The following is a 57,671-nucleotide window of genomic DNA, read 5'->3' on the forward strand; positions in this document are numbered from 1 at the left end:
GGGGACTACTTCCAGAAATGGTTCACCTTTATTCAATAGTATGACCACTGCTCCCTTATCATTGGAACATTTGATCCGTCCTTCGTCCTTAAAAGAAGGTAGACCCCCAGTACTTTTTATGTTTCATGGCTATGGAAGCAATGAAGAAGATCTTTTTTCTTTTGCGCCAGAATTACCCCCGGAACTTTGTATAATATCCGTTCGTGCCCCGTATGCGTTAGAACCTTTTGGCCATGCGTGGTATGCCATTAATTTTGATGCAGAGTATGGCAAGTGGAGTGATGACGAACAGGCAAAAATATCTCGGGATAAAATTATAGCTTTTATAGAAGAAGCTTGCAGCACTTATCATTTAGATCAAAACAATATAAGCTTGTTGGGGTTTAGTCAGGGTACCATTCTTGGCTATGCCGTGGCACTTTCTTATCCCACAAAATTTAAGAACCTTATTGCACTTAGTGGGTATATCAACGAAAATTTACTGATTGCCAGCACCGACGCCGAAAAACCAGACTTAAATATTTATGCGTCTCACGGCACAGTAGATGAGGTTATTCCTGTAAGTTGGGCGCAAAAAGCGCCAGAAGTACTTAAAAAAATGGGGATTTTACATACCTATGAGGAGTTTCCAATGGGCCATGGTGTATCTCCCCAGAATTTTTATGCCTTCAGCAAGTGGTTAAAGGATAGGATTTAGTTGCTTCGGGTATATAATAGGTGGTCAACCAAAGTAAAGTCTACACCTAAATTATCCTTAAGCTCATAATTGATGATTATTTCTCCCCAATGTTTCCCATCCGAAAAATCGGCCAAAATCCATTTATGGTTAAGGATCTTTATTTTGTTGATTTTAAAGTCGCTCTGCATGCCCTCGTAGGGTATTAGGGGGTTATCGCCTTTGGTCTCGTTTGTCTCCAGCAATTTATCGGCAATGTACCTAGATGGGTCTTGGAGCTTTAGATGATCATAGTAAGCCAAGGCATCATCGTTGTTATCCAAAGAAAAATATTGCATGTCCAACACCTTTAGCTGTAAAGTTTGTACGGTATCGTTCATAGTCTTCTGAAGTTCTTCATTTTTGGATTTTAAGCTATCTATTTGTTCATTTTTATCAGAAACCATGTTACCGGCACTAACAAATTGATACAAACTTATAAGGGCGGCAAAAATGAACAGATATAAAAAAATCTTACTTTTCATGGATATATATGCTTAGAGGTCCAAAACCAAATTATCGTATGCCAAATGTACGTTTTTTGGTAATTTTTTCTCCACCTCTTTGTGAAAACCCAAAAGGTGGCTGATATGTGTAAAATAGGCTTTTTTTGGTTTTATTAACGCTACAAATGCTAAAGCCTCTTCCAAATTAAAATGTGAGTGATGGGGTTCTTCCCTTAATGCATTGACCACCAATACTTGGGCATTTTTTATTTTTTTCAATTCCTCATCTTCTACCGTCTTAATATCCGTGAGGTACACAAAATCTAAAATCCGAAAACCAAAGACCTGTAGTCTATTATGGAAAGCCTCTATGGGAATGGCCTCTAGATCACCTATTTTAAATGCGCTGTCCTTGGTAATGAGGTTAACTTCCACAGCCGGTGCTCCTGGGTATCTGTTTTCATCGGCAAAAATGTAGTCGAATCTCCTTTTTAATGAGGTTGCCACACGTTGGTGGGCATAAATAGGAATATCGCCCTGACGAAAAAAAAACGGTCTTATATCATCTATACCGGCAGTATGATCGGCATGTTCATGGGTAAAAAGAATACCATCCAATTTAGACACTTTATGGGTCAACATCTGTTGCCTAAAATCGGGGCCGCAGTCTATTACGTAATTGTAATTTTTCCATGAAATCATCACAGAAACGCGTAGTCTTTTATCCCTTGGATCTTTACTTAGACATACCGGATGAGTGCTCCCAATTACGGGTATTCCCTGCGATGTTCCGGTACCCAAAAAAGTAATTTTCAACCCCTTATCTATTTATTTCAAATTTATAACTTATTTATTTAATACATTGGTCATTCTTTTTAACTTTGCTACACACAAAACTAACACAATGGCTTCAGTATTAAAAAAGGATACCGCTTTTGAAAATATCCCATCCATAAAGGCCAAAACCCTTAGAATTAATTTAAATCCGGACATTTACGGAACTTTTGCAGAAATTGGCGCAGGCCAAGAGACTGCCAGGCATTTTTTTAGGTCTGGAGGTGCTTCCGGTACCATTGCCAAGGCTATGAGTGCCTATGACAAGGATTTTAGCGATGCCATCTATGGTACGGAACCAGGGGTTAGATATGTTTCCCAACCTCGGTTAAAAAAGATGCTTTCCCATGAAATGCGTTTGATGGAAGAAAGAATAAGCCGGGAAAAACATCCGGATAAGCTATTCTTCACTTATGCCAATACCGTAGCCACGATAGATTTTTCCAAGAGATACAAAGGTCACGGTTGGTTAGGTATTCGTTTTCAATTAGATCCGAAACAAAAGGAATTGGACGAGATTGTGCTCCACGTCCGTTTTAAGCAGAACGAAGCACGTCTTCAGCAAGAGACCTTGGGTATTTTGGGAGTAAACCTAATCTATGGTGCATTCTTTAAATACCACAAACCCAGAAAGCTGCTAAAATATTTGTACGATCATATCGATAAGGACACCGTAGAGATAGATATGGTGAACTTTGCCGGTCCAAATTTCGAAAATGTAGACAATAGGTTAATGAGTCTGCAGCTCATAAGAAACGACATGACAGATGCCGTAATGTTTGGCCCCGATGGTAATAACCTATTACCTGCCACGGTGTTGTATAAAAAGAACATTTTGGCTTTGCGGGGAAGTTTTAGACCGGTTACCAAGGTTAACATGGACATGTATCAAAAATCCTACGATATTCTTATACGAGAGCAGAGCGTGGAAGAGGAAAACACTATTGTGGTGTTCGAAATTACCCTTTCAAATCTTAAGGCCGCAGGTGAAATTGACGAGCAAGATTTTATGGATAGGGCAGAATTGCTGTGCTCTTTGGGCCATACCGTGTTGATATCAAAATTTCAGGAATATTTTAAACTTGTAGAATATTTTAGTAATTATACCAAAGCAAAAATTGGTCTAACCATGGGTGTAAACAACCTTGTGGATGTATTTGATGAAAAATACTATAGACACTTAAGCGGTGGTATACTTGAAGCCTTTGGTAAACTCTTCTTTAAGGACTTGAAAGTGTATCTATATCCCATGAAAAATCCGGAAACCGGACAGTTGATGACCAGCAACAACGTTAAGGTACATCCTAGAATGAAAGAATTGTACAAATTCTTTAAGTACAATGGCAAGGTGATGGATATTTTTGATTATGATACGGAGATTATGGATATTTTCTCTAGGGATGTGCTTAAAAAAATAACTTCCGGAGAAGAAGGTTGGGAAGAAATGTTGCCAGAAGGTGTAGCAGAGATCATTAAGGAGAAAAAGTTGTTTACCCGTAAATTGGAAGCGGAGAGTGAAAAAGTTAAGTAACTAGATTACTACCTAGTAGGGATATATAGAAAAGAGTCCGAGACTATTTAGTACGGACTCTTTTTTTTGCTTAAGACTCAATTAAAGTAGTTGGGCGGCGTGGTCTCTGGTCTTTACCTTGTCTATGACCTTAACAACTACCCCGCTCCCGTCTATTACAAAGGTTTTTCTATGAATACCATCAAATTCCCTTCCCATAAACTTTTTTAATCCCCAAACCCCAAAGGCATCAATGACCTTGTGGTCGGTATCTGCCAATAAGGGAAAAGGAAAATTAAATTTCTTTTTAAAATTGAACTGTTTTTTCTCAGAATCCGCACTTACGCCCAAAAGGTGGTATCCCTGGGCCTGTAATTCTGCATAGTTGTCCCTTAAATTGCAAGCTTCCAACGTACATCCTGGAGTATTTGCCCTGGGATAGAAAAAAACGATGAGCTTTTTGCCTTTGTAGTCCGATAGGTTTATAACATTACCATCCTGATCATTAACAGAAAAACTGGGTACTTTATCTCCTACTCCTAATGTGTTCATAGTCAATTTTTAATTAAATTCGTGTTTCTTTTTTTGATAAAACTACGCAAAAATGACGAAAGCCGAAAAGGTTCAATTTACTATAAATACGCTACAGGAAATATACCCAACAATACCGGTTCCTTTGGATCACAAAGACCCATATACCTTATTGATCGCCGTATTGCTTTCTGCCCAAAGTACCGATGTGCGCGTAAACAAAATAACCCCCATATTGTTTGCAAAGGCAGATAATCCTTATGATATGGTGAAGCTGTCCGTAGCACAGATTAGGGAGATAATAAAGCCTGTGGGGCTATCTCCTATGAAGTCTAAAGGGATTTATGGGTTATCAAAAATTCTTATCGAGAAATATGACGGTGTAGTACCATCGGATATAAGTTTGTTGGAGGAATTTCCGGGTGTAGGACATAAAACGGCCAGTGTGGTAGTTTCCCAGGCCTTCGGTATTCCTGCATTTCCTGTGGATACGCATATTCACCGTTTAATGTATAGATGGGGTTTTACCAACGGAAAAAATGTAGTACAGACCGAGAAAGATGCCAAAAGACTTTTTCCAAAGGAGCTTTGGAACGAACTGCATCTTCAGATTATTTGGTACGGTCGGGAATATTCGCCAGCTAGGGGCTGGGATTTGCAGAAAGACATCATTACCAGAACTATAGGGAGAAAAAAGGTTTTAGAGAACTACAGAAAAACAAAAAAGGCCCGTTAAAAACGAGCCTTTAGATGTTTCAGTTTAAATTGTTTTCAAACTTAATTCCTTGATAATCAACTATTTGAAGTGATTTCGAATAATCCAGTAAAAATCTGATCGTTTCTGGACAAGCGGAAGTAAGTTTACAAGTGTTCCGTACCTTAGTGTAAATTTTTTCCATATTAATAGTATTGTTATACAAGGATAACGCAACTAAAATAGAAATATTGTTACAAGGTACTTATCGGTATTTAATTTGTTAGGATAATGTTGTTCTTTTCTATTATTTTCCGCAGGTTAATCAGTGCATAACGCATTCTTCCCAGGGCAGTATTAATACTTACACCGGTATTCTCGGAAATTTCTTTAAAACTCATATCCCTATAGATACGCATAAGTAACACTTCCTTCTGGTCGTCCGGAAGTTCTTCAATCAAATACTTAAGGTCACTATCGATCTGGTTTTTGATAATTTGTTTTTCGGCATTCAATTTTTCATCGCCAATGACCGAAAAAATATTGAAGTCGTCATTACCTTCAAATTTTGGCATTCTTTTGGTCTTTCTAAAGTGATCAATAATAAGGTTATGCGAAATACGCATTACCCAGGGCAAAAATTTACCCTCTTCACTGTAGGTACCCTTTTTAAGGGTGTTGATTACTTTAATAAAGGTATCCTGAAAAATATCTTCGGTAATATCCCGATCCATAACCTTGGAATATATAAAGCTACTGATACGCTGATTATGTCTATTGATAAGTATCTCCAGTGCTTTTTCGTCACCGCTGATGTATTCTTTTACTAGTACCGAGTCGTCAATCTGTAGTTCCATACAAATTAGTTTTTTTTGGTTAAGATTAGGGTATTTACTTTGTTGATCTGAGCTAAACTCATTTTAGTTGTCGTCTTTGTTATTATCGAACTAGATAGGCGTTCAATTTTTAATTATGACCTAAAACTATATAAAACACTACGGTGGGAAAAAACATTGTTGTAAAACACCCTATTTCTGATGTCAAACGATGGTTTTTTATTTTTTATACAATAAATTGATGAAAATGTAGTTTACCGAAAGCCAATTTTAGAAATGCTTAAAACCCTTATTTATAATAATGGTAATAGTAAATACTTCCATTTTGGTACGATATGCGGGTAATAAAACAGTGAAGCCGCCAAATATTTGGCGGCTTCACTGTTTTTTATTGTAATGCGTTGTTAGTGGTTAAACATACTCAGTTTATATTACTTTCAAATTTCATTCCTTCGTAATCCACTATTTTAAGGGATTTGGAATAATTCAATAAAAACTGAACCGTTTCCGGACTGGCCTTAACAAGTTCACATGTTTCAACGTTTTCAGGGTAACTTTTTTCCATATCTTAGATTGTTATGATAAAATAACGCAACTAAGATGGAAATAGTGATTCTACTAGACCTAGGCCCGATTAATTCGTTAAAACGATATTATTCTTATCAATTATCTTTCTGAGGTTTATAAGGGCATAACGCATTCTACCTAAAGCCGTGTTAATGCTAACCCCCGTATTTTCGGAGATTTCTTTAAAACTCATGTCCTTATATATACGCATAAACAGTACTTCGCGTTGGTCTCCAGGAAGTTCTTCTATAAGATATCTAAGATCTACGTCTATTTGATCCTTTATTATTTGCTTTTCTGCATTCAACTTTTCGTCCCCTATAACGGAAAAGATGTTGAAATCATCGCTACCCTCAAACTTTGGTAATCTTTTGGTCTTCCTAAAATGGTCTATGATAAGGTTATGCGCTATACGCATAACCCAGGGTAAAAATTTGCCCTCTTCACTATAAGATCCTTTTTTAAGTGTCCTTATTACTTTAATAAAGGTGTCCTGAAAGATATCTTCCGTAATTTCACGGTCCATAACTTTGGAATAAATAAAACGGGTAATGCGTTGATTGTGTCTTTTGATAAGAATTTCCAGGGCTCTTTCTTCCCCGCTCATGTATTCTCTTATCAAGAATGAATCGCTAATGTGTGGTTCCATACCAATTACTTTTTTCGGTTAAAATTAGGGGCCCCTTCAGGGGTAAAGGGCTTAAGGTTACTCGTCTAATCTTAAAAAAGTAATTGTTCTCGTATAGGCGTATTAACGTTTTATTAGAATTCAAATATAGAAAAAAAATTATAGGTCGAAAAAAAAATGTGTTTTCCCAATCCTATTTTGCATCGATATTACAGTGACGCTGGCAATTAAAATGTACATATTGTATCTTTGCCAACTTAATGAAGAACATGGTGTCAGTAGCGGATGTAAATCCAAAGGAGAACATTATTATCAAAGGGGCCAAATTGCACAATCTTAAAAATATAGATGTTGTAATTCCCCGGAATAAATTGGTGGTTATTACCGGACTTTCGGGTTCAGGGAAATCTAGTTTGGCCTTCGACACCCTATATGCGGAGGGGCAAAGACGGTATGTAGAAAGTCTATCGTCCTATGCCAGACAGTTTTTGGGGAAATTGCACAAACCAAAGGTAGATTATATAAAGGGTATTGCCCCGGCCATTGCCATTGAGCAAAAGGTAAATTCTACCAACCCCAGATCAACGGTAGGTACTTCTACTGAAATCTATGACTATCTTAAACTCTTGTATGCCCGTATTGGCAGAACCGTATCACCTGTATCCGGGAGAGAGGTTAAAAAACATGTTGTCAGCGATGTTATAGACCACATAAAGAAGTTTGATGAAGGAGCCAAACTTTTACTATTGGCGCCTATTAACATTAAAGAAGACAGGGATCCTATTAAATCCCTACAAATGTTCGCCAAGCAAGGCTATGCAAGAATAAAATATAAGGGCGAAGTTATACGGATCAACGATTCAATTACGGAAATGGATAGGTCGTTTCATTTAGTAATAGACCGTATAATAACACAAGACAATGAAGATTTCTACAACCGACTGGCCAATGCTATAGATACAGCTTTCTTTGAAGGAAAGGGTAATTGTATCATTGAAGAACTGACTAATGGCAAGCAAGTACCCTTTAGCAATAGATTTGAGTTGGACGGGATGAAATTCCTAGAACCCAATGTACATTTGTTCAGTTTTAACAATCCCTACGGGGCCTGTCCCAAATGCGAAGGATATGGCGATGTTATTGGCATAGACGAAGATTTGGTGATTCCCAATACCTCACTATCTGTCTATGATAATGCAATATTTCCCTGGCGGGGAGAAAGTATGGGGTGGTATAGGGATCAACTGGTAAATGCCGCATATACCTTTGACTTTCCCATCCACAAACCGTGGTTTGAGTTATCAGAAGCTCAAAGACAACTGGTTTGGGACGGCAATAAGCATTTTAAAGGTATCACTAGCTTTTTTAAGATGTTGGAAGAAAAAAGCTATAAGATCCAGAATAGGGTTATGCTCTCTAGATATCGTGGAAAGACTAAATGCAACTCATGTAAAGGCAGACGGTTAAGAAAAGAGACCGACTATGTAAAAATAGATGGAAAATCCATTTCAGAACTTGTAGAGCTGCCTATTGCGCGGTTGGTAGCATTTTTTGAAAACATTGAATTGAACCAGCACGACGGACAAATTGCCGATCGCCTGTTGAAGGAGATCAATAGCAGATTAGGGTTTTTAAGCAAGGTAGGCCTAAGTTACCTTACCCTAAACAGAAAATCCAATACACTTTCTGGTGGGGAGAGCCAGCGCATAAATTTGGCAACCTCTTTGGGCAGTAGTCTTGTAGGGTCTATGTATATTTTGGATGAACCCAGCATTGGGCTGCATCCCAAGGATACAGAAAATTTAATTTCCGTACTAAAATCGCTCCGCGATCTTGGTAATACGGTTATTGTAGTAGAGCACGATGAGGATATTATGAAGGCTGCCGATGAAGTAATAGATATAGGCCCCGAAGCGGGCACCCATGGAGGTGAAGTTGTGGCACACGGTACCTTCAAACAGATATTGCAGTCTACCTCCCTTACCGCGCATTATCTCAACGGTACCAAAACGATTGAAATACCCCAGCCGAGAAGGGTCTTTAAAAATCATATCGAAATAAAAGGAGCCAGGGAGAACAATCTCAAAAATATAGATGTAACCTTTCCCTTAAACGTGCTCACCGTAATCACCGGTGTTTCCGGTAGTGGAAAAAGTACTTTGGTGAAAAAGCTGCTATACCCCATAATATTGAAAGAAGTTGGCGGGTACGGAGAAAAGGCGGGCCAGTTTACATCGGTAGCTGGTAACTACCAATCCATAAAGCATGTAGAGTTCGTAGACCAAAACCCTATAGGCAGGTCTTCCCGTTCTAACCCCGTAACCTATATTAAGGCCTATGATGATATTAGGGCCTTATTTTCTTCCCAGAAATTGAGTAAGCTACGTGCCTACCAAGCCAAACATTTCTCTTTTAATGTTGATGGTGGACGGTGTGAGAAATGTAAGGGTGAGGGCGAGATTACTGTAGAGATGCAGTTTATGGCCGATGTACATTTGCAGTGCGACGTCTGTAATGGCAAACGCTTTAAAAAAGAAGTGTTGGAAGTGAAATTTGAAGATGCGAATATTGACGACATCCTAAATATGACCATTGACGATGCCATCCAATTCTTTGAAAAGTACCAACAGCCCAAAATTATGGGCAAATTAAAACCCCTACAGGATGTAGGCTTGGGTTATGTAACGCTAGGGCAGTCCTCCTCTACCCTTTCGGGAGGGGAAGCACAACGTATTAAACTGGCGTCGTTCCTTGTTAAGGGCAGTACCAAGGAAAAAGCGTTGTTTATTTTTGACGAACCTACAACCGGTTTGCATTTTCATGATATAAAAAAGCTGTTGAAATCCTTCGAAGCCCTAATCTTAAGGGGCCATTCCATTGTTGTCATCGAACATAATATTGAGTTGATCAAATGTGCCGACTATATTATAGATTTGGGTCCAGAAGGTGGTGAAAACGGAGGACAGTTATTGGCCATGGGTACTCCGGAAGAAATTATACAAGAAGAGACCTCTATTACCGCCAAATATTTGAGAGAAAAAATTGCGCCACCCGTAATTCTCTAAGTATTCCAAAAACCCACTTTTGGGGTATCTCTTTTTATGGCAACTGCTATTGTTTTTTACTAAAAATAAAGTCGAGAGCTAATACAAATTTATAATTAGCTGACAGTCAATATATTACAAATTAATTAAATTTCTGGCACGCTGTTTGGTATATAGTTATCGAATGTAAATAGTTGCATTCGGAAATTTAAAACCTTATATCATGAGAAATTTAACACTCCTTTTTGCGGCTCTGATCTTAAGCACTTCTAGTGCCTTGGCCGTTACAGCTGAAGATAAGGTTGCAATGCGCAATGCTTATGGTTACAACAACTCTTTCATTTTTGTTGAGAACGGCATTACGTTTTCAGTATATCCGGATGGCGAGTTCGATTTTTACATAGACAATAGATCAAATTTTGGCGCCAGCGTCAATTTTAGAAATACCAACATCACCTTTAATTCGGGTTTCGATTATAGCCCCTATACCCAATATGATGATTATGGAGCTGTAATTCAGGTAGAGAACGTTCCTATCTATTATGATTACTACGGAAGGGTGTCGCAAATTGGTGATATCAACGTTTGGTACAGAAACAACAGAGTACACCGTGTAGGTGGTTTATACGCCTATTATAATAATAGAGGTTATTATAGCCACCACACAGGTTATATCAATATCTATAACAGAAACTATGTGTACAGGCCATTTCACAGGTATTTTGCCAGACCGGCCGTTAATCTTTGTTTAGTGTACAATAGGCCCTATAGAAGGTACTATACACCAATACGCTATACGTACTATAGACCTTATAGGTATAACACCAGGCGTGCATATGCCAAAGTTGGTCACCGTTATGATTACAACAGAAATCATAACAGAAGGGATAAAATATATAGAAATGACAGACGTGTAGCCGTGCGCGATAGAGGTCATAGAAGAAACGATGGCCTAAGGAATTCTAGAAGCGTTGCCCAGCGCAACAATGCAGTAAGAAACGGTAGAACCTTAGAGCGTAGTTCGGCGCGTAGGTCTGCCACAAGAAGTCAACGATCGGTAGATAGAAGTGTTTCAGACCGCCGTGGTACAGTTTCTAGGAGTACTTCCATACGTAAAGGGGACGCTCGCAGCACAAGACCGGCAGCAAATAGAACGGTGACTAAGCGAGAGGTAAAAACAACGCCAAGGAGCAGAACCGTTACAAGAAGTACCAAAACGTATAGAAAACCTCAAAGTAGGTCAAACAATAGAACAGTAAAAAGTACTACCAATACCTATAGAAAGCCGCAGAGTAGAAATACGGGCAACAAGGTAAGAAGCAGTACAACAAGAACGCAAAGGACGGTCGCAAGCCGGTCTGGTAACAGAAGCTCTAAAGGAAACAATGTTTCCAAAAGAACTACAACCAGAAGAACGGTAAGCAAAGCCCCTTCTAGAAGTACCAGAAGCGTAAGCACTAGAAGTCGTTCTAAAAAGCAATAAAGACAGTTTTTAGGTTGGTTAGTTGTTTAAGCCCCGTAGCGAATTCGTTCCTACGGGGTTTATCGTTTTAAAAATTTTAATAGCATTCTATGTACATCATCGGATATATTGAACCTTAATAAAACCCAAAAATAGATAATCACCAAAGCCGTGCTTTTTAGTAGGATGTTTAAAACGGGGTGAAAAGTAAAAGGGACAATGTAAAACAAGATGCCCACCAACAATAAAAGACATACTACCTTAAATGTTGCTAAGGTCAAAGGTTGAATACCGAATTTGGATCTTACATAAAAGAACTTAGCCATATTATAGATACCTATGGCCAAAAAGGTGGCTAAGGCCGCTCCGTTTAGGCCGTATACGGGAATAAGCCACAGATTTAACCCTATGGTAAGGAGCGCCAGAAAAACGCCCATTAGCAACACCCATCGGTAATGATCCGAATTGTATAGAATAGAATTATTATTACCCAATAGGGCATCGAAAACTTTGGCAAGCCCTATTAAAACAACAACAATCAGGCCTCCACTATACGTTTCCGGTAAAAGGGCATATAGATCATTAAGGTTTAATACGATAAGAGTAAAGATCAATCCAGACATTAGGAACAAGGTCAAAGAACTTTTTTGATAAAGCTGTTTCAGGGCATGCATGTCCTTTTCATTGAGAATCTGGGCGGTAAGTGGGTAGGTAATTTGATGCATGGCCCTTGCCGGAACGCTAATTACCGTGGCAATAAAAATAGCCACACTATAGTATGCCACGTTTTCAATTTTTATAAATTGATTTATCATAAACCGATCTATCTCCAATAACACTACGGCTGTTGAACCACCAATGATGATGAGAAAACTATACTTTAAAATTGTTGATGTATTTTTTGGGAACTTAAAATGTAATCTAGGCCGCTTTAGCGAGTAAGCATACAATTTCATGATTATGGTACGCAACAAATATAACGCTACCAAGGCCTTTAGGAAGGTGGTGACCGTAATAAAGTCTAAATAAAGAATTATTAATAAGACAGTAACTCCAAGCCTTACGAAGACCTCTTTCATAAAATTGCCAAAAACGGATTTCATCTGTACTTTGGCCCAGGCATAAAAAACCTCGAAATAGGCCATGGCCAGCCCAATCAGTACAATATGCCAAACATAATCCTTTACAATAGCATTTTTATTGGATAAAAGACTTCCGACAACATCATAGGTGAAATATGCAATAGCGCTAATTGGAATGATGAAAAGCAATGGCAGCAATAGCATAAGGGTAAGAAATCCTTCGGTGTCTTCGGTATTCCGAAAGCTACTATAATATTTAACCATGGTATTGGGAACGCCAAAGGCCAATATCGGCATTAGAATGGTTGAGGTAGACAATATAACCCCTACCAGACCAAAATACTCTTCAGTTAAAAAACGGGTATAGAGAAAAAGGGTGTTAATGGCACCGATTCCAAAGCCCAAATACGTAATAAGGGTATTGCTGGCCGTTTGTTTAAAGACTATTCCCATTGCAGTTCCGCTGCTAGTTGCTTTGTTAGTTCCCTCCTACTATATTGATCTACCCCGTTCGGGACAATTGTCAATTCTTCCGCCGTATAGGTAGCGAACCATTTCAAAAGTAAGGTTTTGAGTTCAGAATCCTCGGTATAGTCAAACGCAGCGCCGCAATTACTTTCCTTAATAATACGCGCCGCTTCCCAATCTTGTGGTCCTACTCCTAGAATAGGTCTACCAACGGCCATATATTCAAATAGCTTCCCAGGGATTATACCTTTTGTTTCTTCAGAATTAATTTCGACAAGCAATAGCACCTGTGATTTTCGCAAAAATCTTATTGCCTCATCATGTGTAAGGTAATCCACTAAGGTTACATATTCCTTTAAACCATGGTTATAAATGGTGTCCAAAACATCCGTACTAACAACACCGACCAACTTTAACTGAAACGAAGCCCTAAAAGATTCATTACTTTGTACCAGCTCTGCCAGAACCTTCCATAGGTTTTTAGGATTTCTTCCCGTAAGTAGGGAACCAATGTGGGAGAGTGTAAATTTATCGTCCAACGAAACAACTTCGTTCACATCCAAATCATGTCCATTGGTAATAGTAACAATGGGTTTATCCGTTAATGCCGTAAACTCTTTTTTTGTAGTATTACTGGTCACCAAAATTTTGTCCGCAGTATTCAATACAAAGCGCTCTAGTTTTTTATGCTTTTTATGTGCGATTGCGGTAAGCCTGAGCTTTTTGTGATAACCAATGGATGTCCACGGATCACGAAAATCTGCTAGCCATTTAATATCGAACTTGTTTTTAAGATTTAGGCCAATAAGGTGTACACTATGTGGTGGCCCCGTGGTAATTATCGTTTTAATCCCTTCTTTTTGTATAATGCCCGACAAAAACTCTACCGACGGTTTTACCCAATATTTTCGGGCATCAGGGATAAAAAGATTTCCGCGTATCCAAAGCAACGCCTTCTCGGAAAGCGATTGGTTTTTTGCCTTAATAATTCCCCTGCTTATCTGTTTTGTCTCTCCTTTCCAAAAAAGCTTGGAAATCCCATACGGTTCAAAAATCTTGTGCTTATAAACGTTTAGTTGTGCAGGGATCTCTTTTTCCAGTGTTTTGTCTAAAATGGGATAATTGGGGTTTTCCGGCACATAGATCACCGGTTCTATATCAAAATCCCTCAAATATTTTACAAACTTAAGCCAGCGTTGCACCCCTGGTCCGCCAGCCGGAGGCCAATAATAGCAGATAATGAGTGCCTTTTGCATTACGTTTTCTTTTTCCTGGAACGCCAGATCGAAAAACCTGCCCCGCCCAAGCTAAGTAATATAAGCAATACGGAACTTGCTAAGCTAATCTTACTTCCTGTCTTAACAACTTTGGGCTCAAACTTAAACTCTATATTGTGATCCCCAGAAGGTACTTTTAACGCTCTAAGCACATAATTCACCTTAAAGGAAGACTGTGCCTCTCCATCAATATAGGCATTCCAACCATGGGGGTAATACATTTCCGAGAACACGGCCACCCCGTCCCTTGTATTTGAGGCCGTATAGGTTAAATGGTTGGGCTTATAATCTACCAAAGTAATTATCGCAGTTGAATCTTTAGTTAAATTGAAGTTTTGAATGTTTGGAAACACCGATGTATTTACCACCGCAGTGTTTTTAACGTCTATACTGTCCAAAGCTAAAATTTCTTCATCAGCGTTTTTCACCGGAATCAGCTTTTCAATAAACCATGCATTCCCATTGGCATTTGGGTTTATCGCCGGATAGCTTCTGCCCTCTTCATCTTGTTGTATTACGTACTTAACATTTAGCATGTTGAGCACCCGTATATTGTTTTTATACACATGAAAATCGAACAACTCCATAATTCCGGCAGGTTTGGCTGCATGGTACCCACCAATGGACTGATGAAAGTAAGAGGTTCTGGCACCGTTTAAACCTTCGGACGGATCGTAAACCCTAAACACTTCCGTATCTTCCAATATACGTTTGTCCAAGGCCGTCTCCTGAAATGGTGCTTCCATCTGGCGTTTTCTAACAAAATTATCTTCGTTTACATAACGCAGGCCAACACCTACCAAATCTATGAGAACAAGCACACCAATAGCAGTTACGGCAAGACTTCTTTTCATTCTTTTTTTAATGAACAGCCATAATACCAGAGCCGTGAGTAGCACAAAGACAAGGGAACGCAGGGTATCGCTGGTATAAACCGCTTCCCTGTCGAGCTGAATCATGGTCACCACTTCATCTCCAAAGTACTGCCTAAAGGTTTCATCACTCTGACCCACAAAATCAAAAGTTCCCTTAAGGAGAAGCAAAGCCACTCCCAGACCAGCAACAATAAAAAAACTGGTTTTTAGTGCAACCATCTTTCTTTTGTACTCTTCCGAGGAGTCAAAAAGTTTTTTTAAAGCCAAAATGGCCAAAATAGGAGCGCATAGTTCCAAGATAACCTGTATGGAGGAAACCGCCCTGAACTTATTATACAGCGGAAAATAATCAATCATAAAATCTGTGAGCAATCCAAAATTTTTGCCCCAGGACAAAAGCAGTGACATTATGGTACCACCAAGTAACCACCATTTAAATTTTCCTTTTACCAAAAATAGCCCCAGAACGAACAAAAAGAAGATAATGGCCCCTATATAGGCGGGCCCTGATACCCCAGGTTGATCTCCCCAGTACAGGCGAAGCTCACTGGTAAAATCCAAGGCTTTGCTTTTGGAAAGTCCTTGTTCTGTTAAATAGTCATAGGTTTTGGAGTTAGCGCCCAAATCCTCTACACTGGCACCACCAAAGAGTCTGGGGACAAATAGATTCAATGACTCCAATATCCCATAACTATAAGCTGTAATATAATCTTTGCCAAGACCTTGCGTATTCTCTCTTGGAGACCCATCGGGCTTAACGGTCAATTCTGTTTTTCCCCTGGTACTCCAATCAGCATATTCTTTGGTGGCCATAAGGGCCGTTGCATTTGCAGAAATACCAAGGACCACTGCCAAGATCAAAATACCAACCGAGGTAAAAAAATGTTTTAGTTTCTTTTTTCGAATTGCACCTACCAAATACGATAATCCAAGAATTACGACCAGGAGCATAAAATAATAGGTCATCTGATAATGGTTGGCCCCTACCTCCAATGCCATGGCCAGTGCAGTAAGTATAAATCCCCAAATATATTTTTTTCTGAACACCAAAAGTATTCCTCCCAACAATATAGGCAAATAGCCCAAGGCATGTGCTTTTGCGTTATGTCCAACCCCAAGAATAATAATCATGTAAGTAGAAAACCCAAAGGCCAACGCCCCTACAATTGCCAATTTGTAATCTACCTTTAAACAGCATAATAAAATGTAAAATCCTATGAAATATAGAAAGAGGTAGTCAGCGGGTCTAGGAAGAAATCTGATTACGCTATCCAACTTTTTAACGTAATTATGAGGGTAATTGGCACCTAGCTGATAAGTAGGCATGCCACCAAAAGCGCCATTGGTCCAATAAGGCTCTTCCGCAGTACGTTTTCTAAAATCGTTCTGTTCCTTGGCCATGCCAGTATACTGTTGTATGTCTGACTGCGAAATAACCTTCCCTTGAAGCACCGGATGAAAATAGGCCAGAGCTACTACCACAAAAAAAACGAAAACAAAAAAATGGACAAATAACGCTTTAACGTTGGTCTTCACGGATATTGATTTTAAAAATGGTTGGCCCTTTACTAAAAGTTAGTCAATTTCCTCAAAATCTATGTAATCTCCAACTTTTTCTGAGGAACCCGATTTTGGCGGTTTTTTTTTGTTGATGATTACATCACCAAATTGCTCATCTTGGTTTTGTTCGGGACCGTTGAAGGTTCCAAATTTTTCACGAAAATGTGCTTCCGTCTTGCGAGCGGCATAAGTAAAAAGTTTTGGCGCAAACCACCTGGCCAGTATTTTAAGCAGATAATATACTAACAGCAGTATGAGAACCGTTTTCAAAAAACCCATATTCTTAAAGCTATTTATATCAAAAGTACAATTCTAACGTTGTATTAAATGAGCAAAAGTCATAAAATAATAATAAAATAGTAATAGACCGGTAATTGTAGATAAATGAAAAAAATAAAGCAACTTCTTATCCTTGTCCTTTTTACAGCCCCTTTTTTTGGCTTCTGCCAGTACACCGATGTCATAAATTCTAACAGGCCAGGGCTTTCAGTAAGTGCCTACGCCGTTGGAAGAAATGTATTTCAAATAGAATTTGGAGGGCTATACGAACAACAAGATCACAACCAGTTGAACACAGAATCGAATATATTGGGGGCCGATTTTTCACTTCGGTACGGACTTCTTTTCGAAGCTTTAGAACTCAACTGGGAGGGTACTTTTCAAAACCAGAACATTACATTTACCAATTTGGGTACCGAGGATAGCCGAACCGATTTTTCCAGAAACCGGATTGGACTTAAATTTTTGGTTTATGACCCATTCAAAAATCCGGAGGCCAACAAACCAAATTTATACAGCTGGCGTGCCAATAATCTTTTTCAATTAAAAAACCTTATTCCGGCCGTTTCGGTCTACGCTGGTGCCAATATAGTGTTGGGAGATAATCCGTTTTATGTTGGTGATCCTACGATCTCTCCTCGGGTTATGGTAGCTACCCAGAGCAGGCTTACGCCAAAATTTGTGTTGATTTCGAATATTGCCTACGACAGAATAGGCACGGACTTTCCAGAATGGAGTTATCTTATATCGCTGTCCCATGCCTTTAGGAATCCAAAATGGAGCGTTTTTGTTGAAAATCAGGGTGTAAAAAGTGATCGTTATTCCGATATTTTGCTAAGAAGCGGTGTTGCCCACCTAATCAGTGAAAAATTACAGGTAGATTTAAATTTAGGGGCCAATTTTAAAAATTCTCCCTCGCGGATCTTTGTATCCTCTGGGTTCTCCTATCGATTTGATATGCACAAAGACGATCCTATAGCAATTGAGGATCAGAAAGGCGGGGCCGGAGGCCCAATCAAGAAGAACTCAATGAAAAAAGAAAAGAAGGCAGCGAAAAAGGCCAAGAAAAAAAATAAGGGCCGTGGTGCAGAGGATATTGACCTTGGGCCTTCAAAAAAACAGTTGCGAAAACTGAAAAAAAAGAAAAAAGGCAAAGATGATGGGGTAATAGATTTTTGATACCCTACCCCAAACAAATCACTTAAAATTAACTTTGAGGCTTTATTCTGTTGATTAATATCATTAATATTGATAGCAGAAAACAATGTATATGATCCGTATAGAAGAGGCCACTACCAAAGCTGAGTTAAAAAAATTCGTAAAATTTCCCTTTTCCCTATATAAAGGCTCTCCGTATTGGGTACCTCCAATAATTAAAGACGAGTTAGAGACCTTTGATAAATCTAAAAATCCGGTTTTTAAAGATGCGGATGCATGGTTCTTCCTAGCCTACGAAGGCAATAAGATCGTTGGCCGAGTAGTAGCCATCATAAATCGGTTGGAAGTAGATCAGCAAGGAATAAAAAAAATGCGTTTTGGTTGGTTCGATTTTGAGGACGACCAAAAAGTCTCCAAGGCCCTACTAGAAAAAGTGGCCGAAATAGGCGTACAGCATCGGCTAGACTATATGGAAGGGCCGGTAGGTTTTTCCAATTTGGACAAGGTAGGTGTACTTACCGAGGGTTTTGATCATATTGGGACCATGATCACCTGGTACAATCATCCCTACTACGTAAACCATTTTGAAACCCTGGGCTTTGTTAAGGAGAAAGAATACTTAGAGAACAAATTTCCCTTTAGCAATACCAAACCCGAATTGTTCGTTAAAATACAGTCATTGATAAAGAGGCGCTACGGACTGCGGGAAATCAATTTCGAAAAAACGAAGGATGTGCTTCCCATGGCCGACAAAATGTTTGACCTTTTCAATGAAACGTATTCGTCCTTGGCCTCTTTCGTGCCCATTACGGATATCCAAAAGGAATACTTTAAGAAAAAGTACATCAGCTTTATAAATCCCGAATATATTAAGTTCATAGTAGATAAGGAAGATAAACTTATTGCCTTTTCCATAGTAATGCCATCTTTTTCCAGGGCATTGCAGAAAGCGAATGGCAAGTTGTTCCCTTTTGGTGTATATCACCTGCTACAAGCCAAGAAAAAAAGTAAGGATGTAATTTTTTATTTAATAGGGGTTCATCCCGAATATCAAAACAGAGGGGTAACCGCCATCATTTTTAATGAATATTATAAGACTTTTAAGGCAAAAGGTATAGAAAACTGTATAAGAACGCCAGAATTGGAAGAAAACACCGCTATACGCCAAATATGGAAACATTTTGATCCCGTTATCCATAAACGACGAAGAACCTATAGAAAAGATTTAAAATAGCCTCGATAATCATCCAAGGCCCACATTGGGTAGTTTCAATATGTATTTAAGTAATACTATTCTCCCATTGCTGCTGCAACAGCGGCCGATAACCGCTTATAGGTTCCGTTTTCCAAACGTTCCCTGATACTTGAAAATGCTTCTAAGGTAATGGCAATGTCTTCTAAGGTATGTGTGGCTGTAGGAATCATACGTAACAGTATCAATCCTTTGGGAATTACAGGATAAACCACAATGGAACAGAAGATTCCATGGTTTTCTCGTAAGTCCTTAACCAGCGCCATAGCTTCCGGAATGCTACCATTTAGGTAAACAGGGGTAACACAACTCGATGTGGTCCCTATATCAAATCCCCTTTCCTTAAGTCCGTTTTGGAGCGCATCTACGTTTTCCCACAGCTTGGCCTTTAACTCTGGCATGGTACGTAACATATCCAACCTCTTTAAGGCGCCTTTTACGTAAACCATCGGAAGCGATTTGGCAAACATTTGAGATCGAAGGTTGTATTTTAAGTAATCGATAATCTCTTTATCAGCCGCCAAGAAAGCACCTATACCTGCCATAGATTTTGCAAAAGTGGCAAAGTACACGTCAATATCGTCTTGCACACCTTGTTCTTCACCAGCACCAGCACCGGTCTTACCCAAGGTTCCAAAGCCATGTGCGTCATCTACCAATAATCTAAACGTATATTTTTGTTTTAAGGCAACTATTTCCCTAAGCTTCCCTTGTTCGCCACGCATACCAAAAACGCCTTCGGAAATCACCAAAATACCTCCCCCGGTCTGCTCGGCCATTTTTGTGGCTCGATCCAGGTTTTTTTCCAAACTTTCAATGTCGTTGTGCTTAAAGGTAAAGCGTTTGCCCATATGCAGACGTACCCCGTCTATTATGCACGCGTGCGAATCCACATCGTAAACGATTATATCATCTTTGGACACTAGCGCATCAATTGCGGAAAGTATGCCTTGGTATCCAAAATTTAAAAGATAGGACGATTCTTTTTGTACAAAAGCGGCCAGTTCTTGCTCTAACTGCTCGTGAAAATCTGTGTGCCCACTCATCATTCTAGCACCCATTGGGTATGCGGCACCATGCTCGGCAGCGGCATCTCCATCAACTTTTTTGATTTCAGGTAAGTTGGCAAGACCTAAGTAATCATTGATACTCCACGTGATTACATCTTTACCTTGAAACTTCATCCGGTTGGAAATTGGACCTTCCAACTTTGGAAAAACGAAATATCCCTCTGCCTGTGAAGCCCATTTTCCCAAGGGGCCTTTATTCTCAATAATTCTATCAAACAAGTCTCTCATTAAGCCTGGATTGGTTTAACTGCAAAAGTATATATTTTTAACAAGCATTCATAAATTATTTTAGGGGGCAATAAAAAAGCAATGACCACGGGTGCCATTGCTTTGGATGTAAATATTGAGTATAGTTTATTTTATGAACTCTATTTGTTGGGCTTCCTCCACATTTTTGGTATCGAAAAAGCCTTGGTCGTTCATCCAATCATCACTGTATACCTTGCTCATATATCTAGAACCGTGATCAGGGAAAATTACGACTATATTACTGTTTTTACCAAATTCGCCTTCCGCATCCAACTGCTTCACAGCTTGCATTACGGCTCCACTGGTATAACCAACAAAAAGGCCTTCGGTCTTTGAAATTTCACGGGCCGTATGGGCACTTTCTTCGTCGGTAACTTTAATAAATTTATCGATTAGTTCAAAATCTGTAGCTGAAGGAATCAGGTTTTTGCCCAAGCCCTCTATCCGATAAGGATATATTTCGTTGGCATCAAATTCCTTAGTCTCGTGGTATTTTTTTAAAACCGAACCAAAAGCATCTACACCAATGACTTTTACCTTCGGATTTTGTTCCTTAAGGTAACGGGCCGTTCCGGAGATAGTACCCCCTGTACCACTACAAGCAATTAAATGGGTGATATTACCATTGGTCTGTTTCCAAATCTCTGGCCCAGTGGTTTTATAATGTGCCTCTATATTAAGTTCGTTAAAATATTGGTTAATGTAGATAGATCCTTTGGTTTCTTCATGCAGTCGCTTGGCAACTTGATAGTAAGATCGTGGATCATCCGCGCTAACGTGGGCAGGACAGATATATACCTTTGCTCCCATGGATCGGAGCATATCTATCTTATCTTTTGAAGATTTGGAACTAACTGCCAAAATGCACTCGTAACCTTTTATGATACTCACCATGGCTATGCTAAAACCGGTATTTCCTGAAGTGGTCTCAATAATGGTACTGCCCTCAGTTAGTATACCTTTGCGTTCTGCCTCTTCTATGATGTAAGCTGCAATTCTATCTTTTGATGAATGTCCCGGGTTAAACGCCTCTACTTTGGCATAAAAATTTCCGGTAAGCTGATCCGCAATCCTGTTTAATTTAACTAAAGGTGTATTTCCTATAAGTTCCAGGATATTGTTATAAGCATCTATCTTATGTTCCATAAAGGGGGGTCTAGTTTAAAAACATAGCAATCGTTAAATAACTATATTTCGGGGACAAAATTAGTATTTTTTTTTAATTATTGAATTTTACCTTCCAAATCTAATAAAAAAGCGTACTCTTTTGCTGCTTCCTTTAGTGCTTCAAACCTGCCCGAAGCCCCGCCGTGGCCCGCATCCATGTTGGTATCAAGAAAAAGAAGATTATCATCTGTCTTCATCTCCCTCAGCTTGGCCACCCACTTGGCAGGCTCCCAATATTGCACTTGTGAATCGTGCAAACCCGTTGTCACCAAAAGATTGGGATATGCTTTCGCCGTAACGTTATCGTAAGGGGAATACGATTTCATATAATCATAATACTCCTTATCATTGGGGTTGCCCCATTCGTCATATTCTCCTGTTGTTAGCGGAATGGAATCGTCCAACATCGTTGTAATTACATCTACAAAGGGTACGGCCGCAACAACACCGTTGTATAAGTCGGGAGCCATATTAACTATAGCACCCATTAACAAGCCACCTGCCGAGCCGCCTGCGGCATACAGATGGTCTGGACTGGTGAGACCACTATCGATCAAAAACTTGGAACAATCCACAAAATCGGTAAACGTATTCTTTTTTTCTAACAACTTACCCCCCTCATACCATTGTCTTCCTAAATATTGTCCCCCTCTAATATGTGCTATGGCATAAACGAACCCTCTATCTAACAAACTTAAGCGTACCGTAGAAAAATAGGGATCTATGGTTGCCCCATAAGACCCATACGCATATTGTAAAACAGGATTTGCCTTGTTCAAATCAGTATCTTTATGGTATACTATGGACATGGGTACCTTTTCTCCGTCCCTTGCAGTGGCCCAGATACGCTTGGACAGATAATTTTCTTTTTGAAACTTTCCGCCAAGCACTTCTTGCTCTTTTTTAATGGTCTTTTCCTTGGTACTAAGATTAAAGTCTATGACCGAACTTGGGGTAGTCATACTATTATACGCATACCTTAAAATTTCGGTATCAAATTCGGGATTATGACTTGCGTAAGCCGTATAGGTTTCACCTTCTAAGGGCAAGTAGTAACTGTCATTACCATCCCAACGCACAATTTTAAGCTTATTGAGGCCATTTTCTCGTTCGGACAGTACATAATAGTCTTTAAAGATATCTATGTCCTCTAACAGCACCTCCGTACGATGTGGAATAAACTCTTCCCAATTATCCGATGATGTATTTTCTTCTTTAACTTTCATCAGTTTAAAATTGGTTGCCTTGTCCTTATTGGTAAGTACATAGAAATCTGTACCGTAATGGGCAATAGAGTATTCTAACCCTCTGGTCCTTGGAGAAAATATTTTAAACTGTCCATCAGGATCATCGGCCCTTAGCACCTGATATTCAGAGGTTAATGTACTATAAGAGCCTATAACGATATACTTTCTTGATTTGGTCTTGTACACAAAAGTGCCAAAAGTCTCGTCCTCCTCGTTGAAAATCAATTTATCCGTTTTGGCGGAAGTACCAAGACGATGTTTGTAAATCTTATCAGAACGTAAGGTTACAGGATCTTTTTGAGTATAAAACAGGGTTTTGTTATCGTTTGCCCATACGGCGCTTCCTGTAGTATTTTCTATTTTATCGGGATATATTTCCCCGGTTTCCAAATTCTTGATCTGGATGATATATTGCCTTCTGGATACGGTATCAATAGAAAATGCTGCTAATTTGTTATTCGGACTTATCGCCAATCCTCCCAAATTAAAGAAATCGTGCCCCTCTGCCATTTCATTGCAATCGAACAAAATTTCTTCCTTGGCCTGCTCCTCTCCCATCCGTCGAGAATATATTGGATATTCCTTTCCCTTTTCATAGCGCGTATAGTACCAATAGCCATTTTGTTTATAGGGTACGGAAGAATCGTCTTCTTTGATCCGGCCTTTCATTTCATCAAAAAGTGTTTTTTGAAAATCTTTGGTATGCGCCGTTAAACCGTTATAGTAAGCGTTTTCCTCATTCAAATAGGCAATTACCTCTTCATCTTCCCTTTGATTAAGCCAATAGTAATTGTCTACTCTTACATCGTTATGCATTACTAATTCCTTGGGTACTTTTTTGGCAATCGGGGCCGGTGTTTTGGTCATATCCTTTTTTTGGTTTTGACAGGAAACGGCAAAAGTAACACATAACAAAAAAACAACTTCCTTTTTTCTTAATGCTATCATAAAAAATATTATTTTCGGCGCAATTTACTAATTTTGTAGGTAGAATCTTAAAAAAACGACATGTTTGGAGATATGATGGGTATGATGGGAAAACTTAAGGAAACCCAAGAAAAAGTAAAAGCTACCAAGGACCGACTCAACACGGTACTTTTGGATGAAGCAACCTCCGACGGACTCTTGGGCGTTACCATTACCGCCAACCGGACGATAAAAAACATTACCATTGATGATGCGCTTATGGCGGACAAAGAGCAGCTGGAAGATTACTTGGTTTTAACATTGAACAAAGCTATAGAACGAGCTACAAACGTTAACGAAACTGAGCTTGCGGCAGTTGCCAAAGAAGGCATGCCCAATATACCCGGGATGGATTCATTTTTTAAATAGGCCCGATTCTTGAAGTGACTTAACCAAAATCTTATCGATGAAAAAAATCTTCTTATTCTGTTTATTACCTGTCTTGCTTTCTGCCCAGGCCGATCTTAAAGTGGTAGAAGGAGTTAATTGGACTACAGATTATGCGGAAGCTATGGAAAAAGCTGCAGAGGAACATAAAAACGTACTACTCTACTTTACGGGTAGCGATTGGTGTCCTCCATGTAAAATGCTAAAGGCCGATCTGTTCGAAACTTCCAATTTTAAGGATCTGGCGAAACATTACGTATTGTTATATATTGATATGCCCAGGAATAAAGACCTGCTTACCTCCGAGTTATTGGCACACAACAAGGAACTTTTATCCAAGTTTAACAAAAAGGGGGTTTTTCCGTTGATGAAAGTACTTAATCATAAGGGACGGGAACTAGGTGAAATTTCCGGATACAATATGAACGGTTATATTGAACCGCATCTGAACCTACTGCAAAAACACTGTAAATAAAAAGGGCTTCAAATCCTAATAATTATTAGAGTGAAGCCCTTCTGAGGTTGGTCAGTGTTCTGGTGTTACTTGTTGTTCTTTTCAATAGACCAAGCCATTCAGTCCGCTAAATCTAATCAAAATATCGATAATTAGCATTAAATCATCGATGAAATGCACAGGGAAGCCAAGAATTATTGATAAATCGGGTCCTCAACTGTTACAATGCTACCTAAAATATCGTATTTTTAAGGGTATGTTGTAATACCCCGCTATGATTCAAATAAAAAAGGAAAAGACAAACAGTTTTAGCTTCAGCCTAAAGACCGAAGGTGGGATTACTCTGCTAAAAAGTGTAGAATTCCATAGTGAAGAGGCTATAAAAAAAACGATTACGAGCCTGTATCCCTTGGTAAAAAACAATAATGCCTTTGAGCGAAGAACAAATAGTTCCGGGGAATTCCTTTTTAATTTAAAAGACGGCAACGGAAGAATTATTGGCAATAGTCAGCTATACAATTCAGAAGCGGGTATGGAGAATGGCATAAAAAATCTAAGAAACCGCATTACTTCGCTACCACCCAACCTAGATTTAGGTTTAGTTTAAGCTCGCTAATAGCTCTAGCAGGGCGTTATGCATCGCTTCGGTATAGTCCAAATGGGTTACAATACGTAATTTTCCTTGGCCCATGCTAATGATCTGAACTCCTTTCGCTCCCAATTTTTCCACAAACTGATCGCCGCTGAGGTAGTTTTCATCAATTTCGAATATGATGATATTGGTTTCTATGGGCTCTACCTTTTTTATAAAAGATAACCCTGTGAGCACCTCCCCTATTGTTTTTGCCTTCCTATGATCTTCTGCAAGTCGGTCTATATGATTATCCAAAGCATATATTGCAGCGGCGGCCAGAAAACCGGCTTGGCGCATTCCTCCTCCCAGTACTTTTCTTACCCTAAGTGCTTTCTGTATTAAATCGTTGCTGCCCACAAGAGCAGAACCTACAGGACACCCCAGGCCCTTACTGAAACAAACGCTTATGGTGTTAAACATGGCGCCGTACTGTAAGGGAGATTCCTTTTTGGCAACCAAGGCATTCCATAGTCGGGCACCGTCTAGATGATATGCCAGGCCGTTGGTATTGCATACCTCTTGTATACTTTGCAGTTCATCAAAATCCCAACATGCACCGCCGCCCTTATTTGTGGTATTTTCAATACATACCAATTTACTTAGAGGGCTGTGGTAAAAATCGGGAGGGTTTATGGCATCCTTTACCTGACTGGCTGTCATCATGCCCCTATTGCCATCCACCAGTTTACAAGAAACTCCGCTATTAAAACTAACACCACCACCTTCGTAGTTGTAAACATGCGCATATTTGTCGCATATCAATTGATCTCCCGGGTTTGTATGGAGTTTAATGGCTGTTTGGTTGGCCATGGTACCACTTGGAAAAAACAGTGCGGCCTCCATGCCAAAAAAACCCGCCACCTTTGCTTCCAATGCATTTACCGAAGGATCTGCCTTAAAAACGTCGTCACCTACCTTGGCGCCCATCATAGCTTCTAACATCCCCTGGGTGGGTTTGGTTACTGTATCACTGATTAAATTTATTTCCACATTGTTTCACTTATTCGGTTAATAAGAAGGTGTCTTTAAAAGCTGGGTAAAAGGTATTAGTACATACAGTCCATGCCAATAGGAGAACCATCTGGGATTTTGGGGGAAGGAATAACTTTAAACCGCTCAGGGTGTTTATTAAAATTGCTTATTCTACGTACAATTTCCCTGTCGTTTGCCCCTTGATCTCCTTTAAGCGTCAGGGCATTCACTTTGCGCAATGCTTCCCTGGCGAGGGCATTTACCTGGGGATGTACCGAAGTATGTGCGGCCAAACTCATAAGATGGTGTAGCACCCTAAAATTAATAATCGCCTGTATTTCACTTATATAGCTGTCCTTGTGATCTTTATTGACCGTGTTTTCTATAACCCTGTCCAACACCTCCGACAACCCCAAATTATTATGATCTAAACTTTTCTGTTGTATTAATCGCGATGCACGTTCTGGGTGCATAAGGAAAGTTAATGTCATATCGGCTGCTGTTTCTGGTGCTGAAAGCGCATCAAAAGATATCCCTGTCCTGCCTTTTAGCGATTCTCTGGTACGATTGTACCCTATTGCCCTAGGTGGAAACAAAGAAAGTTTTTCCCTGGGAATGGCTATTTCCTGGGCATTCAATGTTCTTAAAAGCTGGCCCAAGGCATTTTCCTGAATCTTTCTGTCCAAGATCGATACGGTGGTTTGCCCATCGCCTTTTACCGCATAGTTATAGTCTAACCCGCTTATAAGCTTAGCCACGGCTTCCGTTTGATATCTATGGAAAAAATACAAAGGCGCAAAAACATCTTCCAATACGGAGTTGGGTTCGTTTTTTCTAATATTGTCCATCGAAAAATTTGTAATGGCCATCTTGCGAACCGCCAATACATTGTTTAACTCTTCACTTGCGCTTTTTCCGTTATCCCACAAATGTGCAAGTCCATGTGCCCCGCCTGCCGGTCTGGCATCTTGGTCGGAGATATACCGCAAACCTTTGGAATTTGCATCTGCCAATACTTTGTTCAGTGCTTCTTTTACATCGGTATCTTTGGAAAACTCCGAATAGGAATAGGCAACGGTTACTTTGTCCCATTCCCCGATTCCGGTTGCGTAGGCTTTTGAAAAATCGATCTCTCCATTGGAAATGGAGAATTGAGGGTGCGGATAGTCCATTACAGAAGCTCGTCCATTGGTACTGGCGGCAAAATTATGGGCAAAACCTAAAGTATGCCCTATTTCATGGGCCGAAAGCTGACGTATTCTTGCCAAGGCCAAGGCTAACATAGCATCGTGGTTATCGTCCCTTTCCGCAAATGGTTTGTTCATCAAAGCTTGTGCGATCAAAAAATCTTGACGAATACGCAAGCTTCCCAAACTTACATGCCCCTTCATAATCTCACCAGTACGGGGATCAGTAATACTGCTGCCGTAGCTCCATCCTCTTGTAGATCTGTGAACCCATTGGATTACATTATATCTTACATCCAAGGGATCCGCATCATCTGGTAATATTTTTAGCTGAAAAGCATCTTTGTAACCTATGGCCTCAAAAGCCTGGTTCCACCATCTCCCACCTTCTAACAGTGCAGAACGTACAGGTTCTGGTGTACCGTTGTCCAGATAATAGATAATAGGTTCCACCGCTTCGCTTACGTCGGCCGTGGGATCCTTTTTCTGCAGTCGGTGTCTGGTAACAAAGCGTTTTAAAATAGGCTCTTGTACCGGGGTGGCATAATCATAATAAGTGAAAGGGTAAGATCCGCAACGGGGGTCGTACACTCTTTTTTCATAGCCTGCATCGGGCAGTTCAATAAATGAATGGTGTTGGGCCACGGTCACCAAACGTGGGTTTGGTGTTACCGAGCGTATGTAATCGCCCTTGGGATCTCCCTCAAAGGTCAGTGTAACATCAAACTCCACATTCTTTGGAAAGGCCTTTGTACGATCCATATCCAACGCACTTTTAGATTTAGCTAGGGTATAACTTCCCTGTTTGGCGCTCTTTAGCCGGGCAACCACACCATGCACATCCTGCATTAAAAAGTTGGTAATATCTATAATGTACTTTCCATCTACCTCCTTTTGTATCTTAAACCCGCCTAGCACAGATTTAGCAAAAGCCTGTTCTACGGACTTTTTTTCGAGCATATTATCGGTAAGTGCCCTATAGCTTAGGTTTGGCTGCACCAACATTAGTTTATTTCCGGCTCTCTTAAAGTAAACCACCTGTTCATTGCCCAGTTGTCCCCTATCGAGTCCTATATCGTTACTACCTATACCACTGCTTAACGAATAGACATAAAGTAGTTCTTTGTTCAATTCCTCTACTTCTAGATAAATTTTATCTTTTTTCGCATCGTAATAAAAGTTGTAAAAACCATCAAATTTTTGAAATGACGAGAGATCATCAGTCAGTTGTGCATTAATGCCACCCATGCAAAAAACGGTTAGGAGTATGAGGTATTGAAAGTGCTTCATTATTATTTGGTTTGAATTTCTAAATTTATGTAAAATTGATTGTTCAACCATGTATAAATTCTATTTTTGCCAAAACCATTGATTCATGATTACAACAGATCTACATAAAGATCTTATAGAACGCCTTGGTGCGTTGAGGAGGTATCTTTGACATAGATGCCAAGCTTATAGAACTAGAGAACGAAGAGGAAAAAACGCTGGCTCCAGATTTTTGGGACAACCCTCAGGAAGCCCAGGCCCAAATGAAACGTATTCAGTCCAAAAAGAAATGGGTGGACGATTATAATACAGGCATCACCTTAACCGGGGATCTGGAAGTTTTATTGGAGTTTTTAAAAGAAGGAGATGTAACGGAAGAGGAAGTAGCGGGTCAGTACCAAAAAGCGCTTTCACATATCGAAAAGCTCGAATTTAAGAACATGCTTTCCGAAGAAGGGGATGATCTTACGGCGGTGCTTCAGATTACCGCGGGTGCCGGGGGGACAGAAAGTTGCGATTGGGCGGCCATGTTAATGCGGATGTATATGATGTGGAGCGAAAAAAATGGACATAAGGTTAGGGAACTTAACTATCAGGAAGGAGATGTTGCAGGTATTAAGACCGTTACTTTGGAAATTGAAGGTGAATTTGCCTTTGGTTGGCTTAAAGGAGAAAACGGAGTACATAGATTGGTAAGAATATCTCCTTTTGATAGTAATGCCAAACGGCACACTTCGTTTGCTTCGGTCTATGTTTATCCACTGGTAGACGACAGTATAGAAATTGAAGTGAACCCGGCAGATATTGAAATTACTACTGCCCGATCTAGTGGTGCTGGCGGACAAAATGTAAATAAAGTAGAAACCAAGGTGCAACTGGTACACAAGCCCAGTGGAATTCAAATTTCGTGCTCAGACTCAAGATCGCAGCACGATAATAGGGCTACGGCACTTAAAATGTTGAAATCGCAATTGTACGAAATTGAGCTACGTAAAAAACAAGAAGCCCGCCAAGAAATAGAATCCTCCAAAATGAAAATAGAATGGGGATCGCAAATAAGAAACTATGTAATGCACCCCTATAAATTGGTGAAAGATGTTAGGACCGCTGAAGAAACGGGTAATGTGGATGCGGTAATGGACGGGAATATAGATTCGTTTTTAAAGGCCTATTTAATGATGAGTGGGCAAAAAGAAGTCTAATTAACATAAAAAACGGCGTATGGTTAAAATTTATCACAATCCCAGATGCAGCAAATCTAGAGAAGGACTCTCCGTATTGGAAGAATCTGGCGCGGTATTTGAAGTTGTTAAGTATCTAGAAAATATTCCTTCCAAGGAAGAACTTACGCAAGTAATTAACTACCTTGATCTTAAACCAGAAAACCTGGTTCGTAAAAACGAAGCCATTTGGAAAGAAAAGTTTAGAGGGAAGATACTAACAGATGAACAGGTAATAGAGGCAATGGTGCAGTATCCTAAACTTATTGAGCGGCCAATAGTAATCAAAGGAAATAAAGCGGTTATAGGAAGGCCCGTTGAAAAAATAAAGGAACTTTTAGCTTAGAATTACGTAATTTGCAGTATAACAAACAGATAGTACAATGAAAGTCAGTATACAATTTGTTTTAACCTTGTTTGTTTTCATACTCTGTGCCCCCGAGCTTCAGGCTCAATATCAAAATGGGCGTAGATATGGAAATGGGTATGGGAACGGTTACGGAAGACGATCTAGTACCCTACCACGGGTACAGTCTCCCCCGCAAGAGGCAAAACCATTAACAGCAGAAGAAGTTTTAGATCAACAGATGCCCAAGATTACCGAGACGTTGGAATTGAACGACTTTGAGCAAGCCGTTGTAAGTACCACACTCTTAAAATATTTTAAGGAACGTCAGCAATTACAACTTCTGAGTCTAGAACCGGAAAAGGCCCGGGAAGGATATGAAGCAATCCTTAAAAAGGAGAACGATGAGTTAAAGGCAGGATTGCCCGAAGAAAAATACCAAGCCTATTTAGACTTAAAAGAAGAAGGGTTTAATAAGGCCAACAGAAAAAAGAAAAAGAAGAAAAAAAAGAAAAAGGACAAATCCAAAGAGGATGAAAAATAAAAAAGGAGCCAATTGGCTCCTTTTTTTATGCTTCTCGTTCGGCTTTTTTAGCCGCCCTTTTTTCTTTAAAAATCTCCAATAGATTACCTCCCAACCAATACGGCACAACAAACAACAACAAAAACATCATCAGCCAAAATCCTATGGTAAGTATGGTTAAAAATGCCAAAAATCCTAAATACTGGTCGAACTCGAACATAATCTTAAAATTTACTTACGCAAAGATACTTCCAAATACCCTAATACTGCAAACGAAATTTTAAAAAAAATGGAAATAATTCTTCAAAGCAGTACCTTTGTTAGGAACATAACTATCAAAAAATGAGTTTTAGAATAGAGAAAGATACCATGGGAGAGGTGAAGGTCCCATCCGATAAATATTGGGGTGCCCAAACCGAACGTTCTAGAAATAACTTTAAGATCGGGCCATCGGCCTCCATGCCCTTGGATATTGTTTATGGCTTTGCCTATTTAAAAAAGGCCGCAGCGTATACAAATCATGAGCTTGGGGTACTTACCCAGGAGAAACGAGACCTTATTGCATCGGTCTGTGATGAAATATTGCTTGGCAAGCATAACAATCAGTTTCCTTTGGTCATCTGGCAAACAGGTTCGGGTACACAAAGTAATATGAACGTTAACGAAGTAATTGCCAATAGGGCCCACGAATTGGCAGGAAGGATCATTGGTGAGGGAGAAAAAACCATTCAACCCAATGACGATGTTAACAAATCCCAATCTTCTAACGATACCTTTCCAACCGGAATGCATATCGCCGCCTATAAAAAAATTGTGGAGGTTACCATACCTGGGGTAAGCCAGTTAAGGGACACTTTAGATAAAAAGTCCAAGAACTTTTGCGATGTGGTAAAAATAGGACGTACCCATTTAATGGATGCCACCCCACTAACCCTGGGACAAGAATTTTCTGGCTATGTTTCCCAATTGGATCATGGACTAAAAGCGCTTAAGAATACGCTAGATCATCTTAGTGAATTGGCCCTTGGAGGTACAGCCGTTGGTACAGGGCTAAACACTCCTGAAGGTTATGATGTATTGGTGGCAAAATATATTGCGGAATTCACCGGATTGCCGTTTAAGACCGCTGAAAATAAATTTGAGGCTTTGGCAGCTCATGACGCCATTGTGGAAAGTCATGGTGCTTTAAAACAATTGGCGGTATCCTTAAATAAGATTGCCAATGATATTAGGATGATGGCTTCCGGACCAAGATCTGGTATAGGCGAAATAACAATTCCTGCTAACGAACCCGGAAGCTCCATTATGCCCGGCAAAGTAAATCCTACCCAATGTGAGGCGCTTACCATGGTATGTGCGCAAGTTTTAGGTAATGACGTAGCCATAAACGTTGGCGGTACACAAGGACATTACGAACTTAATGTCTTTAAACCCATGATGGCGGCAAATATTCTAGAATCGGCAGAGCTGATCGGGGATGCTTGTGTAAGTTTCGATATCAACTGTGCTTCGGGTATTGAACCAAATAGTGAGGTAATTACACAATTGTTGAACAACTCCCTAATGCTGGTAACGGCACTTAACACAAAAATAGGTTATTACAAGGCCGCGGAAATAGCCAATACCGCCCATAAAAATGGAACTACACTAAAAGAAGAAGCCATAAACCTTGGTTATGTTACCGAAGCCGAGTATGATGAATGGGTAAGACCAGAAAAAATGGTAGGCTCAATTAAAAAATAGATATTACGCATAAAAAAAGGGACGATCAATAGACCGCCCCTTTTTTATAATAATGGATAGTGTTTACTATTTTAAAGCGAACTTGGAAGTTCCCAATAATTTTAATCTATCGTCATAAACGTTTACCATGTAGTTTCCTTTCTGGAAATCTCCTGATGGCTTGTTTACATAGTCACAAACATCCAAAGACTTGTTTTCGTAGTAGAAGTTTGTTCCTTTACTATATGTTACGGAAGCTCCGGAATCATCGGACTTAGAAAAGCTCTCACCCAATACGTTCCCTTGTGGATCCAATACCTCAACAAAGAATTCTCTGTCTCCGGCATCGGCGATTACGTTATCGGCAACTGTAAAACAAATTTTAAATTTATCGGTTCTGCTAGCTCTAGAAGTAGATACCAATTTACCATTGCTACGCTCCTTAACGGCATCAACAGCAAACTTGGAAAGGTTTAAAGCAGACCCTCTTTCAACAACATCGGCCAATTGTGTGTTTTGAACAACCAATGAATCGTTAAATACAGTTTGTTTCTCCAACTCTACAAAAGTACTATCGCGCTGCATGGCGATCAAAGTGTTGGACTGTGTTAAAGAATCAACTTGCTTTAACAACATTTCTCTTTCTTTCTTAAGTACACTTACTTGTCTTCTGTAACGAGAAAGTGAAGAAATATCAGCTTTCATTGTTTTAACAGAATCAATGTATTTTGCAATATTATCTCTAGCGCTTACCAACTCTTCGTTAGTTGCGTTGCTTTCCAATATAGCTTTGTCATATTCAGATTTCAAGCTATTTAAATCCTCTACTACCAATTCTTTTTCTTGGGTAAGCTGATTTGTAGTCTTTTGTTTATCTTGATAAAGACTTACTGTGTAGATAATGGTACCTAACAATACCACGCCTAGCAAACCTGCTATTACCTTCAATCCGTTGTTACTCTTTGTTTCAGTCATAATGTAAAAATTAGTTAACCTGTGTTTACTTTGATAAAAAAGTTATTTGTTTTATACGACTATATACGATGCAATTTTCCTTTTAGATTTTTTAGATGAAAAAAAATATATTTTTAACGTAGCTAAATGGTTGTAAACCCTAACTTTATGGTATTCCACATAGTTATTCATTTAAACACCAATAAACATGAGAAAGCTAATTTTACTTTTTATAAGCTGTTGTTTTACCTATATGGGCTGCAAAGAAAGGAAACCAACTTCCAAGGCTCCCGATACAATTGACACTGCTATGACCACCCAAAAGGAAAATGCCGAAATAGAGATTATACCTGTTTCCCATGCCACAGCCGTGCTCTTATGGAAAGATATCACCATATACATAGATCCCGTTGGAGGAGCTGATGCTTTTAAAGCCCATAAACAACCCGACCTGATTCTTATAACAGACATACACGGGGATCATTTAAGTGTTGAGACATTACTTGATCTTAACACGGAAAAAGCAAAAATTATGGTACCCCAGGCGGTAGCGGATAAAATGCCCCCTGAATTTACTCCACAAATAGACGTACTTAATAACGGAGATTCCAAGGAACGTTTTGGAATTAAGGTAGAAGCCATCCCTATGTACAACCTAAGGGAAGAGGCCCTTAAATTTCATGAAAAGGGAAGAGGCAACGGCTATGTTTTAAATATCGCTGGTGAACGTCTATATTTTTCTGGGGATTCAGAGGATATTCCTGAAATGAGGGCGTTAAAAGATATAGATAAGGCCTTCGTCTGTATGAACCTTCCCTATACTATGACCGTAGAAAGTGCGGCCGATGCGGTACTGCAATTTAAACCCAAACAGATATACCCATACCATTATAGAGGAAGACCGGAAGTGAGCGACGTTGTAAAATTTAAAGCACTTGTAAACGAAGGCAATCCAGATATCGAAGTGGTTCAGTTAGATTGGTACCCTGCAGATCCTTATTAGCGTGAAAAAGGTTTAACAAAAATAATGTAACAATATCTTGCCAAATGCGTCATATACAATTAAGGGCGCTAGCCCGTGACTAATTAATAACCTAATAAACTACGAATGAAATTTACACTGAAATCATTATTTCTCGGTGCCCTTGCCCTTTGTATGGTGGGCTGCGCCGGGGAAAAGGAGGAAAAGAAAGAAACAGCGAAGTTTCAAGTCCCCGTTGAGTACTATAAGCTCGATAACGGGTTGAAGGTAATCCTATCCCAAGACCATACCTCCCCTACCGTTATTGTGGCAGCCTATTACAACATTGGCTTTCGGATAGAGCCCAAAGATCGCACAGGGTTTGCCCATTTATTTGAACACATGATGTTCCAAGGATCCAATAACCTGGGTAAAATGGAATTTGTAAAACTAGTACAGCAAAATGGCGGCGTTCTAAACGGATCTACCCGATTTGATTACACCAATTATTTTGAAATAGTACCGGCACACAAATTAGAGACCATGCTTTGGGCAGAAGCAGATCGTATGAGAGGCCTTGCCATTACCCAAGATAATTTGACAAATCAGCAAGGGGTAGTAAAAAATGAGGTGAAGGTAAATGTCCTTAACCAGCCTTACGGTGGTTTCCCTTGGTTAGATATGCCTCAGTACGCCAATACCAACTGGTACAACTCCCATAATTTTTATGGCGATCTCGAAGATTTGGATGCTGCCAATCTAGAAGACGTTGCCAGCTTCTTTAAAACCTATTATGCACCTAACAACGCGGCCATATCCATTGTAGGGGATTTTGAACAGGAAGATGCAAAAAAATGGATCGAGAAATACTTTGGAAACATCCCTGCATCCGAACTGCCACCTAAACCAGATATTTCCGAACCAAGACAGGAAGAGGAAAAAGAATTTGTAAAAGACGATGCCCTAGCCAATAAACCGGCCATTGCAGTGGCTTATCAAATGCCCGAAAGAAATTCTCCAGAATACTATGCCATGGGCCTCTTGGACCAAATTCTGGTGAAAGGGGATAACAGTTTGCTGGCCCAGAAATTGGAAAAAGAAAAAGGATACACCTCGGATGTCGGCGGTGGTATTAATTACCTATTGGGAAATATGTACAACTACAAAGGTCCCATGCTATGGATGTATAGCCTAACCTATGATACCGAAACTTCCAGGGAAGATATTTTAACAGCAATAGATGAGGTTATGGTAGACCTTAAAAGTACCTTATCTCAAGAAATGCTAGATAAAGCCCTTATAAAGATACGATCGCAACTCTATGACAATGTTGGAGGCACTTTTGGTTTGGGAAGGGCAGATCTGCTCTGTAGTTTTGCTCTGTTCGATGATAATCCACAACGCATAAATACCCTGGAGGACGAGTTCAAAAAAATCACTCCAGAAATTATGAGTAGGACAATCGATGAGTACTTAAGAAAAACGAATCGTACTATTCTTACCATCAACCCTTTATTGGCTAACAACGAAAAATCAGAATAATGAAAAATATACTAACGTTTTGTTTGGCGATTGCGCTATCGGTATCCTTTACAAACGCCCAGGAAAAAGAACAACCCCCTGTAGGCGGTGAACCTAAAGGCTTTTCCCTCCCTAAAAAGGAAGTGGTTAATTTTGACAATGGCCTTACCCTTGTAATGGTACCTTATGGTGCTATTCCCAAAGCAACCATCAACTTCAATATCAAAACCGGAAACATTGATGAAAAGGAGAATCAGGTTTGGTTGGCAGATTTATTGGCCGATTTACTGGAAGAAGGAAGTACTACAAAAACGGCAAAGCAAATAGCCGATGAAGTGGCCGGCATGGGCGGCAACTTAAATATAGGTGTAGGCGCCCATACATCCTCACTCAGCAGTTCAGTATTGTATGAGTTTGCTCCGGAAGCCATTTCATTAATGGCCGATGTGCTTAAAAACCCAAAATGGCCAGAATCTGAATTGGATCGCTTAAAGAACGACATGAAACGCCAGTTATCCGTGCAATTGGCTTCTCCCCAGTCCCAAGCTAGTAGGGACTTCTTTGGTGCTGTCTACCCCGATCATCCTTATGGAAGGACCTTCCCAGATGACGCAATGATAGATTCCTATACCGTAGCCGATATTAAACAATTCTACGACGATAACTTTGGAGCCGAAAGGACAACCATTTACGTGGCGGGCAATTTTGATAAGGAACAAGTACAAGAGGCTGTAGAGAAGTCCTTGGGCGATTGGAGAAAAGGTACACCAGCGTCCTATACAATTGCAAAGCCAAGTTCTGAAGGACAAGTAAAGATAGTAGACCGTCCGGGAGCTCCACAATCTACAATCTATTATGGTCTACCTACAATAGACCCTTCTAGCGAAGATTTTATTGCATTGGATGTCACCAACTCCATTTTGGGAGGGTCTTTTGCATCTAGGATAACCAGTAACATTAGGGAAGATAAAGGATACACGTATTCCCCATATAGCAGCCTTCAGACCAACTATAAATCTGGAGTATGGTATCAGGTGGCCGATGTAACAACGGAACATACCGGGGCTTCGTTGACAGAAATAAAGAAAGAAATTGCAAAATTACAAAGTGAACCACCTTCAAAAGAAGAAATGGAAGGTATTATAAACTACGAATCGGGTATTTATGTCTTGCAAAATTCATCACCCAATGGTATCATAAACCAATTGGTGTTTTTGAACGTGCACGATTTGGATGAGTCTTTTTTGGTCGATAAAGTAAAAAACATGCATGCGGTAACACCACAAAAAGTTATGGAAATGACCAAAAAGTACATCAAACCAGAGCAAATGACCCTTATTGTAGTTGGGGATAAGGAAAAGATAAAAGATCAAATAGAAGAAACGCTCAATACCGCTATTAAAGAATAGTTCAAACACTTCCAATAACAAAAACTCCCGCCAATGAGCGGGAGTTTTTATTTTGTAGCTTCCAAAATTACCTTATCAGTTTTTTGTATTTGATTCGCTTTGGAATTAAATCACCTCCCAAACGTTTCTTTTTATTTTCCTCATAATCGGAAAAGGAACCCTCAAAGAAATACACTTGCGAATCTCCTTCAAAAGCCAGGATGTGGGTACATATCCTATCTAAGAACCAACGATCGTGGGAGATTACTACGGCACAACCCGCAAAATTCTCTAACCCTTCTTCCAATGCCCTTAAAGTATTTACGTCCAGATCATTAGTAGGTTCATCCAAAAGAAGCACATTGCCCTCTTCCTTTAGCGTCATAGCCAAATGCAGTCTATTACGCTCTCCTCCGGATAACATGTTCACTTTTTTATTTTGCTCACTACCAGAAAAATTGAACCTACTTAAATAGGCCCTGGAGTTTACCTGTCTTCCCCCCATAAGTATAAGTTCTTGGCCATCGCTAAAATTTTCCCAAATGGTCTTTTCTGGGTCTATATTGGAATGACTTTGATCTACATAAGCAATTTTGGCCGTATCTCCCACAACAAACTCGCCCTTATCTGGGGTTTCCTCTCCCATTATCATTCTAAATATCGTGGTCTTTCCGGCACCATTTGGACCAATAATACCTACAATACCCGCTTGTGGTAAATTAAAGCTCAAGGATTCATAGAGTAACTTATCATCATAACCTTTGCTTACCTCCTTGGCCTCAATTACATTGGTCCCCAAACGTGGTCCGTTGGGAATATATATTTCTAATTTATCATCGAGTTGTTTTTGGTCCTGACTCAAAAGCTTATCATAATTTTTTAAACGTGCCTTTTGTTTTGTTTGTCGACCCCTGGCGCCTTGGCGTACCCATTCGAGCTCGCGTTCCAAGGTTTTTTGCCGTTTGGAAGCCGTTTTACTTTCTTGCGCCAAACGTTTCGATTTTTGATCTAACCAACTAGAGTAGTTACCTTTCCACGGTATACCCTCTCCCCTATCCAGCTCTAAAATCCATCCCGCAACATTATCCAAGAAATACCTATCATGTGTTACGGCAATAACGGTTCCTTTATATTGGGCCAAATGATGTTCTAACCAATGAACGGATTCCGCGTCCAAGTGATTGGTAGGCTCATCCAACAGTAAGATTTCGGGTTCTTGCAATAGCAATCTGCATAGTGCCACACGCCTTCGTTCCCCTCCAGATAATACCGCTATCTTTTTGTCCGGTTCCGGAGTGCGCAATGCATCCATTGCGATTTCCAATTTCGTATCCAACTCCCAAGCATTGGAGGCATCTATCTTATCTTGAAGTTCTGCTTGCTTGTCCATCAACTTTTGCATCTTGTCCGCATCTTCGTAAACTTCTGGTAGCCCAAACATGTCGTTGATCTTATTATATTCGTCCAGGATTGCTACAGTCTCCGATACCCCTTCCTTAACAATTTCGAGCACGGTCTTGCTTTCGTCCAATACGGGCTCCTGTTCCAAATAGCCTACATTGTATCCGGGAGAGAAAACAACATCTCCCTGATAATTTTTATCTACCCCTGCAATAATTTTAAGTAAGGTAGACTTACCAGATCCGTTAAGGCCTAAGATCCCGATCTTGGCTCCGTAAAAAAAGCTGAGGTATATATTTTTTAATACCGGCGTATTCGCCGTTTTAAACGTTTTGGTAACCCCGGACATGGAGAAAATTACCTTCTTATCGTCGGACATATCAATAAAAAATTGTGGTTAATTATTAAATCGAAAAGTTTTGTGCCTTAGGAATTGGACAGATCCAAAAGTCCAATTCTTAAAATTTAAACGTTGTATTTAGTGATTGTCTGCGTTGCTTAAACCCTTCCTTTTAGCGCATTAAACACCCAGGCAATAGCAAAAAAACCAATACCTACGGCAGCAAATCCCCATCCTGCAACGTCATCATATCTAAATGCGCCAAGGGCAATTAGTGATACTCCCACAACGACCATTATAAAAGTAGCCCATGCAAGCACGGTATTCTTATTCATTCCCATTTTTGTTTTTGTTAGATTGGTGGTTGTCCAAATATCGTAAATTTATAAGGATTTCATCCCTTCTAAAAACAAAACTTCTTTATTCGAACGGAAAAACAACCCCTACTTGTTTACGAACTTCATCTAGCAGTTGCACTAAATCCCTACTGTTTTGATGCGACCAAAGTTCGCTTTCCAACTTGTTGTCCCTTAAACACTGATGTACCTCAATAATTTCGTGGGTATATCCTTTTCCCAATGGTGGAGTATCAAAATGGGTAAGCTCTCCATCCTTTTCCAAGGAGTAGGACGAAGACTCGTGCCAACGTGGGTTAATAAAGATTGTTCCATTTTCTCCTGATATTTCGGCCTTCATTTCCGATTTGGATGTTAAACCACTATACAAAAGGGCCTGAGCGCCTTCGTAGCTAAAAATCATGGATGTCTGCGATTCAATGCCCGTTTCGTAAAAACTAGCGCTAGCCAAGATAGTTTTTGGTTTCCCCAATAACAGATAGGCCAAAAATATTGGGTATATCCCAATATCCAACAAAGATCCTCCGCCCAAGGCCGGGTTTAGCAGACGACCTTCCCGATCCCTGTCCAATGCCGGAAATGCAAAATCGGCATGTAGGTATTTAATTTCACCTATTGCTCCTGCTACCTCTATGGAATGTTTTACAGATTGGATAGTAGGATTAAATCGGCTCCATAGAGCTTCCATTAAAAAAACCCGTTGCTCATTGGCGGTCAAGATCATTTTATCCACCTCCTTACCATTAATCCCTATTGGTTTTTCGCATAAGACATGTTTTCCGTGCTGCATTGCCGCGATGCTAAGGGCGGCATGTGAGGTGTGTGGCGTAGCAATATAAACCACATCTACATCTTCGCACTGAAAAAGTTCGTCATAACTGCCAAACATGTGATCCGATCCATAAAGAGTTCCAAATTCTTTGGCTTTCTCCAGGTTTCTAGAAGCAACGGCCACCAATTGGCCGTCCGTTACCAAACTTAAGTCTTTGGCAAAATGATGGGCAATATTGCCCAATCCTATAATGCCCCAGCGTATTTTATCCGTCATTTTACTTTGATATTTTGTCAAAGTTAATCAATATTACTCCTTATATTTATCCTTGTCATAGAAATTGAAAACCGAATGGATATCACCTTCAACAAAAACGAAGATCACAATAAATTACAGCTATCCCAATTACGAAAAAAACTTGCCGCGGTTGCCTTGGGAGGCGGCAAAAATCGTATCGAAAAACAGCATTCCCAAGGAAAGATGACCGCTAGGGAGCGCATAGATTATCTTTTGGACACCAACAAGGACTGTGTGGAAATTGGTGCACTTGCTGGGGAAGGCATGTATGAAGAGCATGGAGGCTGCCCTTCTGGTGGTGTAGTGGTAAAAATAGGCTATGTGCATGGTAGACAGTGTGTAGTGGTAGCCAATGATGCCACCGTAAAGGCGGGAGCTTGGTTTCCAATAACAGGGAAAAAGAATCTGCGTGCCCAAGAAATAGCTATTGAAAATCGCTTACCCATTATTTATCTGGTAGACAGTGCGGGTGTGTATCTCCCTATGCAAGATGAGATTTTTCCGGACAAGGAGCATTTTGGGCGAATTTTTAGAAACAATGCCATAATGAGCAGTATGGGTATAACCCAGATAGCCGCTATTATGGGTAGTTGCGTAGCTGGTGGGGCATATTTGCCCATTATGAGTGACGAGGCCCTAATTGTAGATAAAACAGGTAGTATATTTTTGGCAGGAAGTTATCTGGTGAAGGCGGCAATTGGGGAAAGTGTAGATAATGAAACCCTAGGTGGTGCCTCTACCCATTCGGAAATCAGTGGGGTTACCGATTATAAGGCCAAAGACGATAAGGATGCTCTAGATACCATTAAAGGGATTATCAATAAAATGGGTGCAAGTGAAAAGGCCGGGTTTAATAGGGTGGCCGCCAGTAACCCTAAAGAGAAAAGTGCCGATATTTATGGTCTGCTACCAAGTTCTAGAACGGATCCCTACGATATGCAGCAAATTATTCAACGCTTGGTAGATAATTCCGATTTTAAACAATATAAGGAGGGTTATGGCAAGACCATTTTAACCGGATATGCCCGTATAGATGGCTGGGCCGTGGGAATTGTTGCCAACCAGCGTAAAGTGGTAAAGACCAAACGAGGAGAAATGCAATTTGGAGGTGTAATCTATTCCGATTCTGCGGACAAAGCCACAAGATTCATTGCCAATTGCAATCAAAAGAAAATACCTCTAGTATTTCTACAAGATGTCACCGGTTTTATGGTGGGCAGTAAGAGCGAACATGGGGGCATCATAAAAGATGGTGCCAAAATGGTGAATGCAGTTAGCAATTCTGTTGTCCCTAAATTTACTATAGTTGTAGGCAATAGCTATGGTGCGGGTAATTATGCCATGTGCGGAAAAGCCTATGACCCTAGATTAATTGTGGCCTGGCCCAGTGCCTCACTGGCCGTAATGAGCGGTAATTCCGCGGCCAAAGTACTTTTACAGATTGAAAAAGCTTCACTTAAAAAAAAGGGAGAAACCATAACGGCGAAAAAAGAAACCGAACTTTTTGATAAAATCAAGGAAAGGTATGACAATCAGATTTCTCCATACTATGCCGCCGCAAGATTATGGACCGATGCTGTAATTGATCCTATTGAAACACGAAAGTGGATTTCCCTTGGCATAGATGCCGCCAACAATGCTCCAATAACAAAGCCTTTTAATATGGGGGTATTGCAAGTGTAATCCGTTATTGTATATTCAGCTTTAAAAACTGGATTTCCGATCCCGATTCTTGCAATCTAATAATATGGGTTTCACTTCTTTGCCCCGGCTTTCCAAATTGGTATTGTACTGTACACTTTAGAAAAGTTGCGGTTTTGTCCGATGGTGTTTTATTGCCCAGATATTTTACGTTTATGGTCCATGACCCTTTGAACTCATCCCCGGATATCTCAAACTGCTCGGTACTATTCCCATATTCGAGTTCTTGCCGTAACCTATCCCTATTGGCAACTTCGGTATGCTCCCATGTAAAAAACCTTTTGGAAGGATTTACAAATTGGAGTTCGAACAAACCATCCTGATTACTCCACTCAAAAACCAATCTAGCGTCGTAACGGATGTTGTTCATAAACTTGGGATCAACCTTTGATAGATCCAACTCTTTTTTATGGTTAAAAATCAAGTTCCTGATTTCGTGCCCTACAATTTTGTCCAGACTGGAGAAATCCAAGGTTGTATTCATAGAACCATCGGCTATTTTACCGAGCATATCCAAGGCAGTCTGAAAATCTCCTATGTTTTTATGAGCCAGGGCCATGTCCAAATAGGCCTGTGTTCTATTGGGGTACAACTCCAACACCTTAGTGGCGACATTAAACTGAAGCGCGGTATCTTTAAGGGTCTCTGCCTTAAGCCTCATCCCTCCCAAAGCTCTTAAATCTGGTGTTTCTTGCTCTAAAACATTGGACAACACCCTATTTGCCAATGCCACATTGGAGTTTCTGAAAAAATCGGAAATATCAATAAAATATTCGGGTAGTTGCGCGTATTGATGTCTTTGTTTCAGATATGCCCTATACGCTTGCTCTATGTCTTTTTCCTTTTTTAGTTCCTTTAAATAGGGCGTTACCAAAAGTTTATTTCCAACCTTTAGTTTCCCCTCAAAAACATTGTCCGTAAGCAGTGCCAGGTCTTTTTTCTGTTTTCCCTTTTTAAACGAAGCTGTCTTGGTTTCAATAAGAATAACACCATTGCTACCCAGGCTTCCATATCTGTTTGTTGCTGCAAGGCCCTTAAGAACGGTAATATTGGCCACGTCGTTAGGATTTATAAACCCAGAACTCTGAACTCTACCACTACTGTTGTAGAAGCTCGAATTTGATTTTGACATGGGCACTCCGTCAATTACCACCAAGCCATAGTTGTTGGAAAGAATGGAGCTTTTTGGTCTAATCTCAGCTTGCGTCAGGTCTTGATTCTGTGCTACGGTAACACCAGAAAATTTACCTTGGACAGCCGTGGCAATATCTGTATTAATTTCTGTGATCTCTTCATCACCAATTGTTTGTACCGCATAACCCACTGCATCCTTATTTTTAACCCCAAGGCCTGTGGTTGTTCCTTCTTGAGGTTGCTCCTTCTCTTCGGTAAGCACTACCTCATCCAGGCGAATTCCTGTTTCCTCTAACCAAACATCTATATTTTTACCAACACCTAAAAGTTTTTCTGCCTTGGCCCCCGTACTTGTTGTTACGACTAAGACATCGCCAGGGTTGGCATTTAGCCGATAACTGCCGTCGGCATTGGGTTTCATGCTAAAATCGTACCTGTCTTTGATGCTAATGGTAATATCCTCTACAACATCATAATTGTATATCTTTCCAAAATATGTGCTTTCTGAAGGCCTAGTCCCGACAGTATTTTTGGAAGCGGAAAGATTTACATAGTCCGCTTTGTTCAACACGGTCAGCAATGCTAGATTGGTCTTGTCAAATTTTTTGCTGCTGTTTACGATAGTTACATTACCATCAAAAATAGGATTGGCAATGTTTATGTTTTGATATCCATCGGTAAAAAGCAAAACATCCCCCCCATTGCCGTAATCGGATAACGACTGGTACGAAGTAGCACCGTCATAATCCAATTCGCCAAGCTCATTTTTTAATTGATTCCAATCGCCCCCTTCTATGCGATAAGTACGCTTCCCGACCAAATCTGTATTGAAAAGTAATAAGGTAACTTCTGCATTGGGGTTTTCACTAAAATATTCTTGTAAAAAACGCTCTTCCTTAGCACTATCCCTATGTAATCTGGAGGCGGAAGTGTCCCAACAAATAACAACTTCTTTTTGTGGGCTGGATTGGGCCTGTAGCCCACCGCTTGCAGTTAAACATAATAACCAGCACAAAAGTATAATTCTCATAATTTGGTATCTTATCAATTGCCTTGGTGGCTTTTTGGTCTTGGGATCAACAAAAGTTCCGTCTGTCTGCCATTTACATATCTAAAGCCGTCTTCACCGAAGTATCCGGCCTCTTCCAACATAATCCGAATATCTCGTTTCCAAGCCGGTACCGTTACCGTGGTATTAAGTTCAATGGCATAGACAGTTCTAGGATTTAAAGGATAATTTTCCCCATCGTCTTTCATTACACCTCCTTGGGAATCCCACATACCAATGGTAGTCCCGGCAGAATGTCCGTACAACCCTAGTGGATGCGTGTAAATGGCAGGTCTTAAACCTGCTGCCTTGGCTTCTTTAAGGGAAAGTGCCAAAATTTCGTTTCCGGTTCTACCTGCTTGCATGTTTTTGGTTAAAAAATCCTGAACCTTGTTTCCATCTTTTAAGGCATCTTTTAGGAACTCTGGTGCTTCTTGTTCTTTTGGTTTCAACACATATGCCAATTCCTGACAGTCTGTATTCAATCTTAAATAAGTAATTCCAAAATCGCAATGTAGCAAATCTCCCGGTTGAATAATTTCATCATTGGGCCTGCCAGAGAAGGAGTACAAATGTCCCACAAGCTCTTCGCTGGTTCGCTGCACGTCTACGGTTGGGTGAAACCAAGTCTCCAATCCTAAATCCGTAACTCGCTGCCGCATCCACCACTCTACCTCGGTGGTAGTTGTAACACCAGCCGTAATCACTTTTTCTGAAAATGCCTCGGCAATAATATCATGGGTTATGTCTACCAACTGATTGTAAATAACCATTTCCCGTTCTGTCCTTGTCTCTATCCATCGTACAGCCAACTGCTCTGCAGAAACTACTCTAGCTTGGTATTTCTTTGGCAAGTACTGCATAAGCTCGTCATAATCGGTTTTATCCAACCCATCGGCTATATTGAAGTCCTTAGAGAAATTAAGGCCAATTTTTTGCGGTTGTCGTTCCTCTATCAGTTCCATTAATCTTTTCCATTGATCTGGCTCTTTTTCCTTGTCCCAGGCAGATTGAATATTGGTCCCAACATTATATCTGGCCACTGCCAGTTTTTCAATACTATTTTTGTTTTTATTGCGATAGAACAATAGAATGGTTCTCCTCCTGGCATTTAACCAAGTTGCCGGCAACATGGTCTTAAGTACTGGGTCTTCATTATACTCCCTAGAGATAAGTATCCACATATCTATATTGGCCTGGTCCATTAATTGGGGCAATAGATTATTGAATTTGTCCGCAAGTATCTCATCGATTACTTGAGCTCTTTCACTTTCGGGAAGAATTTGTTGCGCTTCTGCACGTGCAAAGCAACATACAAAACATACTAAAAGTAATTTTTTCATAGGTTTGGTTTGATGAATGAAAATACAAAATCTAAAGAATTTAACCCGTTATCGTAGTTCTTTAATTGAATCAAGGGTTTGCTTCCTCTGAATTTTTCCTGTTTTAGTTTCCAAGAATTTGTTTACCGACACAATTTGTTTAGGAATTTCATATTGGGTAAGCTTGTTGGATGCTTTAATTTTACTTAGTATTTTTTCGGTATCTGTATTCCCTTCCAGAACCAACACCAATTTATGCCCTAAACTTGGGTCGGCCACACCTGCTACAAAAAACCTAGTGCTCAAAAGGTCCGATAATTTCGCTTCGATCTGTTCAGGGATAAGTTTAACCCCGCCCGAATTAATAACGTTATCGTAGCGCCCCAACCATTGGAATTCCGAATTGGATACCAAAATTACTATGTCATTGGTAATAACAGGTTCTTGTGTGAGGTGTGGTGCGGATATCACCAGGCAATTGCGTTTGTCCTTTGAAATGGCAACCTCGGGTAATACTCTAAATGGTACTTGCTCTAGAGAAGCATCCTTGCCATTGATGCGTTTGGCCGCTATATGGGTAATTGTTTCGGTCATCCCATAGGTTTCAAAGACCCTAGGCTTTTTTGATCGAAAGGTCTTTTTTAGCTCCGGGGATATTGGGGCTCCCCCTATAATTAGCGTTTCTATACAATCTATGGTGTCCACGGAGTTTTCTGCCTGCAGAGGTACCATAGCACAAAAATCATAAGTAGTAGTGTTGTCCTTTATTGGTTTGGAGCTTGGGGTAACATACGTAAGTTCTAACCCCAATATCATTGCCCTAACCAACATCATTTTTCCGGCTATATTGGCTGCCGACAAACATAGCAAAGCAGAATTTCCAACGGAGAGTCCGAAGAAATCTCCTGTAGCGATGGCCGAATGTACCATAGCCTGTTTTGACAGTTCCAATATTTTTGGTTTCCCCGTAGATCCCGATGTTTGTACGGTCAGTGTAGGGGCTTCGGACAACCAGTCCAAAAGAAAATCCCCAATGAGCAGTTCCTCATCATTTCCCTCTTTTACCAAGCTGTAGCTAACCTCCTTTAGCTCTTCTTTGGAGTAAGAAATGCCATTTAGTTTAAATCGATTATGGATTTTACGATAATTGGGTGTCATTTAGTTCTAATTTGGCCATCTCGGCTTCGGCAATAACCTTTCCTGTAAGTCGGTCTTTCCAATTTTTCCATCCATATTTTTTAGAGAACACGAGCAACAGCAATGGGTATATTACCAACACGGGTACAAAAATATCCCATCCCAATGTTGGCTCCGAAATATCTTTGTAAATGGAATGTGTTTGGAAAGCGGTCCAGTCAGATGTTAAAAGTAGCGCTCCTATAAGATTGTTGGCTGCATGGAATCCTAAGGCCAATTCCAATCCTTCATCCATTAGGGTAAGAATCCCCAGAAAAAATCCCGTTCCAATGTAATATACCATAACGCCATAACCCAATTTCTCCACTTCGGGGTTACCCAAGTGCATCAACCCAAACAATACAGAAGTTACGATCAGGGGTACCCATCTGTTTTTGGCCATAAGACCTATTCCCTGCATCATATATCCCCTAAACATATATTCCTCAAAACTGGTCTGCAGTGGAATTAAAAGAATGGCAATTATCGCCAAAATTAAAAAGGGAATTAAATTAAAATTAAAAGCGTAACTATCCGGGGACAAGAAGATATCGGTGCCTATCAATACCACGGTAATTATGCTCCAGAGTACAAACGCGAAAAGTATCCGTTTCCAATCAATACTTTGTCTGGATGTAGTGAGCGATCTAATGGATTGGGAATGAACTAGTTTCACCCAGCCAAGAACCACAAAAAAAGCAGCTGCCAAAGGGCCAAGAAGTAACACAAGAACTACATTAGACCCCAGCTCTGCTATTAGGTCTTGCATAATTTGATCGGTGCTTACGGGTGAATACTGAATGGAAATATAATTGAATACCATTAAGCCAATAAAGCCCAATGGTAATATCAAATAAATCCACAGGGCCGCATTTCCTTTATATCCTTGTTCTATATACATAAATTCTTAATTAAATCTGGTTCCCAGTCGTTATCATTTTTATAATATAAATTACCATTTTGTACGGTCAGAGGGCTTTCAAAATTATTGGTGAAGAGGCTTCCAGTCCCCAGACCCTGAGGTAATTTAGTTTTTAGACTATAGGTCCATTGGGCTATTGCATTTAATCCTATATTGCTTTCCAGAGTGCTGGTAATCCACCAACCGATATTATACTTCTCTGCCAAACCGATCCATTCTTCGCTTCCGTGAAACCCGCCTACCAAACTCGGTTTCAAAATTATATAATGCGGCTTTGTGGTTTGTAGCAATTGTTCTTTTTTAGTTGCATCAAAGATACCTATCAATTCTTCATCCAACACAATAGGTATGGGTGTTTTATTGCAAAGTTCTTTCATATCCGGCAGATTTCCAGGCTTTATGGGCTGTTCTATGGAATGTAGGCCATACTTGGCCAATATATGCAATTTCTCCATGGCTTCGTAAGGTGAAAACGCACCATTGGCATCTACCCTAAGTTCTATATCGTCCGCGGAATAATGTTGTCTTATAGAAGAAAGCAGGGAAACTTCAGTACCGAAATCTATAGCGCCTATTTTCATTTTAATGCACCTAAAACCCGCTTGCAGTTTTTGGTGCAACTGCTCCAACATAAATTTTTCATCGCCCATCCAAATAAGTCCATTGATTGGGATTGGTGCTTCATTGTCCGTAAAACTGGAAGGAAATAGTACATACGGACTATTGGATGCCAAGGAGATAAAAGCTTGTTCAATTCCAAATTGAATACTGGGATAATGCATTAAAGCGGACCACAGGGCTTCCTTACCCAAGGCAATATTATCACAGGCCCATTGCAATTTGCTTTCGTATTCTGGCCTGTCGTCAATGCTTAGTCCTTTTAACAACCCACATTCGCCAATACCATACCTGCCTGCTTTTTCCAGAATAAGGAACCATGTCTCTTTTTTAGTCATGATACCCCGGGAAGTTCCACTGGGCCGCTTAAAATCTAGAATATATTTTTTATAGGAAGCCTTCATACAATGCAGCCAAATTTAGCTATATTTTGTATGATAATTAAAAGGAATGTTCAGGGATTGTAAATCATATGATTTGCCAAATTCTACCGGTATTGGCTACAACTTACAAAGAGAGGGCGAGTTTATTTAAAATTAAACCAAAAACGGACCCCTTCTACAGTTTTATCAATGTTTAAGGTAGATTGTAATTGATTTACCAGGCGGTTCATTAAACGTATGCCCATAGAAGAATTTGTACGCTCATCCGTATCCTCTGGCAAACCGATACCATTGTCTGTATATTCAAAAAATCCGTGTTCGCCGTTTTTTCTTAAATGTATGTAGATCTTTCCGTTATCGTTGTCTTCCGGGAAGGCATATTTAAAAGAGTTGGAGACCAATTCATTTAGGATTAGTCCAAAAGGAATGGCACGATCTATATCGAGCTCCACGTTTTCGGAATCTATGGTAATATTGATACTGTTGGCCCCTTTCTTGAAAACCGATTGTACGCTATTTACCAGGCTTTCTATATACCCTTGCATCTCTATTACGGACAGGTCATCATTTTGATATAGTTTCTGATGTATTAAGGCCATAGCCTTTACCCTACTCTTGCCCTCTTCCAATGCTTCTATGGCAGCCTTGCTTCTTGTATTTTTTGTTTGCAAACTCAGTAAGCTTGATACCATCTGTAAATTGTTTTTTACCCGATGATGAATTTCCTTAAGGAGGGAATCTTTTTCTACCAAAGAGTTCTCAATGATGTGCTTTTGCTCCGCAATTAAACGCTGGTTTTTAATACTCTTTAAGTAGGCATAGACCAAGCCTGCAAAACCTAGGAGTGTAAATACCAACGATATGAATACCAAGTTGATACGTTCATCCTTAGCCTGCATTTCATTTCGGGTGCGCTCCATCTCCAACTTCTGCTCATCGATCATTTTTCTGGTGTTCGCAAAATCGTACTCCGCTACCGCGGCAAGTTGTTGTTTTTTTAACGAGGTGTCGTTCGTATTTATAGAATCCCGGATACGTACATTTTTGCGTAAAAAGAAGGTGGCATTTCTATAGTCCTCTATTTTATCATAATAAGCGGCCAAAAGTCTGTTTTTCTTTAAGGCGTGCTCCGTTTTGGTTAAAACAAGATCGGAATCTAGATAATCCTTTGCGGTATCATAATTCTCTAACTGTAGGTGGCAGTCGGCCAACTCCAGACTATTTTCAATAACATCTACGGAGTACTTACCTATATTGTTTTCCCTGATGGTAACAATACTATTTTCCAGCCAAGGAACGGCCTCTTCAAACCGTTTAAGCTGCACGTAGCATTTCCCGATATTCCCCTCGATGATTCCTTTAAGGAGGTTACCTTTTAGTAGTTCTTTTTCTGTTTTTACATTGGTAATATCGTTAAGGTACACGTCTATATACCCTTTTGCCTTTTTAAGATTGGTGAGTGCCACCGAAGCCGATTTATCTAGGCGAAGGTAATTGCCAACATTGTTATTATACTCCGCGGAACCATAGAGATCGGCATCATCTACGGTTTTCTTTACCTCCATGATATAATCGTTCATGGCTTTACGGTGAAGTCCAAGGTTAGAGTAAATGTCGTAGAAGGCAATTTTTTCGGAGATTCCGAGTGTTTTCTTTTCTTCCCGGATCTCTAGTTGCTTATCGTAGAACAACAACTGGGCGTAGTTATTATCCATAAGATCGAGCAATATTTTTGTTGTGTCGAAATCTAGTTTCTCTTTCACCCCATATAATTCATTGGCAATCGCTAAACTCTTGTCATAGTCACCAAGATCGTAGTAGATTTGGGACCTCATAATTTTGTACTGTCTTATCTCTACAGAATCTTTTGTTTTCTGTGCGCTATTGAGGTAAACGTTTACGGTATCTAACCAATCATAAGCAGAGTTTTCGTTATATCGGTTAACAGTATTGAAGAAAAAAGCAAACTTGTCTTTAGCTGTATTTGTACCTTGAAATTTTTTTAAGAGATTTTCATCGAGCACAGTAGAATCCTGGGCCAAGGTTGTTACCGAGGTCAGAAGACAGATAAAACATAAAAACAGCATTTTGCCAAACGCGCTTACCATAGTGTACTAGGAAATATATTAGGTTTTTACCAATGCTAAATTAATTTCAAGAATTACCAGTGGTCCAAAACAATAGGTAAACCTACCATTATAAAATGTTACCGTTAAATTTTTGTTGTAAAGTGAATTGATTATGTGGTGTAAATTTAGTTTTGTAAAAAAATCTTTTTTAATCATTTTTAAGCTTATTATCGCCCTTTACATAAGGCCCATTCCAATAATTTACCTTGAACTTTGCAGTAACCAAGGAACATACTAAAGGCTACGCAAAATTTGCATAGCCTTTTAAGTAAACACTATAAGAAAATGGTAAGATTTGGGTCGTTTATAATAACAATTCAAATGTATTATAACCAATGATAAAATTTAGATTATTGTTGTATAACCCCCAATTTTTGTTGTGAAAACGGCTTGGGCCGGTGAAACGTGCACTTTATCGGTTTTTTATGCATTTCATGGATTACCTAAGTTTGCTAGGTTAGCCGTTATACTATTTATTTCCGCGGACAAACTAAAAAGAGCCTTATCTTTTAAGACAAGGCCCTTTTACGAGAACACTATATGAAAATGAAAAAATTATTGATTCGTAATTTGTACTTCAGTAATACAAGGCTAAAGTAGTTTAAACAACCACCAGGGCAAAAATAATGTTGTGAAGTGACCAGGTATTGTGGTGTGTCATCGATAAAGTGTTATCACCGTAAAATTCCTACAAGGGAAACTAAAACTTGTAATACTACAAAACGAAATATTGACCGGTGCTAAGAATTCATCGCCGAGATGATAAACTCCTTAAAATCCTTGGAGATCGGAATTAGGGTATTGTTGATCATAATATCCTTGGAGTTAATGGCATCTATATGATCTACGTTTACGATGTATGATTTATGTGCCCTATAAAATTTCTTTTGAGGCAATTTCTCTAAATAATCCTTCAAAGGAGATCTTACCAAAAACTTCTTGTCTACGGTATTCACCTCCAAATAAACGTTATCTGCCTTAATGAACTGTATATCCCCGAACTGAATGCGGTAGTACAAATGTTGTTTCTTAACAAAGATAGAATCCTTTAAAACGGAATTGGACATTAATTTACCATCTTCTTCATCGTCTATACTGCCCGCTTTTCCATCGTACTTAAAATTGGAAAGTGCAATTTCTATGGAGGTATACAGGTCTTGTTGTTCAAAAGGTTTTACCAGATATCCATTCGGTTTTACCGTTTTGGCGTTTTCCACTGTAGCCCTGTCGGAGTTGGAGGTAACAAAAATAAAGGGGATGTTGTAGTTTTCCCTTATATGTTTTCCAAGATCTATACCTGTTTTATCAGAGGCAAGGATAATATCGATTAAAACCAAATCAACATGTTGGGTCTTAAGCACCTCCTCAGCCTGCTCATAAACAATAACATTGTCTACAATCTCATATCCAATCTCTTCCAACATAGATTGCATATCATCCGCAATAATGACATTATCCTCTACGATAAGAATTCTAATAGGTTGCTCCAATTTGGTTTATTTAGGTTGTTTATATCTCAAATTTACAAAAAATTATTATAACAAAAATAAAACAACAAGGCTAGCAAAAACGTGCTCAGGGCAAGCTTCTTAAGCTCTGGGTCCAATAAAACCGGTTGCTGCACGGATCGTACTTTTTTCAAATGCAAAAAAATAGGGATAAAGGCCAGTAGCGGAATGCCATTTTTCCAACTCTCAAAATTAGCTGTTACGAAGACCAACATACCTATAAATGCTAGTACCAGAAGTGTATAATGATAAATTTTACCATTTTTAAAACCCATTTGTACCACTAGGGTTTTCTTGCCCGCATTTTTATCCGATGCAAAGTCGCGCAAATTGTTGAGATTTAGTACTCCTGTACTTAAAAGTCCAATGGTAATGGCCGGTAGTATAGCTTGAGGTACTAAAAACTTAGTGTAAAGAAACATAGATCCCAAGACACCCAAGATACCAAAGAACAAAAAAACGAAAATGTCTCCAAAACCTTTATAACCGTAAGCAGAGCTCCCAACGGTATATCGGATTGCGGCCCATATGCTAAGTATTCCCAGCAGGGCAAAAATTAAGAGATATAACAAATATTGTGTGCCAAAGGCGTAGTAAACCACAGCAAGCACCAAAAGTAAATTTATGAAGCATGCGATGATTATACCTCGTTTTAGTTCTTTTCTGGAGAGTAGACCACTTTGATAGGCACGCTTAGGCCCTATGCGCTCATCGTTATCCGTTCCTTTAACACCATCGCCATAATCGTTGGCAAAGTTGGATGTAATTTGAAAGCCCAAGGTGGTTGCCAAGGCTAAAACGAATATGGTAGTATTGGAGTGGCCATAAAAATTGGCCAGGGCTGTGCCCACGATTATTCCTGAAATTGAAAGCGGAAGAGTTCTAAACCTTGCAGCGCTTAGCCAAGCTTTAATTTTGGTCAAAATTAATAAGGATCCTCTATTTTAAGGCGTTTTCCATCTTGGTAAGAAGCAACAAATGCATCTTCGAAACCCATTTTTACCAATTGATATCTAAAGGACCTTGCTTCTTCCAAGGTTTCAAAATTGCCTAAGGAATAGGAATAAAAAGGATTGGTTTTAACAAACAGCGTATTGCTAAGTGCCTCCGAAGCCAGTGTCATGTTATTATCAACAAAAGATTTTACCTGTACCGAGTATACCTTTTCCTTATCCAAAAATTTCTTGGCAAGGTAAAATTCTTTAACTAAGCTTAATTCTTCGTTCTGCTGTTTAAGGTTATCTATACGAGTTTTAATAGCGTCTAAACTATCTATGGAAACCAAAAGATTAGGTGTGCTTTCGTAGGTATTGGAACTACTAAGCCCCGCGGTAAAGGAAGTAATGGCCAAAGTGCCAATTAGAAAAAGGGCGGTGATACCCGCTAGAATATTTCGCTGAAGTTTGTTCCGCCTTAATTCTTTATTCTTAAACTTAATCTGGTCTAAAAGTCGTTCGTTAATGATTTGGGCCTTGTCGATATCTTTGTGAAGCTCCAGTAAATCGCTTTCTTCAATAAATGGCATATGCTACATTAGTTTTTGGGGATTCTTTCAGTTTGTCAGTATAAAATCATTGTTCAACAAAATTCTACATCTGTGTTACAAAAATAGACGTTTTGCGATAACAAAAAAATAAAAACGCAATTTTGTACGTCTTATATCCTTGAATTTCATAAGATTAAAGGAATTTAACTTACTAGTTAAATTAGACCCGGGTTATTCTAATCCCATCCGATCCAATTTCGATCTTCCGCTCTTTGTACAATGCGCCAATTCCTTTCTTAAAAACCTTTTTGCTAAGTTGCAGTACTTCCTTTATTTCTTCTGGGTCGGATTTATCATGTAAGTTTAGGAATCCGCCTTCGGCCACCAATTTTTCGTATATTTTTTTGGCTGCAGGTTCTAATCCGGCGTAGCCCAGTGGTTGTAAAGAAACATCAATTTTATTATCGGGTCTAATGTTTTTTATGTACCCCTTCATTTTATCACCTATCGCAATTTTTTTAAAAACTTCATTACTAAATACCAGTCCCTTATGCAGCTGGTTAATGATAACCTCCCAGCCAAGGTCTGTGTTTCTGGTAATAATAATGTCGACCTCATCATTTGGTTTAACCGTTAACTCTTCATTGCTTACAAACCTGTCCAATTTGTTGGACCCAACAAGTCTAAACGATTGCTCGTCCAAAAAGCAATGGATTACATACCACTGATTTTCTTGCATATTGCTTCGCTGCTCACTAAAGGGTACCAAAAGATGCTTTTCCAATCCCCAATCCATAAAGGCACCAAATTTGTTCACCTCCGCCACTTTTAATAGTGAAAAACCATTTCTAATAATATAAGGCTTCAGGGTTGTAGCAATAGGGCGTTCTTCATGATCCAAATAACAAAAAATACGGAGATCGTCCCCTATTTCGTAGCCCTTGGGAACATATTTATTGGGTAACAGTACATCATGGCCTTCTCCGTCGGTCAAAAAGATACCGACGCTGGTGTCCCTGTCTATTTTTAAGGTATTGTAATTTCCAAGTTCGATCATGGCGCAAAAATACGCTTTAAAAATGGTCATAAAAAAGCCGTTCGGTAAAGAACGGCCTCATACTCTTCAAAGAATTAGTTGTAAACACTTTCTTTGCTAAAATGTTTGGCAAGCATATAGTAGACCACCGCCCTGTGTTTGTTTTTTTCGGAAGCGCCATACTTTTGCAGTACTCCATTTACAGCCTTCATAAGCTCTGGTCCTTCTGCCATACCCAGTTTTTTAATTAGAAAGTTGTTTTTTACGGTCTCCAATTCTTTTTCATCGGAGCTAGATACCTTGGAAGAATCCCTGTTGTATATGGCAGGGCCCAAACCTTTGGCTACTTTGGTCAGCAAATCCATATCGGGGGTTTCCCCGAATTTCTCCTTAATGTCCTCGGCGTATTTAACAATTAACTCATCTCGTTTGCTCATAGTGGTCAGCGTTCTTGTATTAATAATATCCTAAGTTAGGAAATCAAAGTAATCGAGCAAAATTTTATCATTGATCAAACGTGGCGTATCTATTTCCAAAAGTTTTGGTCTTTCAGACTTTTCATAAAAGTGGCTCAATGCATCTTTTAAACCGTTGGTGTCCCCAACACGATTATAATCAAAACCATGCATTTTACAAAGATCCTGTGCACTGTATTGATGTGTAGTTTCAAAAAATGATTCAAAATTCTGCGTCTCTTCCTTTCCTGGTAGTATCCGAAAAATACCTCCCCCATTATTGTTGATTAAAATGATACGGAAATCGGGGCGTATGTACTGGTTCCATAGGGCATTACTATCATAGTAAAAGCTTAGATCACCTGTAATGAAAATTGTGGGGCTTTCCGAATGCACAGACGCACCAACAGCTGTAGAGGTGCTCCCATCTATTCCGCTGGTGCCCCTATTGCAAAAAACTCGTAACGACGGGTCTAAATCAAATAACTGCGTATACCGTACAGCTGAACTATTGGCCAACTGCAACTGATAACCACGGGGTATCCGAGCCAGCATGTGATGAAAAGCAAGCATATCCGTAAAGGGAATAGTATCTAGGTATTTTGCCCTTTTTAGAACGTAGGCATCTCTTATTGAAGCCCAGGTTTTGTAATAGTTACTATCTGTTGTAATGGTCCTCGCAAGAAAACCCTCAAAAAAACGGTTGGTATCTGTTTTAAAGTGGTGCGATAAACAAAAGAAAGTATCGTTGGCCTTTTTGTTGCCTACATGCCAGTGGTGCTCCGGTTTAAATTTTCGTAGAAAGGACTTTATTTTTTTTGAAACTATAAGCCCACCAAAAGTAAGTAGCACATCTGGCTGTAATTCGCTAAAAAGTTGTTGTGTATTGTTAGACTTTTCCAAGGGTGCAATAATGCCATCGATACTGGGGAAAAAATTAGGATGATGAAGGTTGGATGTGGTTTCGGTAAATACCAGTACGGAAGTATCGCTACCCAAAACATCCAAAAAATGTTGTGATATGGTATTGGGGTAGTTGGCTCCTACCAGCACCATTTTTTTTTTGCTTTTGTTCCAGATATCCACGAACTCGTTTGAGATCACCGGCATGTCTTCGGGGGTGGTATCCTCTGGAAAAAGGGCAGGTGCAATAGAAGGCGACGAAAGCTTATCATAGAGTGGTTCTTCCATAGGTACGTTAATGTGAACCGGGGTCCTTTCCGAAAGCGTTAATTGCAATGCCTTATGCAATTCTTGATCATTATAAGCTTGGATGTCTTGTTGGTTCTTTTGAATGGAAATGGTTTCGTCTATGAGGTCTTCCGCAAATTTTCCAATCGTTTGGGTTGCATGCGAAATATCTTGCTTAAGATTGGCAGAATACCCTATGTGCCTTTCAAAAACATGATCTTGTCTAATGGTCTGCCCGTCACCGATATCAATTTTATAACTGGGTCTATCCGCAGAGATTACCACTAAGGGAACATCACTGTAAAACGCTTCGGCCACTGCAGGGTAATAGTTGAGCAATGCACTACCCGATGTACAAACAACGGCTACCGCTTGCTGCTGCTGTTGGGCAATGCCCAAGGCAAAAAATGCGGCACAACGCTCATCTACAATACTATAACAGTTGAAAAAAGGATCTTCCGAAAAGCCAATAATCAAAGGGGCGTTTCTAGAACCCGGGGAGATAACAATATTTTTAATGCCCTTTTCCTTACATTGTAAAATAACGGTCTGGGCAGAAGGAATGCTAGAATATTTCATTGATTACAAAAATACGAACCCGACATGTGTAAACCCAATTCCCATCCCTATTTCTTATCAAAATTTAAGAGTACTTTTAGCATGGTTGCACTTTTTGCAACGGTTTCCTTCCATTCTTTTTTTGGATCGGAATCCTGGGTGATTCCGCCACCTACGTAAACGGATGCTTCATTATTATTTAGTTGCAGACACCGCAGGTTTACAAAGAGTGCAGTAGTCTTTTTTAGGGTTCTGAAGGCTTTGTTTTCTTGATTTTTTCGTCTTTGTGGTCGCCCTTGTTCCAACACAAGATTTAATTCACCCAAAAAGCCTGCGTAGTACTCCCTGTCATAGTTTTCATTTTGAGCTATAAAATTAAGGGC

52 protein-coding genes (2 of these 52 running past the window's edge) are annotated in these 57,671 nt (G+C 39.7%); 19 read left to right on the top strand and 33 right to left on the bottom strand.

Annotated features, from left to right (window positions below; translation table 11 throughout):
* Both ACEQ81_RS10720 and ACEQ81_RS10725 read left to right on the top strand, forming a co-directional pair.
* Nucleotides 1-39, top strand: partial view of a hypothetical protein gene (locus tag ACEQ81_RS10720; RefSeq protein ID WP_411030887.1) — the 3' end only. Its footprint begins 285 nt before the window's first position; 39 of the gene's 324 nt are visible here — the last part of the coding sequence; the start codon falls outside the window, past its left edge; it ends in the stop codon at nucleotides 37-39.
* Between the two features lies 1 nt (nucleotide 40).
* Entirely contained in the window at nucleotides 41-697 is a 657-nt protein-coding gene (locus ACEQ81_RS10725; RefSeq protein ID WP_411030888.1) for an alpha/beta hydrolase, read from the top strand.
* Here the strand turns inward: ACEQ81_RS10725 and ACEQ81_RS10730 are convergent.
* Together ACEQ81_RS10730 and ACEQ81_RS10735 are read right to left on the bottom strand one after the other, a co-directional pair.
* Nucleotides 694-1,200, bottom strand: coding sequence for a hydrolase (locus ACEQ81_RS10730; protein WP_411030889.1), 507 nt, complete (start codon nucleotides 1,198-1,200; stop codon nucleotides 694-696). The genes ACEQ81_RS10725 and ACEQ81_RS10730 overlap by 4 nt on opposite strands.
* A gap of 12 nt (nucleotides 1,201-1,212) precedes the next feature.
* The gene (locus tag ACEQ81_RS10735; RefSeq protein WP_411030890.1) at nucleotides 1,213-1,977 is read right to left on the bottom strand and encodes an MBL fold metallo-hydrolase; all 765 of its coding nucleotides are present in this window, start codon (nucleotides 1,975-1,977) and stop codon (nucleotides 1,213-1,215) included.
* Nucleotides 1,978-2,065: 88 nt separating this feature from the next.
* Here ACEQ81_RS10735 and ACEQ81_RS10740 point away from each other — a divergent pair, with 88 nt between their 5' ends.
* Nucleotides 2,066-3,526, top strand: a complete 1,461-nt coding sequence (locus ACEQ81_RS10740; RefSeq protein ID WP_411030891.1) for a TonB-dependent receptor — start codon at nucleotides 2,066-2,068, stop codon at nucleotides 3,524-3,526.
* A gap of 81 nt (nucleotides 3,527-3,607) precedes the next feature.
* Here ACEQ81_RS10740 and bcp read toward each other — a convergent pair whose 3' ends face one another.
* A complete protein-coding gene (gene bcp / locus ACEQ81_RS10745) occupies nucleotides 3,608-4,057 on the bottom strand; it encodes a thioredoxin-dependent thiol peroxidase (protein ID WP_411030892.1) in 450 nt (149 codons plus the stop codon).
* A gap of 52 nt (nucleotides 4,058-4,109) precedes the next feature.
* Here bcp and ACEQ81_RS10750 point away from each other — a divergent pair, with 52 nt between their 5' ends.
* Nucleotides 4,110-4,772: an endonuclease III domain-containing protein gene (locus ACEQ81_RS10750; RefSeq protein WP_411030893.1), complete on the top strand. Its 663-nt coding sequence runs from the start codon at nucleotides 4,110-4,112 to the stop codon at nucleotides 4,770-4,772.
* A 233-nt stretch (nucleotides 4,773-5,005) separates the two neighbouring features.
* On the opposite strand, the gene ACEQ81_RS10755 is transcribed toward ACEQ81_RS10750, so the two are convergent.
* The 3 genes from ACEQ81_RS10755 to ACEQ81_RS10765 all read right to left on the bottom strand — a co-directional run bounded on the left by ACEQ81_RS10755 (nucleotide 5,006) and on the right by ACEQ81_RS10765 (nucleotide 6,782).
* Entirely contained in the window at nucleotides 5,006-5,587 is a 582-nt protein-coding gene (locus tag ACEQ81_RS10755; protein WP_411030894.1) for an RNA polymerase sigma factor, read from the bottom strand.
* 400 nt (nucleotides 5,588-5,987) lie between these two features.
* Nucleotides 5,988-6,131, bottom strand: a complete 144-nt coding sequence (locus ACEQ81_RS10760; protein ID WP_411030895.1) for a hypothetical protein — start codon at nucleotides 6,129-6,131, stop codon at nucleotides 5,988-5,990.
* A gap of 69 nt (nucleotides 6,132-6,200) precedes the next feature.
* Nucleotides 6,201-6,782, bottom strand: a complete 582-nt coding sequence (locus ACEQ81_RS10765; RefSeq protein ID WP_411030896.1) for a sigma-70 family RNA polymerase sigma factor — start codon at nucleotides 6,780-6,782, stop codon at nucleotides 6,201-6,203.
* Nucleotides 6,783-7,030: 248 nt separating this feature from the next.
* Between ACEQ81_RS10765 and uvrA the strand changes: the two genes are divergently transcribed.
* Together uvrA and ACEQ81_RS10775 are read left to right on the top strand one after the other, a co-directional pair.
* Entirely contained in the window at nucleotides 7,031-9,826 is a 2,796-nt protein-coding gene (gene uvrA / locus ACEQ81_RS10770; protein WP_411031043.1) for an excinuclease ABC subunit UvrA, read from the top strand.
* Nucleotides 9,827-10,028: 202 nt separating this feature from the next.
* Entirely contained in the window at nucleotides 10,029-11,288 is a 1,260-nt protein-coding gene (locus tag ACEQ81_RS10775; RefSeq protein ID WP_411030897.1) for a hypothetical protein, read from the top strand.
* A 59-nt stretch (nucleotides 11,289-11,347) separates the two neighbouring features.
* On the opposite strand, the gene ACEQ81_RS10780 is transcribed toward ACEQ81_RS10775, so the two are convergent.
* Genes ACEQ81_RS10780 through ACEQ81_RS10795 form a run of 4 tightly spaced genes read right to left on the bottom strand, consistent with a single transcriptional unit; the run spans nucleotide 11,348 to nucleotide 16,808 of the window.
* Nucleotides 11,348-12,802, bottom strand: coding sequence for a lipopolysaccharide biosynthesis protein (locus ACEQ81_RS10780; RefSeq protein ID WP_411030898.1), 1,455 nt, complete (start codon nucleotides 12,800-12,802; stop codon nucleotides 11,348-11,350).
* Nucleotides 12,793-14,073, bottom strand: coding sequence for a glycosyltransferase family 4 protein (locus ACEQ81_RS10785; protein ID WP_411030899.1), 1,281 nt, complete (start codon nucleotides 14,071-14,073; stop codon nucleotides 12,793-12,795). Before ACEQ81_RS10785 ends, ACEQ81_RS10780 begins: the two co-directional genes overlap by 10 nt.
* Entirely contained in the window at nucleotides 14,073-16,505 is a 2,433-nt protein-coding gene (locus tag ACEQ81_RS10790) for a YfhO family protein (protein WP_411030900.1), read from the bottom strand. The genes ACEQ81_RS10785 and ACEQ81_RS10790 overlap by 1 nt, the downstream gene beginning before the upstream one ends.
* A gap of 39 nt (nucleotides 16,506-16,544) precedes the next feature.
* The gene (locus ACEQ81_RS10795; protein WP_411030901.1) at nucleotides 16,545-16,808 is read right to left on the bottom strand and encodes a DUF4834 domain-containing protein; all 264 of its coding nucleotides are present in this window, start codon (nucleotides 16,806-16,808) and stop codon (nucleotides 16,545-16,547) included.
* 105 nt (nucleotides 16,809-16,913) lie between these two features.
* Here ACEQ81_RS10795 and ACEQ81_RS10800 point away from each other — a divergent pair, with 105 nt between their 5' ends.
* Both ACEQ81_RS10800 and ACEQ81_RS10805 read left to right on the top strand, forming a co-directional pair.
* Nucleotides 16,914-17,987: a transporter gene (locus ACEQ81_RS10800; RefSeq protein ID WP_411030902.1), complete on the top strand. Its 1,074-nt coding sequence runs from the start codon at nucleotides 16,914-16,916 to the stop codon at nucleotides 17,985-17,987.
* 91 nt (nucleotides 17,988-18,078) lie between these two features.
* Entirely contained in the window at nucleotides 18,079-19,200 is a 1,122-nt protein-coding gene (locus ACEQ81_RS10805; RefSeq protein WP_411030903.1) for a GTP cyclohydrolase, read from the top strand.
* Nucleotides 19,201-19,256: 56 nt separating this feature from the next.
* Here the strand turns inward: ACEQ81_RS10805 and ACEQ81_RS10810 are convergent, their stop codons facing one another.
* The 3 genes from ACEQ81_RS10810 to ACEQ81_RS10820 all read right to left on the bottom strand — a co-directional run bounded on the left by ACEQ81_RS10810 (nucleotide 19,257) and on the right by ACEQ81_RS10820 (nucleotide 23,899).
* The gene (locus ACEQ81_RS10810; protein ID WP_411030904.1) at nucleotides 19,257-20,516 is read right to left on the bottom strand and encodes an aminotransferase class I/II-fold pyridoxal phosphate-dependent enzyme; all 1,260 of its coding nucleotides are present in this window, start codon (nucleotides 20,514-20,516) and stop codon (nucleotides 19,257-19,259) included.
* Nucleotides 20,517-20,642: 126 nt separating this feature from the next.
* On the bottom strand, nucleotides 20,643-21,683 hold the full coding sequence (locus tag ACEQ81_RS10815) for a PLP-dependent cysteine synthase family protein (RefSeq protein WP_411030905.1): 1,041 nt from the start codon (nucleotides 21,681-21,683) through the stop codon (nucleotides 20,643-20,645).
* Nucleotides 21,684-21,760: 77 nt separating this feature from the next.
* Nucleotides 21,761-23,899 (bottom strand): S9 family peptidase, encoded by a 2,139-nt coding sequence (locus ACEQ81_RS10820; protein ID WP_411030906.1) that lies wholly within the window; start codon nucleotides 23,897-23,899, stop codon nucleotides 21,761-21,763.
* Nucleotides 23,900-23,959: 60 nt separating this feature from the next.
* Between ACEQ81_RS10820 and ACEQ81_RS10825 the strand changes: the two genes are divergently transcribed.
* From ACEQ81_RS10825 to ACEQ81_RS10835, 3 genes are all read left to right on the top strand, one after another.
* A complete protein-coding gene (locus tag ACEQ81_RS10825; protein WP_411030907.1) occupies nucleotides 23,960-24,286 on the top strand; it encodes a YbaB/EbfC family nucleoid-associated protein in 327 nt (108 codons plus the stop codon).
* A 37-nt stretch (nucleotides 24,287-24,323) separates the two neighbouring features.
* Nucleotides 24,324-24,779, top strand: a complete 456-nt coding sequence (locus ACEQ81_RS10830; RefSeq protein ID WP_411030908.1) for a thioredoxin family protein — start codon at nucleotides 24,324-24,326, stop codon at nucleotides 24,777-24,779.
* 253 nt (nucleotides 24,780-25,032) lie between these two features.
* Nucleotides 25,033-25,365, top strand: a complete 333-nt coding sequence (locus ACEQ81_RS10835; protein WP_411030909.1) for a YegP family protein — start codon at nucleotides 25,033-25,035, stop codon at nucleotides 25,363-25,365.
* On the opposite strand, the gene ACEQ81_RS10840 is transcribed toward ACEQ81_RS10835, so the two are convergent.
* Together ACEQ81_RS10840 and ACEQ81_RS10845 are read right to left on the bottom strand one after the other, a co-directional pair.
* On the bottom strand, nucleotides 25,357-26,382 hold the full coding sequence (locus tag ACEQ81_RS10840; protein ID WP_411030910.1) for a threonine aldolase family protein: 1,026 nt from the start codon (nucleotides 26,380-26,382) through the stop codon (nucleotides 25,357-25,359). The genes ACEQ81_RS10835 and ACEQ81_RS10840 overlap by 9 nt on opposite strands.
* A 56-nt stretch (nucleotides 26,383-26,438) precedes the next feature.
* A complete protein-coding gene (locus ACEQ81_RS10845; RefSeq protein WP_411030911.1) occupies nucleotides 26,439-28,841 on the bottom strand; it encodes a zinc-dependent metalloprotease in 2,403 nt (800 codons plus the stop codon).
* Between the two features lie 85 nt (nucleotides 28,842-28,926).
* Between ACEQ81_RS10845 and prfB the strand changes: the two genes are divergently transcribed.
* The 3 genes from prfB (at nucleotide 28,927) to ACEQ81_RS10860 (ending at nucleotide 30,930) form a co-directional block, all read left to right on the top strand.
* Nucleotides 28,927-30,022, top strand: a protein-coding gene (prfB, locus tag ACEQ81_RS10850; RefSeq protein WP_411030912.1) for a peptide chain release factor 2 whose coding sequence is annotated in 2 segments (ribosomal slippage) — nucleotides 28,927-28,989 and nucleotides 28,991-30,022 — 1,095 coding nt in all. Because the reading frame shifts where the segments join, the coding sequence is not laid out codon by codon here.
* 19 nt (nucleotides 30,023-30,041) lie between these two features.
* Entirely contained in the window at nucleotides 30,042-30,386 is a 345-nt protein-coding gene (arsC, locus tag ACEQ81_RS10855) for an arsenate reductase (glutaredoxin) (RefSeq protein WP_411030913.1), read from the top strand.
* A 37-nt stretch (nucleotides 30,387-30,423) separates the two neighbouring features.
* A complete protein-coding gene (locus ACEQ81_RS10860; protein WP_411030914.1) occupies nucleotides 30,424-30,930 on the top strand; it encodes a hypothetical protein in 507 nt (168 codons plus the stop codon).
* Between the two features lie 25 nt (nucleotides 30,931-30,955).
* Here the strand turns inward: ACEQ81_RS10860 and ACEQ81_RS10865 are convergent, their stop codons facing one another.
* Nucleotides 30,956-31,129 carry a hypothetical protein gene (locus tag ACEQ81_RS10865; protein WP_411030915.1) on the bottom strand — a complete coding sequence of 58 codons (174 nt, stop codon included), beginning with the start codon at nucleotides 31,127-31,129 and terminating at the stop codon, nucleotides 30,956-30,958.
* A gap of 122 nt (nucleotides 31,130-31,251) precedes the next feature.
* On the opposite strand from ACEQ81_RS10865, the gene fumC reads away from it, so the two are divergent.
* Nucleotides 31,252-32,652 (top strand): class II fumarate hydratase, encoded by a 1,401-nt coding sequence (fumC, locus tag ACEQ81_RS10870; RefSeq protein ID WP_411030916.1) that lies wholly within the window; start codon nucleotides 31,252-31,254, stop codon nucleotides 32,650-32,652.
* A gap of 66 nt (nucleotides 32,653-32,718) precedes the next feature.
* On the opposite strand, the gene ACEQ81_RS10875 is transcribed toward fumC, so the two are convergent.
* The gene (locus tag ACEQ81_RS10875; RefSeq protein WP_411030917.1) at nucleotides 32,719-33,606 is read right to left on the bottom strand and encodes a hypothetical protein; all 888 of its coding nucleotides are present in this window, start codon (nucleotides 33,604-33,606) and stop codon (nucleotides 32,719-32,721) included.
* A 187-nt stretch (nucleotides 33,607-33,793) separates the two neighbouring features.
* Between ACEQ81_RS10875 and ACEQ81_RS10880 the strand changes: the two genes are divergently transcribed.
* The 3 genes from ACEQ81_RS10880 to ACEQ81_RS10890 all read left to right on the top strand — a co-directional run bounded on the left by ACEQ81_RS10880 (nucleotide 33,794) and on the right by ACEQ81_RS10890 (nucleotide 37,476).
* Nucleotides 33,794-34,588, top strand: coding sequence for an MBL fold metallo-hydrolase (locus ACEQ81_RS10880; RefSeq protein WP_411030918.1), 795 nt, complete (start codon nucleotides 33,794-33,796; stop codon nucleotides 34,586-34,588).
* Nucleotides 34,589-34,693: 105 nt separating this feature from the next.
* Nucleotides 34,694-36,088 (top strand): M16 family metallopeptidase, encoded by a 1,395-nt coding sequence (locus ACEQ81_RS10885; RefSeq protein ID WP_411030919.1) that lies wholly within the window; start codon nucleotides 34,694-34,696, stop codon nucleotides 36,086-36,088.
* A complete protein-coding gene (locus ACEQ81_RS10890; RefSeq protein WP_411030920.1) occupies nucleotides 36,088-37,476 on the top strand; it encodes a M16 family metallopeptidase in 1,389 nt (462 codons plus the stop codon). Before ACEQ81_RS10885 ends, ACEQ81_RS10890 begins: the two co-directional genes overlap by 1 nt.
* A 67-nt stretch (nucleotides 37,477-37,543) precedes the next feature.
* Here ACEQ81_RS10890 and ettA read toward each other — a convergent pair whose 3' ends face one another.
* From ettA to ACEQ81_RS10905, 3 genes are all read right to left on the bottom strand, one after another.
* On the bottom strand, nucleotides 37,544-39,235 hold the full coding sequence (gene ettA, locus ACEQ81_RS10895; protein WP_411030921.1) for an energy-dependent translational throttle protein EttA: 1,692 nt from the start codon (nucleotides 39,233-39,235) through the stop codon (nucleotides 37,544-37,546).
* Between the two features lie 119 nt (nucleotides 39,236-39,354).
* A complete protein-coding gene (locus tag ACEQ81_RS10900) occupies nucleotides 39,355-39,537 on the bottom strand; it encodes a CAL67264 family membrane protein (protein ID WP_411030922.1) in 183 nt (60 codons plus the stop codon).
* Nucleotides 39,538-39,616: 79 nt separating this feature from the next.
* Entirely contained in the window at nucleotides 39,617-40,600 is a 984-nt protein-coding gene (locus ACEQ81_RS10905; protein ID WP_411030923.1) for a Gfo/Idh/MocA family protein, read from the bottom strand.
* Between the two features lie 75 nt (nucleotides 40,601-40,675).
* On the opposite strand from ACEQ81_RS10905, the gene ACEQ81_RS10910 reads away from it, so the two are divergent.
* Nucleotides 40,676-42,304, top strand: a complete 1,629-nt coding sequence (locus ACEQ81_RS10910) for an acyl-CoA carboxylase subunit beta (RefSeq protein WP_411030924.1) — start codon at nucleotides 40,676-40,678, stop codon at nucleotides 42,302-42,304.
* 4 nt (nucleotides 42,305-42,308) lie between these two features.
* On the opposite strand, the gene ACEQ81_RS10915 is transcribed toward ACEQ81_RS10910, so the two are convergent.
* The 13 genes from ACEQ81_RS10915 to ACEQ81_RS10975 form a co-directional block, all read right to left on the bottom strand.
* Nucleotides 42,309-44,486 carry a TonB-dependent receptor plug domain-containing protein gene (locus ACEQ81_RS10915; protein ID WP_411030925.1) on the bottom strand — a complete coding sequence of 726 codons (2,178 nt, stop codon included), beginning with the start codon at nucleotides 44,484-44,486 and terminating at the stop codon, nucleotides 42,309-42,311.
* A gap of 14 nt (nucleotides 44,487-44,500) precedes the next feature.
* Nucleotides 44,501-45,847 carry a M24 family metallopeptidase gene (locus ACEQ81_RS10920; RefSeq protein ID WP_411030926.1) on the bottom strand — a complete coding sequence of 449 codons (1,347 nt, stop codon included), beginning with the start codon at nucleotides 45,845-45,847 and terminating at the stop codon, nucleotides 44,501-44,503.
* A gap of 48 nt (nucleotides 45,848-45,895) precedes the next feature.
* Nucleotides 45,896-46,984, bottom strand: a complete 1,089-nt coding sequence (locus ACEQ81_RS10925; protein ID WP_411030927.1) for an AMP-binding protein — start codon at nucleotides 46,982-46,984, stop codon at nucleotides 45,896-45,898.
* A complete protein-coding gene (locus ACEQ81_RS10930) occupies nucleotides 46,965-47,903 on the bottom strand; it encodes a CPBP family intramembrane glutamic endopeptidase (RefSeq protein ID WP_411030928.1) in 939 nt (312 codons plus the stop codon). The genes ACEQ81_RS10925 and ACEQ81_RS10930 overlap by 20 nt, the downstream gene beginning before the upstream one ends.
* A complete protein-coding gene (locus ACEQ81_RS10935; RefSeq protein ID WP_411030929.1) occupies nucleotides 47,894-48,946 on the bottom strand; it encodes an o-succinylbenzoate synthase in 1,053 nt (350 codons plus the stop codon). Before ACEQ81_RS10935 ends, ACEQ81_RS10930 begins: the two co-directional genes overlap by 10 nt.
* 122 nt (nucleotides 48,947-49,068) lie before the next feature.
* Nucleotides 49,069-51,012: a sensor histidine kinase gene (locus tag ACEQ81_RS10940; protein ID WP_411030930.1), complete on the bottom strand. Its 1,944-nt coding sequence runs from the start codon at nucleotides 51,010-51,012 to the stop codon at nucleotides 49,069-49,071.
* Between the two features lie 782 nt (nucleotides 51,013-51,794).
* Nucleotides 51,795-52,544: a LytR/AlgR family response regulator transcription factor gene (locus tag ACEQ81_RS10945; RefSeq protein WP_411030931.1), complete on the bottom strand. Its 750-nt coding sequence runs from the start codon at nucleotides 52,542-52,544 to the stop codon at nucleotides 51,795-51,797.
* A 32-nt stretch (nucleotides 52,545-52,576) separates the two neighbouring features.
* On the bottom strand, nucleotides 52,577-53,485 hold the full coding sequence (gene menA, locus ACEQ81_RS10950; RefSeq protein ID WP_411030932.1) for a 1,4-dihydroxy-2-naphthoate octaprenyltransferase: 909 nt from the start codon (nucleotides 53,483-53,485) through the stop codon (nucleotides 52,577-52,579).
* Nucleotides 53,486-53,487: 2 nt separating this feature from the next.
* Nucleotides 53,488-54,087: an SPOR domain-containing protein gene (locus ACEQ81_RS10955; RefSeq protein ID WP_411030933.1), complete on the bottom strand. Its 600-nt coding sequence runs from the start codon at nucleotides 54,085-54,087 to the stop codon at nucleotides 53,488-53,490.
* 181 nt (nucleotides 54,088-54,268) lie between these two features.
* Entirely contained in the window at nucleotides 54,269-55,105 is an 837-nt protein-coding gene (locus ACEQ81_RS10960) for a S1 RNA-binding domain-containing protein (RefSeq protein ID WP_411031044.1), read from the bottom strand.
* A 74-nt stretch (nucleotides 55,106-55,179) separates the two neighbouring features.
* The gene (locus ACEQ81_RS10965) at nucleotides 55,180-55,521 is read right to left on the bottom strand and encodes a DUF2853 family protein (RefSeq protein WP_411030934.1); all 342 of its coding nucleotides are present in this window, start codon (nucleotides 55,519-55,521) and stop codon (nucleotides 55,180-55,182) included.
* Between the two features lie 30 nt (nucleotides 55,522-55,551).
* A complete protein-coding gene (gene menD, locus ACEQ81_RS10970; protein WP_411030935.1) occupies nucleotides 55,552-57,309 on the bottom strand; it encodes a 2-succinyl-5-enolpyruvyl-6-hydroxy-3-cyclohexene-1-carboxylic-acid synthase in 1,758 nt (585 codons plus the stop codon).
* Between the two features lie 47 nt (nucleotides 57,310-57,356).
* Nucleotides 57,357-57,671 carry the final stretch of a chorismate-binding protein gene (locus tag ACEQ81_RS10975; RefSeq protein ID WP_411030936.1) on the bottom strand. Its footprint extends 804 nt past the window's final position, so only the last 315 of its 1,119 coding nucleotides appear in the window; its start codon lies beyond the right edge, outside the window — the gene reads right to left on this strand; its stop codon occupies nucleotides 57,357-57,359.

This window comes from Spongiimicrobium sp. 3-5, assembly GCF_046557915.1.
Classification (GTDB): domain Bacteria; phylum Bacteroidota; class Bacteroidia; order Flavobacteriales; family Flavobacteriaceae; genus JBHEBG01.

What these genes read in the sequence shown, in the direction of transcription:
- uvrA (WP_411031043.1), top strand. Translation starts at nt 7,031, where the DNA reads ATGGTGTCAGTAGCGGATGTAAATCCAAAGGAGAACATTATTATCAAA.
- ACEQ81_RS10795 (WP_411030901.1), bottom strand. Translation starts at nt 16,808, where the DNA reads ATGGGTTTTTTGAAAACGGTTCTCATACTGCTGTTAGTATATTATCTG.
- ACEQ81_RS10750 (WP_411030893.1), top strand. Translation starts at nt 4,110, where the DNA reads ATGACGAAAGCCGAAAAGGTTCAATTTACTATAAATACGCTACAGGAA.
- arsC (WP_411030913.1), top strand. Translation starts at nt 30,042, where the DNA reads ATGGTTAAAATTTATCACAATCCCAGATGCAGCAAATCTAGAGAAGGA.
- ACEQ81_RS10780 (WP_411030898.1), bottom strand. Translation starts at nt 12,802, where the DNA reads ATGGGAATAGTCTTTAAACAAACGGCCAGCAATACCCTTATTACGTAT.
- ACEQ81_RS10775 (WP_411030897.1), top strand. Translation starts at nt 10,029, where the DNA reads ATGAGAAATTTAACACTCCTTTTTGCGGCTCTGATCTTAAGCACTTCT.
- bcp (WP_411030892.1), bottom strand. Translation starts at nt 4,057, where the DNA reads ATGAACACATTAGGAGTAGGAGATAAAGTACCCAGTTTTTCTGTTAAT.
- menD (WP_411030935.1), bottom strand. Translation starts at nt 57,309, where the DNA reads ATGAAATATTCTAGCATTCCTTCTGCCCAGACCGTTATTTTACAATGT.
- ACEQ81_RS10740 (WP_411030891.1), top strand. Translation starts at nt 2,066, where the DNA reads ATGGCTTCAGTATTAAAAAAGGATACCGCTTTTGAAAATATCCCATCC.
- ACEQ81_RS10885 (WP_411030919.1), top strand. Translation starts at nt 34,694, where the DNA reads ATGAAATTTACACTGAAATCATTATTTCTCGGTGCCCTTGCCCTTTGT.
- ACEQ81_RS10900 (WP_411030922.1), bottom strand. Translation starts at nt 39,537, where the DNA reads ATGGGAATGAATAAGAATACCGTGCTTGCATGGGCTACTTTTATAATG.
- ACEQ81_RS10800 (WP_411030902.1), top strand. Translation starts at nt 16,914, where the DNA reads ATGAAAAAAATAAAGCAACTTCTTATCCTTGTCCTTTTTACAGCCCCT.
- ACEQ81_RS10905 (WP_411030923.1), bottom strand. Translation starts at nt 40,600, where the DNA reads ATGACGGATAAAATACGCTGGGGCATTATAGGATTGGGCAATATTGCC.
- ACEQ81_RS10760 (WP_411030895.1), bottom strand. Translation starts at nt 6,131, where the DNA reads ATGGAAAAAAGTTACCCTGAAAACGTTGAAACATGTGAACTTGTTAAG.
- ACEQ81_RS10860 (WP_411030914.1), top strand. Translation starts at nt 30,424, where the DNA reads ATGAAAGTCAGTATACAATTTGTTTTAACCTTGTTTGTTTTCATACTC.
- ACEQ81_RS10765 (WP_411030896.1), bottom strand. Translation starts at nt 6,782, where the DNA reads ATGGAACCACACATTAGCGATTCATTCTTGATAAGAGAATACATGAGC.
- ACEQ81_RS10875 (WP_411030917.1), bottom strand. Translation starts at nt 33,606, where the DNA reads ATGACTGAAACAAAGAGTAACAACGGATTGAAGGTAATAGCAGGTTTG.
- ACEQ81_RS10920 (WP_411030926.1), bottom strand. Translation starts at nt 45,847, where the DNA reads ATGAAAAAATTACTTTTAGTATGTTTTGTATGTTGCTTTGCACGTGCA.
- ACEQ81_RS10815 (WP_411030905.1), bottom strand. Translation starts at nt 21,683, where the DNA reads ATGGAACATAAGATAGATGCTTATAACAATATCCTGGAACTTATAGGA.
- ACEQ81_RS10845 (WP_411030911.1), bottom strand. Translation starts at nt 28,841, where the DNA reads ATGAAGCACTTTCAATACCTCATACTCCTAACCGTTTTTTGCATGGGT.
- ACEQ81_RS10910 (WP_411030924.1), top strand. Translation starts at nt 40,676, where the DNA reads ATGGATATCACCTTCAACAAAAACGAAGATCACAATAAATTACAGCTA.
- ettA (WP_411030921.1), bottom strand. Translation starts at nt 39,235, where the DNA reads ATGTCCGACGATAAGAAGGTAATTTTCTCCATGTCCGGGGTTACCAAA.
- ACEQ81_RS10725 (WP_411030888.1), top strand. Translation starts at nt 41, where the DNA reads ATGACCACTGCTCCCTTATCATTGGAACATTTGATCCGTCCTTCGTCC.
- ACEQ81_RS10810 (WP_411030904.1), bottom strand. Translation starts at nt 20,516, where the DNA reads ATGAGAGACTTGTTTGATAGAATTATTGAGAATAAAGGCCCCTTGGGA.
- ACEQ81_RS10880 (WP_411030918.1), top strand. Translation starts at nt 33,794, where the DNA reads ATGAGAAAGCTAATTTTACTTTTTATAAGCTGTTGTTTTACCTATATG.
- ACEQ81_RS10825 (WP_411030907.1), top strand. Translation starts at nt 23,960, where the DNA reads ATGTTTGGAGATATGATGGGTATGATGGGAAAACTTAAGGAAACCCAA.
- ACEQ81_RS10960 (WP_411031044.1), bottom strand. Translation starts at nt 55,105, where the DNA reads ATGATCGAACTTGGAAATTACAATACCTTAAAAATAGACAGGGACACC.
- ACEQ81_RS10925 (WP_411030927.1), bottom strand. Translation starts at nt 46,984, where the DNA reads ATGACACCCAATTATCGTAAAATCCATAATCGATTTAAACTAAATGGC.
- ACEQ81_RS10955 (WP_411030933.1), bottom strand. Translation starts at nt 54,087, where the DNA reads ATGCCATTTATTGAAGAAAGCGATTTACTGGAGCTTCACAAAGATATC.
- ACEQ81_RS10890 (WP_411030920.1), top strand. Translation starts at nt 36,088, where the DNA reads ATGAAAAATATACTAACGTTTTGTTTGGCGATTGCGCTATCGGTATCC.
- ACEQ81_RS10865 (WP_411030915.1), bottom strand. Translation starts at nt 31,129, where the DNA reads ATGTTCGAGTTCGACCAGTATTTAGGATTTTTGGCATTTTTAACCATA.
- ACEQ81_RS10820 (WP_411030906.1), bottom strand. Translation starts at nt 23,899, where the DNA reads ATGATAGCATTAAGAAAAAAGGAAGTTGTTTTTTTGTTATGTGTTACT.
- ACEQ81_RS10755 (WP_411030894.1), bottom strand. Translation starts at nt 5,587, where the DNA reads ATGGAACTACAGATTGACGACTCGGTACTAGTAAAAGAATACATCAGC.
- ACEQ81_RS10935 (WP_411030929.1), bottom strand. Translation starts at nt 48,946, where the DNA reads ATGAAGGCTTCCTATAAAAAATATATTCTAGATTTTAAGCGGCCCAGT.
- ACEQ81_RS10930 (WP_411030928.1), bottom strand. Translation starts at nt 47,903, where the DNA reads ATGTATATAGAACAAGGATATAAAGGAAATGCGGCCCTGTGGATTTAT.
- ACEQ81_RS10965 (WP_411030934.1), bottom strand. Translation starts at nt 55,521, where the DNA reads ATGAGCAAACGAGATGAGTTAATTGTTAAATACGCCGAGGACATTAAG.
- ACEQ81_RS10785 (WP_411030899.1), bottom strand. Translation starts at nt 14,073, where the DNA reads ATGCAAAAGGCACTCATTATCTGCTATTATTGGCCTCCGGCTGGCGGA.
- ACEQ81_RS10805 (WP_411030903.1), top strand. Translation starts at nt 18,079, where the DNA reads ATGATCCGTATAGAAGAGGCCACTACCAAAGCTGAGTTAAAAAAATTC.
- ACEQ81_RS10915 (WP_411030925.1), bottom strand. Translation starts at nt 44,486, where the DNA reads ATGAGAATTATACTTTTGTGCTGGTTATTATGTTTAACTGCAAGCGGT.
- ACEQ81_RS10830 (WP_411030908.1), top strand. Translation starts at nt 24,324, where the DNA reads ATGAAAAAAATCTTCTTATTCTGTTTATTACCTGTCTTGCTTTCTGCC.
- ACEQ81_RS10730 (WP_411030889.1), bottom strand. Translation starts at nt 1,200, where the DNA reads ATGAAAAGTAAGATTTTTTTATATCTGTTCATTTTTGCCGCCCTTATA.
- ACEQ81_RS10940 (WP_411030930.1), bottom strand. Translation starts at nt 51,012, where the DNA reads ATGCTGTTTTTATGTTTTATCTGTCTTCTGACCTCGGTAACAACCTTG.
- fumC (WP_411030916.1), top strand. Translation starts at nt 31,252, where the DNA reads ATGAGTTTTAGAATAGAGAAAGATACCATGGGAGAGGTGAAGGTCCCA.
- ACEQ81_RS10835 (WP_411030909.1), top strand. Translation starts at nt 25,033, where the DNA reads ATGATTCAAATAAAAAAGGAAAAGACAAACAGTTTTAGCTTCAGCCTA.